At 69.3% G+C, this 46,531-nt stretch carries 39 protein-coding genes, 1 tRNA gene and 1 riboswitch (1 of these 41 running past the window's edge); of the genes, 15 read left to right on the forward strand and 25 right to left on the reverse strand.

The annotated features are described in order from the left end of the window. Both sigK and E3T23_RS04065 read right to left on the reverse strand, forming a co-directional pair. On the reverse strand, positions 1–368 hold the 5' portion of the coding sequence (gene sigK, locus E3T23_RS04060; RefSeq protein ID WP_241977591.1) for an ECF RNA polymerase sigma factor SigK. Its footprint begins 217 nt before the window's first position; the window shows 368 of its 585 coding nt (coding positions 1–368); the start codon lies at positions 366–368; its stop codon lies beyond the left edge, outside the window. A 253-nt stretch (positions 369–621) separates the two neighbouring features. Further along, positions 622–1,251, reverse strand: a complete 630-nt coding sequence (locus E3T23_RS04065; RefSeq protein WP_134369131.1) for a DNA-directed RNA polymerase subunit beta — start codon at positions 1,249–1,251, stop codon at positions 622–624. A 118-nt stretch (positions 1,252–1,369) separates the two neighbouring features. Between E3T23_RS04065 and E3T23_RS04070 the strand changes: the two genes are divergently transcribed. Both E3T23_RS04070 and E3T23_RS04075 read left to right on the forward strand, forming a co-directional pair. Beyond that, positions 1,370–1,442: transfer RNA gene (locus tag E3T23_RS04070), tRNA-Lys, on the forward strand. Between the two features lie 189 nt (positions 1,443–1,631). Then, positions 1,632–2,063, forward strand: a complete 432-nt coding sequence (locus tag E3T23_RS04075; RefSeq protein WP_166806196.1) for a GlgC family sugar phosphate nucleotidyltransferase — start codon at positions 1,632–1,634, stop codon at positions 2,061–2,063. Positions 2,064–2,567: 504 nt separating this feature from the next. Here E3T23_RS04075 and E3T23_RS04080 read toward each other — a convergent pair. Together E3T23_RS04080 and E3T23_RS04085 are read right to left on the reverse strand one after the other, a co-directional pair. Next, positions 2,568–3,923, reverse strand: coding sequence for a DUF445 domain-containing protein (locus E3T23_RS04080; protein ID WP_134369133.1), 1,356 nt, complete (start codon positions 3,921–3,923; stop codon positions 2,568–2,570). Between the two features lie 134 nt (positions 3,924–4,057). Then, entirely contained in the window at positions 4,058–5,974 is a 1,917-nt protein-coding gene (locus tag E3T23_RS04085; protein ID WP_134369134.1) for a primary-amine oxidase, read from the reverse strand. A 140-nt stretch (positions 5,975–6,114) separates the two neighbouring features. On the opposite strand from E3T23_RS04085, the gene E3T23_RS04090 reads away from it, so the two are divergent. The 3 genes from E3T23_RS04090 to E3T23_RS04100 all read left to right on the forward strand — a co-directional run bounded on the left by E3T23_RS04090 (position 6,115) and on the right by E3T23_RS04100 (position 9,459). Further along, positions 6,115–6,711 carry a TetR/AcrR family transcriptional regulator gene (locus E3T23_RS04090; protein ID WP_134369135.1) on the forward strand — a complete coding sequence of 199 codons (597 nt, stop codon included), beginning with the start codon at positions 6,115–6,117 and terminating at the stop codon, positions 6,709–6,711. 147 nt (positions 6,712–6,858) lie between these two features. After that, positions 6,859–7,821, forward strand: a complete 963-nt coding sequence (locus E3T23_RS04095) for an AraC-like ligand-binding domain-containing protein (protein ID WP_134369170.1) — start codon at positions 6,859–6,861, stop codon at positions 7,819–7,821. 135 nt (positions 7,822–7,956) lie between these two features. Next, on the forward strand, positions 7,957–9,459 hold the full coding sequence (locus E3T23_RS04100; protein WP_134369136.1) for an APC family permease: 1,503 nt from the start codon (positions 7,957–7,959) through the stop codon (positions 9,457–9,459). A 93-nt stretch (positions 9,460–9,552) separates the two neighbouring features. On the opposite strand, the gene E3T23_RS04105 is transcribed toward E3T23_RS04100, so the two are convergent. Beyond that, on the reverse strand, positions 9,553–10,536 hold the full coding sequence (locus E3T23_RS04105; RefSeq protein ID WP_134369137.1) for an aldose 1-epimerase family protein: 984 nt from the start codon (positions 10,534–10,536) through the stop codon (positions 9,553–9,555). Between the two features lie 9 nt (positions 10,537–10,545). Further along, complete coding sequence (locus E3T23_RS04110; protein ID WP_134369138.1) at positions 10,546–11,478, reverse strand: DeoR/GlpR family DNA-binding transcription regulator; 933 nt, start codon at positions 11,476–11,478, stop codon at positions 10,546–10,548. Positions 11,479–11,562: 84 nt separating this feature from the next. Between E3T23_RS04110 and galT the strand changes: the two genes are divergently transcribed. Together galT and galK are read left to right on the forward strand one after the other, a co-directional pair. After that, entirely contained in the window at positions 11,563–12,777 is a 1,215-nt protein-coding gene (gene galT / locus E3T23_RS04115; RefSeq protein ID WP_134369139.1) for a galactose-1-phosphate uridylyltransferase, read from the forward strand. Next, a complete protein-coding gene (gene galK / locus E3T23_RS04120; protein WP_134369140.1) occupies positions 12,774–13,934 on the forward strand; it encodes a galactokinase in 1,161 nt (386 codons plus the stop codon). The genes galT and galK overlap by 4 nt, the downstream gene beginning before the upstream one ends. 96 nt (positions 13,935–14,030) lie before the next feature. On the opposite strand, the gene E3T23_RS04125 is transcribed toward galK, so the two are convergent. Continuing rightward, positions 14,031–14,942 (reverse strand): ABC transporter substrate-binding protein, encoded by a 912-nt coding sequence (locus E3T23_RS04125; RefSeq protein WP_134369141.1) that lies wholly within the window; start codon positions 14,940–14,942, stop codon positions 14,031–14,033. Between the two features lie 255 nt (positions 14,943–15,197). After that, entirely contained in the window at positions 15,198–15,674 is a 477-nt protein-coding gene (locus tag E3T23_RS04130) for a YbaK/EbsC family protein (protein ID WP_134369142.1), read from the reverse strand. Between the two features lie 172 nt (positions 15,675–15,846). On the opposite strand from E3T23_RS04130, the gene E3T23_RS04135 reads away from it, so the two are divergent. Next, positions 15,847–16,395: a gamma carbonic anhydrase family protein gene (locus E3T23_RS04135; RefSeq protein WP_134369143.1), complete on the forward strand. Its 549-nt coding sequence runs from the start codon at positions 15,847–15,849 to the stop codon at positions 16,393–16,395. 144 nt (positions 16,396–16,539) lie between these two features. Here the strand turns inward: E3T23_RS04135 and E3T23_RS04140 are convergent, their stop codons facing one another. The 8 genes from E3T23_RS04140 to E3T23_RS04175 all read right to left on the reverse strand — a co-directional run bounded on the left by E3T23_RS04140 (position 16,540) and on the right by E3T23_RS04175 (position 25,267). Continuing rightward, on the reverse strand, positions 16,540–17,424 hold the full coding sequence (locus E3T23_RS04140) for a bifunctional methylenetetrahydrofolate dehydrogenase/methenyltetrahydrofolate cyclohydrolase (protein ID WP_134369144.1): 885 nt from the start codon (positions 17,422–17,424) through the stop codon (positions 16,540–16,542). Between the two features lie 186 nt (positions 17,425–17,610). Then, positions 17,611–18,909, reverse strand: coding sequence for a serine hydroxymethyltransferase (gene glyA / locus E3T23_RS04145; RefSeq protein WP_134369145.1), 1,299 nt, complete (start codon positions 18,907–18,909; stop codon positions 17,611–17,613). 42 nt (positions 18,910–18,951) lie between these two features. Further along, positions 18,952–19,041, reverse strand: a riboswitch (ZMP/ZTP riboswitch). Positions 19,042–19,047: 6 nt separating this feature from the next. Beyond that, the gene (mnhG, locus tag E3T23_RS04150; RefSeq protein ID WP_134369146.1) at positions 19,048–19,386 is read right to left on the reverse strand and encodes a monovalent cation/H(+) antiporter subunit G; all 339 of its coding nucleotides are present in this window, start codon (positions 19,384–19,386) and stop codon (positions 19,048–19,050) included. Then, positions 19,383–19,646, reverse strand: a complete 264-nt coding sequence (locus E3T23_RS04155; RefSeq protein ID WP_134369147.1) for an MrpF/PhaF family protein — start codon at positions 19,644–19,646, stop codon at positions 19,383–19,385. The genes mnhG and E3T23_RS04155 overlap by 4 nt, the downstream gene beginning before the upstream one ends. Continuing rightward, positions 19,646–20,272: a Na+/H+ antiporter subunit E gene (locus tag E3T23_RS04160; RefSeq protein ID WP_134369148.1), complete on the reverse strand. Its 627-nt coding sequence runs from the start codon at positions 20,270–20,272 to the stop codon at positions 19,646–19,648. Before E3T23_RS04160 ends, E3T23_RS04155 begins: the two co-directional genes overlap by 1 nt. Beyond that, complete coding sequence (locus tag E3T23_RS04165; protein WP_134369149.1) at positions 20,269–21,828, reverse strand: Na+/H+ antiporter subunit D; 1,560 nt, start codon at positions 21,826–21,828, stop codon at positions 20,269–20,271. Before E3T23_RS04165 ends, E3T23_RS04160 begins: the two co-directional genes overlap by 4 nt. Further along, the gene (locus tag E3T23_RS04170; RefSeq protein ID WP_134369150.1) at positions 21,825–22,355 is read right to left on the reverse strand and encodes a sodium:proton antiporter; all 531 of its coding nucleotides are present in this window, start codon (positions 22,353–22,355) and stop codon (positions 21,825–21,827) included. The genes E3T23_RS04165 and E3T23_RS04170 overlap by 4 nt, the downstream gene beginning before the upstream one ends. Continuing rightward, entirely contained in the window at positions 22,352–25,267 is a 2,916-nt protein-coding gene (locus E3T23_RS04175; RefSeq protein ID WP_134369151.1) for a Na+/H+ antiporter subunit A, read from the reverse strand. The genes E3T23_RS04170 and E3T23_RS04175 overlap by 4 nt, the downstream gene beginning before the upstream one ends. Before the next feature lie 119 nt (positions 25,268–25,386). Between E3T23_RS04175 and E3T23_RS04180 the strand changes: the two genes are divergently transcribed. Both E3T23_RS04180 and E3T23_RS04185 read left to right on the forward strand, forming a co-directional pair. Further along, positions 25,387–26,982 (forward strand): amino acid permease, encoded by a 1,596-nt coding sequence (locus tag E3T23_RS04180; protein WP_134369152.1) that lies wholly within the window; start codon positions 25,387–25,389, stop codon positions 26,980–26,982. A gap of 105 nt (positions 26,983–27,087) precedes the next feature. Further along, entirely contained in the window at positions 27,088–27,507 is a 420-nt protein-coding gene (locus tag E3T23_RS04185) for a GreA/GreB family elongation factor (RefSeq protein WP_134369153.1), read from the forward strand. Between the two features lie 72 nt (positions 27,508–27,579). Here E3T23_RS04185 and E3T23_RS04190 read toward each other — a convergent pair whose 3' ends face one another. Continuing rightward, positions 27,580–28,860, reverse strand: a complete 1,281-nt coding sequence (locus E3T23_RS04190) for an MFS transporter (RefSeq protein ID WP_134369154.1) — start codon at positions 28,858–28,860, stop codon at positions 27,580–27,582. Between the two features lie 168 nt (positions 28,861–29,028). On the opposite strand from E3T23_RS04190, the gene purU reads away from it, so the two are divergent. After that, entirely contained in the window at positions 29,029–29,901 is an 873-nt protein-coding gene (purU, locus tag E3T23_RS04195; protein ID WP_134369155.1) for a formyltetrahydrofolate deformylase, read from the forward strand. Between the two features lie 29 nt (positions 29,902–29,930). Next, complete coding sequence (locus tag E3T23_RS04200) at positions 29,931–30,281, forward strand: YrdB family protein (RefSeq protein WP_241977589.1); 351 nt, start codon at positions 29,931–29,933, stop codon at positions 30,279–30,281. A gap of 103 nt (positions 30,282–30,384) precedes the next feature. Here E3T23_RS04200 and E3T23_RS04205 read toward each other — a convergent pair whose 3' ends face one another. From E3T23_RS04205 to E3T23_RS04225, 5 genes are all read right to left on the reverse strand, one after another. Then, positions 30,385–31,845 (reverse strand): DUF222 domain-containing protein, encoded by a 1,461-nt coding sequence (locus E3T23_RS04205; protein WP_134369157.1) that lies wholly within the window; start codon positions 31,843–31,845, stop codon positions 30,385–30,387. A 97-nt stretch (positions 31,846–31,942) separates the two neighbouring features. Next, positions 31,943–33,160 (reverse strand): MFS transporter, encoded by a 1,218-nt coding sequence (locus E3T23_RS04210; protein WP_134369158.1) that lies wholly within the window; start codon positions 33,158–33,160, stop codon positions 31,943–31,945. Between the two features lie 136 nt (positions 33,161–33,296). Further along, the gene (locus E3T23_RS04215; RefSeq protein ID WP_241977590.1) at positions 33,297–36,314 is read right to left on the reverse strand and encodes a S8 family peptidase; all 3,018 of its coding nucleotides are present in this window, start codon (positions 36,312–36,314) and stop codon (positions 33,297–33,299) included. A 252-nt stretch (positions 36,315–36,566) separates the two neighbouring features. Continuing rightward, positions 36,567–38,474 carry a heavy metal translocating P-type ATPase gene (locus tag E3T23_RS04220; RefSeq protein ID WP_134369160.1) on the reverse strand — a complete coding sequence of 636 codons (1,908 nt, stop codon included), beginning with the start codon at positions 38,472–38,474 and terminating at the stop codon, positions 36,567–36,569. Between the two features lie 137 nt (positions 38,475–38,611). After that, a complete protein-coding gene (locus tag E3T23_RS04225) occupies positions 38,612–39,826 on the reverse strand; it encodes an NADP-dependent isocitrate dehydrogenase (protein WP_134369161.1) in 1,215 nt (404 codons plus the stop codon). Between the two features lie 176 nt (positions 39,827–40,002). On the opposite strand from E3T23_RS04225, the gene E3T23_RS04230 reads away from it, so the two are divergent. The 3 genes from E3T23_RS04230 to E3T23_RS04240 all read left to right on the forward strand — a co-directional run bounded on the left by E3T23_RS04230 (position 40,003) and on the right by E3T23_RS04240 (position 41,298). Then, on the forward strand, positions 40,003–40,455 hold the full coding sequence (locus E3T23_RS04230) for a GNAT family N-acetyltransferase (protein ID WP_134369162.1): 453 nt from the start codon (positions 40,003–40,005) through the stop codon (positions 40,453–40,455). Between the two features lie 10 nt (positions 40,456–40,465). Next, a complete protein-coding gene (locus tag E3T23_RS04235) occupies positions 40,466–40,786 on the forward strand; it encodes an MGMT family protein (RefSeq protein WP_134369163.1) in 321 nt (106 codons plus the stop codon). A 65-nt stretch (positions 40,787–40,851) separates the two neighbouring features. Then, on the forward strand, positions 40,852–41,298 hold the full coding sequence (locus E3T23_RS04240; protein ID WP_198416176.1) for a cupin domain-containing protein: 447 nt from the start codon (positions 40,852–40,854) through the stop codon (positions 41,296–41,298). Between the two features lie 121 nt (positions 41,299–41,419). On the opposite strand, the gene E3T23_RS04245 is transcribed toward E3T23_RS04240, so the two are convergent. The 3 genes from E3T23_RS04245 to ddaH all read right to left on the reverse strand — a co-directional run bounded on the left by E3T23_RS04245 (position 41,420) and on the right by ddaH (position 46,415). Continuing rightward, positions 41,420–43,225 (reverse strand): ABC transporter ATP-binding protein, encoded by a 1,806-nt coding sequence (locus tag E3T23_RS04245; protein WP_134369164.1) that lies wholly within the window; start codon positions 43,223–43,225, stop codon positions 41,420–41,422. Beyond that, positions 43,222–44,943 carry an ABC transporter ATP-binding protein gene (locus E3T23_RS04250; RefSeq protein WP_134369171.1) on the reverse strand — a complete coding sequence of 574 codons (1,722 nt, stop codon included), beginning with the start codon at positions 44,941–44,943 and terminating at the stop codon, positions 43,222–43,224. The genes E3T23_RS04245 and E3T23_RS04250 overlap by 4 nt, the downstream gene beginning before the upstream one ends. Before the next feature lie 605 nt (positions 44,944–45,548). After that, positions 45,549–46,415 carry a dimethylargininase gene (gene ddaH / locus E3T23_RS04255; protein WP_134369165.1) on the reverse strand — a complete coding sequence of 289 codons (867 nt, stop codon included), beginning with the start codon at positions 46,413–46,415 and terminating at the stop codon, positions 45,549–45,551. Positions 46,416–46,531: the final 116 nt, after the last annotated feature.

Consider the following 46,531-nt stretch of genomic DNA (forward strand, 5'->3'; position numbering starts at 1 on the left):
ACCTCGTCGTAGGCCACCGCAAGATCACGGATACCGATTTTGATGTCCCGGTCGCGGCTGGCCTGCGACGACCGAATCCGGTCGATCGCACGGCGGTGCGCCATGGTCAGGATCCAGGTCGAAGCCCCACCACGCTGGGCCTCGTACCTCGTCGCCGTCTGCCAGATCTCCAGGAAAATCTCCTGGGTCACTTCTTCCGACTGCGAGGGGTCGACCAACAGGCGTCGGACGAGGCCGAGGACTCGGGGCGCCATCCGGTCATACAAATCCCCGAATGCTCCTTCGTCTCCCTGCGCCACCCGGCCCAGAAGTTCCTCCTGGGAAGCAGGAACGATCGACTCTCGGTCGACGTCGAATTCAGCACTCATGAGAACAAGCATCTCAGGTCTTGTCCACGTCCATGACTCATGGTTCGGCGCAGAGCCCGGATCGGATTGGTAGAGCACGAAAAGCCGAGGAAGAGTGTGGAGGCCGGACCGCAGAACGCCTCTCGGCGCGAGGCCGCTCAAAGCGGCGAATATTGGAGCCCGGGGTTACTGCGGCCCGACCAGAGTCCAGTGTAAACGACACGGATGCGGTTCGCGCACCGGCCCGGCCGACTCACGGCCGGTCCCGGTTCGGTCAGTCCAGGGAATCGCTGCGCCAGAGCCGGGCGCAGGAGCTGAACTCCTGGGCGGTGGTGGAGAACCGGAGGGCGCGGGTGGTCAGCTCACTGGACCGGAGCGGTTCCGTCATCTCCAGGTCGTCCGCGACGCTGGTGCACCCGACGGAGGTGACCCGGCAGAACGCCGCCGCACGGTCGAGCGCCACGGCGAAGTCGCCGGTGAAGATTCCGCGCAGGATCTGGTCGGCCAGAACGATGATCTCGGCCGTGCCCGTGGGCACGGCGGCACCGGCGATGACCGGGTCGATCGCCACGGTGACCTCGGTTCCGCGCTGGTACAGGAACGCCGTACCCTCGGGATCCTGGCGGATGAGCAACCGCACCAGGTAGATCCGCCAGAGCGCCCCGGGCAGGCTCCGCGGGGTCGCCCGCGACCACAGTTCGGCCACCGCGTCGACGCCGTTCTCGTCGGTGTAGGCCACGAGCCGCTCGACGATGTCGGGGTCGGGGTCGCTGCGCACGCGAGCCAGGAGCGCGTGCGCGGTCTCGTGCGCCACCCGGCTGATCGACGCCGGGTCCTCGCCGCCCTGGAAGGACTCGAATTTGCTGCCCGAGAACTGGGTCGGCTTGTGGAAATTCTCGGCCATCGCGTCCTCCTGGTTTCGTCGCTCGTGTTCGCTGTGGGCACATCCGTCTTCTGCAGAAGACCCTCTCCCACGGTACCTAGAAAAACGGATCCGGAATCCCCTGTACATTATTAACCGCGGGCCTCTAGCTCAGTTGGTAGAGCAAAGGACTTTTAATCCTTGGGTCGTCGGTTCGAGCCCGACGGGGCCCACTCTCAGAAGAAGTGTCGGCGCATGCCCGGGGCCGTGATGCACGCGTCACGCCCCCGGGCCGCCCGACCGCTGTTCCAGACTCCCGGCGCACACCCAGCGTTGATTCGGGCGCCGTTCGGGTAGCTGCTCCATACTTCACTGACGTGTTGCCGTCATGCCCGATGCCGGCGACAGCAGAAGGAGGCCCCGTGGGCAGAGTGAATGAAGAAGTCGAAATCGAGGCCGGGATCGTCACCCGATACCGGCGTCACCCGAACGGGCACGGGCTGGTCTCCCCCGGCGCGCGCGTCCACCCCGCGGCGTTCGTGTCCCGAACCGCCTACGTGGAGAGTGGCGCACGGGTCGGGGCGGAAGCCTGGATCGGCCCCGGCAGCTGGATCGACCAGGACGCAATCGTCGGGTCGCACGTGTTCATCGGCCAGAGCGTGCACGTGGGCGCGGACTCGGTCGTCGGCAGCGCTGCCCGGCTCGGCAGCTATGTGCGGATCGGTCGGCAGGCCCGGATCGACTCCGGAGCGGTCGTCGAACGCGACCGGCGCGTTCCGGAAAACGCTGTGATCGGCGCGGCTCCGCGCCTGTCGCCGGGAGCGGCACCCGCCGGGCTCGGCCACGGCGCCTGAACGCGCGGACGCTACTCGGCGGTGACGGGGATCGCGCGTTCTCGCTGCACCATCAGCGCCAGCTCGCGCAGCAGCACGACGTCGACGATTTCTTGCCGACCGGGGCTTCGAATCAAACACGCAGAGCGCGCCGATGAACTCGCCGGACGGTGACTCGATCGGGAATCCGGCGTAGAACCTGGCGCTGCGCCTCCCTCGTCCTCGCCTGGTGGTCGGTGGGAACCGGTTCGGTGTCCTGGGTCGCAATCCGGTTCGCGTCCAGGAGCGGAGCCATCCGGGACGCCAGGCCGTCGGCCCAGTGCGCATACGATTCGGTGGATCGGAACCGTCCCTCCGGCGGTGGTGGCGGCGCACTGGAGGGCACGAAGATGACCCCGTCGCGGCTCTCAGCGGTGACCCGCTCCATGACCCGGTTCAGTTGCCGGGCGTGGTTGTCCGCCACAGTTCCGAGGGCGGAAGGTATCCCCCATTCGGGGCGCGGCCCGGTGTCGCGGCCCCGACTCGCTACGCCAGGCCCACAACGGCCTGGGCGAGCGCGAAAATGACCAGTCCGGCCAGAGCGCCCACCACGGTTCCATTGATGCGGATGAATTGGAGGTCTTTGCCGATCTGCAGCTCGATTTTCTCGGCAGTCTCGGCCGCATCCCACCGCCCGACGGTTTCGGTGATCACCCCGGCGATCTCATGCCGGTACCGGCGCACGACGTAGCTCGCGCTGTCGGCCAACCACCGGTCGATGCGGGCGCCGAGGGCGGGGTCGGTGCGCAGGCGCCCGCCGACCTCCATGACGGACGAGCGGATGCCCGTGCGCAGGCCGCTCGCCGGATCGCTCAGCGCCGCCGCCAGGGACACCTTGACCGCCTCCCACGTCTCGCTCGCGAATTCGCGCAGCCGGGCGCTATCGAGCAGTTCCAGCTTGAGCGCCTCGACCCGCTCGATCATCGCCGGCTCGTGCTGCAGGTCTTCGGTCACCTCGACCAGGTAGCGGTCGATCGCCAGGCGGAGCGGATGTGCGACATCGGCCCTCACATCGGCCACAAAGGCGAGCACCTCCCGGTGCGCCTTGTCGTCGACCAGCTTGTCGACGAAGCCGGGCAGCCAGCCCGGCAGCCGCTGGGACACGGCCCGCCCGAAGGCCTCCGGATGCACCAGCAGCCAGCCCTCGGCCCGTTCGAGCAGCAGGTCGACGGCAGCGTGCTGCTGCCCGGACTCGACCAGCCGCGCCCCGACGCGCCCGATCGGCGGGCCCCACTCCGGCTTCAACAGGTTCTCCCGCGCCACGGTCTCGATCAGGTCCTTGATCGCGTCGTCGCTGAGCAGATTGAGCAGCCCGGCGCCCGCCACCGCGACCTCGTCGGTGAGCCGGCGCGCGTTCTCCTCCTCGGAGAGCCAGACGCCGAGCCGCCGGGACGCCCCCAGCGACTCGAGTTTGCCGCGGATGACCGTTTCGGAGAGGAAGTTCGTTTCGACGAACTCGCCCAGGCTCGCACCGATCTCGTCCTTGCGGCTGGCGATGATGTTCGTGTGCGGGATGCGCAGGCCGAGCGGGTAGCGGAACAGGGCCGTCACGGCGAACCAGTCGGCGATGGCGCCGACCATGCCGCCCTCGGCCGCGGCGCGCACATATTGCAGCCACGGGTAGGTCTCCTGCAGGGCGAACGAGGCCGCGAACACCACCGCCATCAGGAGCAGCAATCCGATCGCGAGGCGTTTCATGCGAATCAGGGCCGTCAGGCGCACGGCGTCCTGCGGGCTCAGCGGCGCCCGGGCGCCGGTTGCGGCCCGTGCTCGGGCCCGTGCTCGGGCCCGAGCTCCGCGGGAAACGGTTTCGGTCAGGTTCTGCCTCAGCTTCTCGGCCATCCTCCCAGACTGCCCGATCGGGGCCGGGGAGGGAAACTGCGGCAAGTGTCGCTCCGGCGGACAACTGTTGCCGGCGGCGCGGCAACAGTTGTCCGTCTGGGGAACAGGTGCACGGTTGGGGGCCGTCCGTGCTCTCAGCAGTCGCAGTGGCCCTCCGGGGCGGGCGTCGACGCGGGCACATCGAGCACGGGGCTGCGGTCGAAGAACCCATCGGGCTTCAGCTTGAAGCCGGCGGTGTCGACGGGCATGATCGGCCAGTCCTCGATGCGCGGATAGTGGGTGAGGCCGAACGTGTGCCAGAGCACGATGTCCTGGCCGTCGATGTCACGGTCGGCTTCGATGTAGGCCGGCAGGCCGGCGCCACCCGCGTGCTGGTTGACGAAGTCGCCGGTCGGGTAGCGCTCGTCCTCCGCGTACCGGGTCACCCACAGGTCTTTGGTTGCGAAGGTCGCCCGTCGGGCCACGGACGAGTTCTCGTCGGCCAGCAGAGTCGGCTGCCCTTCCGGGTAGAGCTTGTAGCCGACCGGTTCACCGAGTCGGTTGAGCACGTTCGGGTTGGACACGAGCCAGGTGCGCCCGCTCCGCATGTCGGCCTCGCGAACCCCCTCGGACTCACGGGACAGGAGCGTGCGCCGGCGGGTGAACGCGTTCCCGCGCTCGTTGCCGGGCCCCATCGGGACGCGCACGGCCTCCTCCTCCTCGACCCGGTTGGTGTTGCCGTCGAGGGCCATGTCCAGTCGGGCGCTGAACAGGTGCTGGTGGAACGGTGCGCCCAGGCCCGGGGCCAGCTCCGAAGCATACGGGTAACCCTTGCCGGGATAGGCGCTGGTGAATACGACGCCGGTGGCCTTGGCCTCGAACTCGATCGTGCCGTCGAGGTAGAGGTACCAGTAGAAGCCGTAGTCGTAGTTGCCCACGGTGGTGAAGAAGGAGATCACGAGCCGGCGGTTGCGGCGGGTGTACTCGATGCCCGACCAGAGGTCACTGTGCTTGGCGAGGATGCTCCAGTCCTCCTCGTGCATGCAGATGCCGTTTTTGATCGTGCGCGGGTTGCCGAAGCCGTCCGTGATGGCCGGGCTGAGGTAGGTGATCTCGCCGAGGCAGTCGCAACCGAGTTCGAGCGAGTTCGCATACTGGCCGACCAGGTACTCGCCCGTGTCGAAGTAGTTCTGCCAGGACCGGACGGGCGCGGGGTCGCCGTAGGGCACGACCATCTCCGCGATCGACGCCCGGTTGATGATGGAACGTCGGGTGCCCTTGTCGTCGAAGCCGATGTTGTGCAGCACGACCCCCTCGCGCACGTCGAAGCCCACGTCCAGGCTCCATTTCTCCCACTCGACGTGGTTGCCGCCGGACACGGTGAAGCTCGGTCCCTCCGGCTGGGTGATCTCGATCGGCTTGAGGGTCTCGCGCAGCGGCCCGGTCAGCGTGGGATCGGTGTAATTACCGTGCTCGGCGGGGATCGGCACGACGCCGAAGTCGATCACCTGGTCGACGGTCTTGCTGACGATGTCGACATAGGCGACCAGACCGTCGATGGGGTGCGCCCACGCGCTGTCCTCCGGAAAATTTTGCACGAAGGCGAGGCCGCGCAGGATGCGACGCCCCTTCTCCTCCGGGTATTCGAAGACGCCCGCGGACAGCGGCGCCACCCGCACGTCGGCCACGTCGAGGCCGCGATCGGTCAGGGCCTTCAACCAGCGCTCATCGTGCGTGAGGAGCTCTTCCACCGCGGCGAATTCCTCCTCGAGCACGGGCAGCTCACCCGTCTCCGCGGTGTCGAGCACGACCACGGACTCGACCGTCTTTCGAGTCGCGGACACGGTGACGTCCCGGGGTGCGGTGCAACCTGACACGTCGTGCAGGAAGACCCGGAACCGCCGGTCGGGCTCCCCCGTGACGCCGCGGGGCGGGTCGAGCAAACCGAGATAGGCCACCCGGGTGCTCTCCCCGAGCAAACCGGCATCGGCCAGAAGACTGCGCACCGAGAGAATCTCCTCCGCCGACGCGAGGGCGTAAGCGGCGGTGGCTGCGAGCGAAACGGAGGTCATGGTTTCCCTTTCCGAGGGCTACAGGCGGCCGGACAAGAAGCATCCATCCGAACTCTTTTTTCTATAGTTGTAGAACCATAGGCGGTCACTAAGCTCGCTGGCAAGGCTTTTATTTCGCCGGATTTCACCGGGAGGGCAGCATGCCGAAGGTTGTCGATCACGACCAGCGCCGAGTCGAACTCGTCGAGGCGACCTGGCGGATCATCGCCCGCCACGGCATTGAGGGTGCCACCATGCGTGACATCGCCGCCGAGGCTGGCTTCGCCAACGGCGCCCTGAAACCATATTTCTCCACCAAGGACGACCTACTGACCTTTGCGTTCAGCCACGTCTTCGGCCAGACCAGCCGGCGCATGATCGACGCCACGGTGGGCCGGTCAGGGCTGAGTGCGCTCCGGGCCTATTGCCTCGAGATCCTCCCGCTCGACGACAACCGGATCAGCGAGGCACGCATCGTCATCCCGTTCTGGCAGAAGGCCCTGACGGATGCCGCCAAGGCCGAGCTGCACGCCTCGGCCATGCTGCACTGGCGCGACATCATCGTCGAGCAGCTGCGGGAGGGCCGGGCCGCCGGCGAACTCCGCACCGGCGCGCCGGACGAGGACATCGCGGGGCTGCTGATGAACCTGGTCCTGGGCGCCCAGATCACGGCCGTGCTCTCCCCGGCCGAGAACTCCCCGGACCAGCTCGTCGCCCAACTGGATGCGGCACTTCGGTTGATCAGCACGGGAGAGTGACCCGCCGGCATCCGCCCGGCCCCGAATCTCCGGCCCTGAATCTTTTTTCGACAACTGTGGAAAAATAGTGACAGGAACTCCGATCTTCGGCTAAGTTGCAGGAAATATGTGTGTCCGATCACGTCGGCAAAGGAGCCACCCGTGACCATGGCGACCGTCCACGCCCCCTCCGCTGTTTCCCTCAACCCCGTGACGCGCGCCCAGGCGGACACCTTCGCCGAGTGGCGCACCCTGGTCTCGGACTCTTTCGTGCCGCTCGAGGTCCGCTCCGACGCGTCCGAATTCCGGGGCGTCCTGCGCTCGCGGGTGCTCGACGAGCTCTCCATCGTCGAGGTCACGGCCAACGGCCACCAGGTGCTGCGCACCCCCGCGCTGATCGCGCGCTCCGAGCGACGCTACTTCAAGCTGAATCTGCAGCTCTCCGGGCACGGCATCCTGATCCAGGACAACCGCGAAGCGACCCTGCGGCCCGGCGACCTCGCCGTCTACGACACTCACCGGCCGTACACCCTGGCCTTCGAGCGGGACTTCCGGACCCTGGTGCTGATGTTCCCGCACGAAGCACTCGACCTGCCGGCGGACTCCGTCGGCCAGCTCACCGCTCGCCGGATGGCGGGGGACGAGGGGCTGGGCCGCCTGATCAGCCCATTCATGGCCCAACTGGCCGAGAATCTCGACGCGCTGTCGGGCACCACCGGCCACCGTCTGGCCTACAACGCCGTCGACCTGATCGCCACGATGTTCGAGAGTGAACTGAGCATCCGGCGCAATCCGACCCCCGGCACGCACGCGGAGCTGCTCACCAGCATCCGTCACTACATTGAAGCCGAACTCGGTGACCCCGAACTCTCCCCCGCCGGCATCGCCGCCGCGCACTTCATCTCGACCCGCCAGCTGCACAAGGTATTCCACGAGGCCGACACGACGGTCTCCAGCTGGATCCGCATGCGCCGGCTCGAACGCTGCCGGCGTGACCTGCGCGACCCCATCCTCGGAGACCGCTCCGTGGGCACCGTCGCCGCACGCTGGGGATTCCTGGATGCCGCGCACTTCAGCCGCATTTTCCGCACCGCATTCGGCGAGCCGCCCAGCACCTACCGGCGGGGCTGAACGTCGTCGGTAGCCATGAGCCGTCCCGCTCCGGCAAGTTCCGTTCGTTGAAAGACAAGTTCCGGACCAGGCATTCGGCGAGAGTCAACTCACCGGCTCCCCCGCCCGATCGTCAACTCAACGAGGAGTAAAACCATGACGAGTACTCGCAGTACCCCCGAGACCGACTCAGCCACCCTGCGCAAGGGCCGCCTGGGCGTCATCGGCATCGTCTTCTTCGTGGTCGCGGCCGCGGCCCCCCTGGTCGGAATGACCGGCGCCGTTCCGGTCGCGATCGTTCTCGGCAACGGCGCCGCCGCGCCGGGCGCCTACCTGGTGGTGGGCATCACCCTGCTTCTGTTCAGCGTCGGCTACGCCGCGATGAGCCAGCGCGTCACCAACGCCGGAGCGTTCTTCGCCTACATCGGCCGGGGGCTCGGCCGCCACCTGGGCAGCGCGTCGGCCTTCGTCTCTATCCTCGCCTACCTGGCCATCCAGCTGGCCATCTACGGCTTCTTCGGCGGGCTGCTCGGCGCCCAGGTGGGCCTGCTGCCCTGGTGGGCCTGGTCGCTGTTGGCGTGGGCGGCCGTCACCCTGCTCTCGCTGCTGAGCGTCGACGTCGGTGCGAAGGTGCTCGGCGTGCTGATGCTGCTCGAGCTCCTGGCCCTGGTCCTCACCTCCGTCGCCATCCTCGCCGACGGCGGGCCCGAGGGCCTGAACTTCTGGGCCTCGTTCAACCCGGCCGCGATCCTGGCCGGCGGGCTGGCCGGCTCGGCCGGAATCGCGTTCGCCTTCGCGTTCGCGTCGTTCATCGGCTTCGAGGCCACCGCGATCTACGGCGAGGAGTCCAAGGACCCGAAGACGGTGGTCCCCCGAGCCACTTACCTGGCGGTCGGCGTGATCACGGTTCTGTTCGCCCTGACGGCGTTCGCCATGGTCACGGGGATGGGTGCGTCCCAGGTGGTCGAGAGGACCGTGGAGCTGTCCACGCTCGACGGGGTGCCCCTGGCCGACCCGGCCGCGGTGCTGTTCTCCCTCGCGACCGAGTACGTGGCGCCGTGGATGGCCACGGTGATGGGCATCCTGGTGCTGTCGAGTCTGTTCGCCGGACTGCTGGCCTTCCAGAACGCGGCCAGCCGGTACCTGTTCGCGCTCGGCCGCGGCGGTGCCCTGCCCACGCCGCTCAGTCACGTCAACGGTCGCGGCGCCCCGAGCACCGCCTCGCTCACCACGTCGGTCGTCACGGGTCTCGTCATCGCGACCTTCGCCGTCTTCCAGCTCGACCCGGTGCTCAACATGTTCTACTGGTTCAGCGGTCTCGCCGTGGTGGCGATCGTGTTGATCGAGATCCTCGTCTGCATCGCGGTCATCGCCTTCTTCCGCCGCAACGCGGGAAGTGAGAACGCATTCCAAACCCTCATCGCCCCGGTGCTGGCGACCATCGGGCTGGTTCTCGGTGAATACCTGCTGATGAGCCGCTTCGGGCTTCTGGCCGGCACGGTCGCCGAGGGCGTGGACCCGACGGTGTCGTCGTGGGGGCTGAGCCCGATCGGCTGGGTCCTGGTGTCCCTGCCCTTCGTGCTGCTGCTCGTCGGCTACCTGCACTCGCTCTGGTCTCACACCGAGAACGAGGCCCTGGTCAAGGACGTGCTCTCGTAGCTGACCGACCACGACAGCGGGGTGTCCGCCGCGAGGCGGGCACCCCGCTGCGATCGCACGGCGTGCGGAGCGGACGCTGCGGTGATGCCCGGGTCACGGCCCGAACCCGGCGTGACGGATGCCCCAGCGCACCGACCAGGACTCCCCCGGTTCGACCCAGCGCAGGCCCGCACCCGAATTGAAGGCATTCGCGGGGGCGGTCATGGGCTCGATGGCCACCGCCAGCCCCAGGTAGGGGCCGCCCTGCCCCTCGAAGGGGAAGTTTCGCGGGGTGAAAACCTGGACGTTGCGGATGCTCTGGTCACCCCAGATCGTGACACTGCGGCCGTCGGGCGCGGTCAGCGAGGCCACCCGGGGCGTGCCGGGCTCCTCGCCGGTCACGTCGGACCGCCCCTCGATGGACTCGGGCCCCACGCCGCCGAATCCGTCGTCGAGATCGATGTCGCCCACCCGGCGCCCCGCGCGCAGATCGAACCGGGTGCCGACGACGGTGGATTCCCCGACCGGGTTCTGGCGGTCGTCGACGTCGATATGGGTGTGCGCCGCGATGGTGAGCACGAGGTCCTCGGTGGGGACACCGCCGATCTTCGGGTACGGATGCGCGCCGAGCGCGACCGGGGCCGTCTGCGGGCCCATGTTCCGCACCGTGTGGGTGACCTCGAGACCGTCGTCCGTGAGCGCGTACCGGACGGTGGTGTCGAGCAGGAACGGATAGCCGGCCTGCGGGAAGACCGTGGCGGCCAGTGTCACCGAACCCGGGCTGCGTTCGAGCAGGCGGTAGGGCGAATACCGCAGGAGGCCGTGGATGGCGTTGGACAGTTCCGGCTCGGTGAGCGCCAGCCGCTGCACGACGCCCTCGTGGTTCCAGCGGCCGTCCCGGATGCGGTTGGGCCACGGCATCAGCACGATACCCGCCCCCCACGGCGGGGTGGCCTCCGCCGCGAACGGCTCGACCAGGTCTATGCCGTCCACGGAATACAGGCGGATGCCGGCGGCCACCTCGGTGATGATCGCCCGGGCCGGACCACTCGGCGTGGCCGCCCTCAACTCATATTGGACTCCCGTCGCAGCGCGCATGGTGTCAACCTACTCCGGTTGCAGAACGGTCAGGCCCGCCTCGCGGAGGGGCGCCAGCAGGGCCTCGTCGGCCGCGGCATCCGTCACCAGGGTGTCGAACGCGCGCAGGGGACCGACCTGCCCGAGGTGCACCTGGCCGAGCTTGGAGGCGTCGGCCACGGCGATCGCCCGGGTCGCGGCGGCGAGCATGAGCGTTTTGATCCCGGCCTCGGGGAGGTTGATGTTGGTGACCCCGTAGCCGGCATCGACGCCGTTGCAGCCGATGAAGGCGAGGTCGGCGTGCACCTGGCTGAGGACGGTCTGGGCGAGCGGCTCGACCAGGGAATGCTGCAGCGGGCGAAGCGACCCTCCCGTGACGATCACGGTGAACCGCGGGATGGCCGGTTCGAGGGCGAGGGCGATGCTCAGCCCGTTCGTGATGATGACGACGTCGGTCAGCTCGGTGCGGGCCAGTAGGGCGTGGGCGATCGAGAGGGTGGTCGTGCCGACATCGAGGATGATGCTCTGCCCGCTCGTGACGAGGGACGCGGCGAGCGCGCCGATCTGCTGCTTGGGCAGCACGGATGACGCGAGCGCCTCCTCGAAGGAGAACTCCCGCAGCGGGCGGCCGCTGGCGGGCACGGCCGGAACCGCCCCGCCGTGCACGCGCTGCAGCGCTCCGGCGGACTCGAGCAGGTCGAGGTCCGCCCGCGCCGTGACGCCGGACACCCCGAACGCCTCGCGCAGCTCACGCACCCGCACGAATCCGCGCTCACCGACGAGACGTTGGATCTGCTCCCGTCGCTGGTGTGCCGGGACGGTGTCGCGATCGGCAGACGCGTCGGTCAGGTCGGTCGGTTCGGTCGGTTCGGTCGGTTCGGTCGGTTCGGTCGGTTCGGTCGGTTCGGTCGGTTCGGTCGATTCGGTCGGTTCGGTCGATTCGGTCGGTTCGGGAGAAGCCATACCCAATCTTCACTTAGTTTGCTTTAGTTTTCAATCCGAAGGATATGGTTTCACTTGCGCAAATCAGCTAGCATGGTTTTCGCCATGAACACACCAGACTTCGTAGCCGACACCGGCATCATCCGTCACCGCCACACCCTCGCCGATGGTCGGGACCTCATCTACTTCGATGACCCGCAGACCACCCTGCCGCCGGAGCGCGCGGCCGACCTGCGCGAACTCGACCCGCGCCCCGCCACGGCCCGGATGCGCCAGGACCCCCTCACCGGCGAATGGGTCTCGATCGCCGCCGCCCGCCAGAACCGCGTGTTCCTGCCGCCCGCCCACCTGGACCCGCTCGCCCCGTCGACGCCGGGGAACCCGTCCGAGGTACCCAGCAACTACGACGTCGCCGTGTTCGAGAACAAGTCCCCCTCGTTCGGGCCTCTGCTCACCGACGCGGACGCCCCCGCCGGTCTCGACGACCTGAACACCATCGGCCTGAACCGCATCCGCACCTCCGTCGGCCGCTGCGAGGTCGTCTGCTTCAGCCCCGAGAACGAGGGTTCGTTCGCGAGCCTGTCCGTCGTGCGGGCCCGCACCGTGATCGAGGCCTGGGCCGAGCGCACCCACGCCCTGTCGCAGCTGCCCGGCGTGGAACAGGTCTTCCCGTTCGAGAACCGCGGCGAGGCGATCGGCGTCACGCTGCACCACCCGCACGGCCAGATCTATTCCTACCCGTACGTCACACCGCGCACGCAGCGGGTGATCGCCTCCCTCGACCAGTACGGGCCGAACCTGTTCGCCGACATCCTCGCCAGTGAGCAGGCCGGCGGCCGCGTCATCCTCACCGGAGAGCACTGGACGGCGTTCGTGCCGTTCGCCGCCCGCTGGCCGATCGAGGTGCACATGCTGCCGCACCGCCACGTGCCCGACTTCGCCGCGACCAGCCTGGCCGAACGCGACGAGCTGGCCGTGCTCTACCGGCGTCTGCTGCGCGGCATCGACGCCCTCTACGACACCCCGACGCCGTACATCGCGGCCTGGCACCAGGCCCCGGTCTCGGTGCGCCGGGACGAGATCCGGCTGATGCTGCAGGTGACCAGCCCGCGCCGGGCCGCGGACAAGCTCAAGTTCCTGGCCGGGTCGGAGGCCGCCATGGGCGCCTGGATCGGCGACGTCACGCCCGAGCAGGCGGCGGACAACATTCGCCGCGCGGTCGAACGCTCCGCCGTGGCGGACGCGGCCGGCGAGCAGGCCGGCCCCGCAGCATCCGTTCCCACTATCAGCACCACGCTCGAAGGGCAGACCCGCGAATGACCGACCTCAGCCAGACCGTGACGGAGGGCTTCACGAGCCGCTTCGACGCCTCCCCGACCGGGCTGTGGTCCGCCCCCGGCCGCGTCAACCTGATCGGCGAGCACACCGACTACAACGACGGGTTCGTGTTCCCCTTCGCGATCAACCGGCGCACGGTCGTCGGGCTGGGCCTGCGCGGCGACCGCCTGCTGCGGGTGGCGAGCTCGTTCGCCGAGGAGACCGTGGAGCTGCCCCTCGACGACCTGACCCCGGAGAACCTGGCGGGCTGGTCGGCCTACCCGCTCGGCGTGGCCTGGGCCCTCGGCCAGTTCGGCGCCGACTTGTCCGCCCTGCCCGGCTTCGACGTGTTCATCGACTCGGACGTGCCGATCGGGGCGGGGCTGTCGTCGTCCGCCGCGATCGAGAGCGCGGTCGCCGTGGCCCTGAACGACCTCTGGCAGTTGGGACTCGACCGCCGCGTGCTCGCCCGGGTGGGCCAGCTGGCCGAGAACCGGGCCGTCGGAGCCCCCACCGGCATCATGGACCAGTCCGCGTCGCTGCTGGGCGAAGCCGATTCCGCCGTGTTCCTGGACTGCCGCAGCCTCGACGCCGAGGTGATCCCGCTCGGCTTCGACGTGGCCGGCCTCGAACTGCTGATCATCGACACCCGGGTGAGCCACGCCCACTCGACCGGCGGGTACGCGTCGCGCCGGGCATCCTGTGAGCTGGGTGCACGGATGCTGGGGGTCACCTCCCTGCGCGACCTCACCGTGGACGACCTGGCCCGGGCCCAGAAGGTGCTCGACGACGAGACGTTCCGCCGGGTGCGGCATGTGGTCACCGAGAACCAGCGTGTGCAGGACACCGTGCGCACCCTGCGCGAGCAGGGACCGACCGCGATCGGCGCCCTCCTGGACGCCTCGCACGTGTCCATGCGGGACGACTTCGAGATCTCGGTGCCCGAGCTCGACCTCGCCGTGGAGACCGCCCGCGGCGCCGGGGCCCTCGGCGCCCGGATGACCGGCGGCGGCTTCGGCGGCGCGGCCATCGCCCTGACCCCGCGTGCCCTGATCCCCGCGGTCACCGCGGCGGTCACGGCCGCGTTCGCGGCTCGGGGTTTCGCGGTCCCGGACCTGTTCGTGGTGCGCGCGGCCGATGGGGCAGCCCGGGAGCAGTAGCGCGGCGGGGGCCCCGCGAAGCCGGCTGATTCGGGCCGGCTCGGGCGGGCTCGGGTCGGCACCCCGGCCCGAGCCGGCGCCCCGCGGCGGTGTTGTCTACCCCTTCCCGCCGGCGTTCAGGGTGATCGTGTCGAGGCCGCCGTCGGCGACGCCCCACTCGTCCAGGATCGCCCCGTAGGTGCCGTCGTCGACGAGGGACTGCAGCGCCGCCTGGACCGCCTCGGCCATGCCGGTGTCCTTCGCGACCGCGAGGCCGTAGGGCGCCGCGTCGAAGGTCTCCCCCGCGGGCTGCAGCTTGCCCTTCAACTGCGCGATCCCGTACAGGGTCACCGGGGAGTCGGCGCTGAAGGCATCGGCCTGGCCGAGCGCGACCGCGTTCGCGGCGGCATCCTGCGTGTCCAGGGCGAGTTTCTGGATCGGCGGCTTGCCGGCCGCGACGCAGGCGTCACTCTTGCCCGGGATCTCGTCGGTGTCCTGATAGGTCGTGGACTGAACGGCGACCTTGAGGCCGCACGCGTCGTCGGGGTCGACGGTGTTGCCCGTGGCTGAGGCCCACTGGATGCCGGCGACGTAGTAGTTCACGAAATCGACCTGCTTCTCCCGCTCCACGTTGTCCGTGAAGGAGGACTCGCCCACGTCGATCTTCCCGCCGAGGATGCCGGGGATGATGTTCTCGAACCGGGCCACCGTGTACTGGGCCTCGAGCCCGAGTTTGGCGGCGATCGCGTCGCTCATGTCGATCGCCCAGCCGATCGGTTCGCCGGCGTCGTTCTTGAATTCGTTCGGGGCGTAGTTGGGGCTGGTGCCGAAGACGAGCTTGCCCTTGACGGCGGTCGTGTCCGGGAGCAGCGCGGCGGCCGCTTCGTCCGTGGTCACGCCGGCGACCGTGGATCCGGACGACGATCCGTCCGTGTCCTCGCTCGTCGTCGGCGTGGAGTTGTCCACGCAGCCCGTGAGCAGGAGGGCGGCCACGGCGGCCAGGGCCGGGAGTGCATAACGAGAGCGCATGGGGCATCCTTTGTGAATCATTCGTCATCGAAGCAATCAGAGGTGCAGCTGTGCCGAGTCTATGGTCGGTGCCGGTTGCGCCCGGGGAGTGCCGCGCATCCGTCGCCGTACGCCGCCGAACTGTGACTTTCGCCCCGCTTCGCCGATCGTTCGGGAGGTCTTCTCACAGTTCGGCGAGAGCCCGAGAGTCCGAGAGCCCGAGATCCCGAGAGAATGCACAGGGGCGTTGCGGACGACGCGGGCGTCGCGGGCGGGTTACGTGGCGACCGCGGTGGCCTCGCCGCCGGTGATCCGCACGAGCTCGTCGAAGGTGGTCGGGAACACGGTGTGCGCATGGCCCGCGGCGGCCCAGACGACCGGGAATTCGGCGAGCGCGACGTCCACCAGGGTGCGCAGCGGCGACGGATGTCCGAGCGGCGCCACCCCGCCGATCACCTGTCCGGTGGCCTGCTTGACCAGATCCTTCGAGGCAGGTCCGATCGTGCCGCCCAACCGGTCCCCCAGCCAGGCCGCATCGACCCGGTGCGCCCCCGAGGTGAGCACGAGCAGCGGCTCGCCGTCGAGGGTGAAGACGAGCGAATTCGCGATGGCGCCGACATCGACGCCGAGTGCTTCCGCGGCCGCGGCCGCGGTTGTGGCCGCATCGTCGAACCAGCGGATCTCCGGGTCGATCCCGTGGGCGCGGAGCGCGTCCCGAACCCGATCGACGGACGGATGCGCGGTATTCACCATGCCGGAATTCTACGGCCCGTGGTCGCCGAGCCGTGAGAAACGCCCCTGAACACGCTCCGCGAAGGGGCGAAACTCACGGTTCGGCGGAGGGCGGAGGGCGGATGGTGGACGGAATATCAGGAACAGTGGGAGGAGGCGGGCCCGGTGGAAACGGAACGCTAGGCTGACGCGTATGACTGCCGACAGCGCCGCCCGCATCATCACCCTTCCCGACCGGCCGGCACCGGTCGTCGCCGAGAGCGCCTACGTCGCCCCGGGCGCCGTGCTCGTCGGCAACGTCACCCTGGCCGATCACGCCAGCGTCTGGTACAACGCCGTGCTGCGCGCCGAGGCGGAGCCCATCCGCATCGGCCCCGGCTCCAATCTGCAGGACAACGTCTCCTGCCACGTGGACCACGGGTTCCCGCTGCTCGTCGGCCGGAACGTCTCCGTCGGGCACGGGGCCGTGCTGCACGGCTGCACGATCGAGGACGGCTCGCTGATCGGCATGATGGCGACCGTGCTGAACGGCGCCGTCATCGGTTCCGGGTCGCTCGTCGCCGCTGGAGCCGTGGTGCTCGAGGGCACCATCGTACCGCCACGTTCGCTGGTCGCCGGGGTGCCCGCCAAGGTGCGGCGGCCCTTGACGGATGACGAGGTGGCCGGCCTCGGCCACAACGCCGAGGAGTACCTGCGCCACTCCGCGTTGCACGCTTCGGTGACCGCGCCGCCCGAGGGCTGAGCCGGGCGGTTTGGCTCGCGGCGCAGGTTACGGCCCGCGGCGCAGGTTAGAACGTGCGCCGGCTTCCACAGCGTGCGCCGCGACGACATCGGCATCGGCATCGAGCCCCGCCCGCACGGTGCTCCGAGAGGTGGCTGATCCGGGCTACCGGCTGAGTGACCGCTCCGCGGCCTTCACCACGTTGCAGAGCAGCATGGCGCGGGTCATCGGTCCGACGCCGCGCGGGTTCGGGGACAGGAAACCGGCGACCTGGGCGACATCCGGGTGCACGTCACCGGTCAGGGCACCCTTGCCGGTGATCGGGTCGGTCACCCGGGTGATGCCCACGTCGAGCACCGCGGCGCCGGGCTTGACCCAGTCGGCCTGGATCAGGTGCGGCACGCCGACGGCCGCCACCACGATGTCGGCGCGGCGCACCTCGCCGGGCAGGTCGACCGTGCGGGAGTGGGTGAGGGTGACCGTGGCGTCCAGGCCCTTGCGGGTGAACAAAAGGCCGAGGGGGCGCCCGACCGTGAGGCCGCGCCCGACGACGACCACCCGCCGGCCGACGATGGGCACGTCGTAGCGGCGCAGCAGCTCGACGATGCCGGCCGGGGTGCAGGGCAGCGGCGAGTCCAGCTCGCCCTCGATGCCGAGCACCAACCGGCCGAGATTCGTCGGGTGCAGGCCGTCGGCATCCTTCGACGGGTCGATCAGTTCGAGCATGGCGTTGTCGCTGTGGCCCACCGGCAGCGGCAGCTGGATGATGTAGCCGGTCACCGCGCGGGCGGAGTTCAGGTCGGCGATGGCGGCGCGCACATCGGCGCTGGTCGCCGACCCGGGCAGGTCGACGCGGATCGATTCGATGCCGACCTCGGCGCAGTCGCGGTGCTTGCCCGCGACGTACGAGCGCGAACCCGGGTCGTCGCCGACCAGGAGCGTGCCGAGCCCGGGCACGATGCCGTGAGCGCGCAGCTCCGCGATGCGATCAATGAGCTCGGTCTTGACCGCTGAGGCGGTCTTGACTCCGTCGAGGGTGATTGCCGTCATTGTGGATCCATTCGATCGTTCGTGCTGACTGCTGACTGCTGACTGCTGACTGCGGGGTGCCGCAGGTGCGTGCGAATTCGACGGAGATTGTGGGCGAGACGTCGGTGACGGATGCCGTCAGCGGGTTTCCCACTCAGAATCTCCGTCGAATCCGTTCACATCCAGGGCGTCGGCGCGCGGCGGACGCTACTGCTGCAGGCCCGGGTACAGCGGGAAGGCCTCGGTGAGCACCTTCACGCGGGCGCGGAGGCCCTCGATGTCGGCGTCGGGCTTGAGCGCCTCGGCGATGACGTCGGCGACGACGGTGAACTCCTCGTCGCCGAAGCCCCGGGTGGCCAGGGCGGGGGTTCCGATACGCAGGCCACTGGTGACCATCGGCGGACGCGGATCGAACGGCACCGAGTTGCGGTTGACCGTGATGCCGACCGCGTGCAGGGCGTCCTCGGCCTCCTGGCCGTTGATCGGCGAGTTGCGGAGGTCTGCGAGCACGAGGTGCACGTCGGTGCCGCCGGTGAGCACGTCGACGCCGCCGGCGCGCGAGTCATCCGCCATCAGCCGGTCGGCGAGGATGCTGGCCCCGCGCAGGGTGCGCTCCTGACGTTCCTTGAACTCGGGCTCGGCCGCGAGCTTGAACGCGGTCGCCTTGGCGGCGATCACGTGCATCAGCGGGCCGCCCTGCTGGCCAGGGAACACGTTGGAGTTGAGCTTCTTCGCCAGCGCCATGTCGCGCGAGAGGATCAGACCGGAGCGGGGACCGGCGAGGGTCTTGTGCACCGTGGTGGACACGACATCCGCGTAGGGAACCGGGGACGGGTGCAGGCCGGCGGCGACGAGCCCGGCGAAGTGGGCCATGTCGACCCAGAGCATGGCGCCGACCTCGTCGGCGATGCTGCGGAAGGCCTCGAAGTCGAGGTGGCGCGGGTAGGCGGACCAGCCGGCGATGATGACCTTGGGCTTGGTCTCGAGGGCCTTCTCGCGCACGACGTCCATGTCGACCAGGAAGGTGGTCGGGTCGACGCCGTAGGCGACCGGGTTGTAGAGCTTGCCGGAGAAGTTGAGCTTCATCCCGTGGGTGAGGTGGCCGCCGTGGGCGAGTTCCAGACCGAGGATGGTGTCGCCGGGCGTCGCGATGGCCGAGAGCACGGCGGCGTTCGCGGTGGCGCCGGAGTGGGGCTGCACATTGGCGTACGCGGCGCCGAACAGGGACTTGGCCCGGTCGATGGCGAGCTGTTCGGCGACGTCCACGTATTCGCAGCCGCCGTAGTAGCGGCGACCCGGGTAGCCCTCGGCGTACTTGTTGGTGAGCACCGAGCCCTGCGACTGCAGCACCGCGCGCGGCACGAAGTTCTCGCTGGCGATCATCTCGAGGTAGTCGCGCTGGCGTCCGAGCTCCTGCTCGAGGACGGCGGCGATCTCGGGGTCGACGACTTCGAGGGGCTCGTTGAACGTGGATCGCAGAACGGTGGATGGCACGGATTCGGGCACGGGGTCTCCTCAGACTTCTTGATTAACGACGTGATGATCAATCGTCGTGGCCCAGGCGTGCGGTCACTAACCGTGTCAGTCGCTCCCCGATGGTGACCCATCTTTCCTGCTACGCCAGTCGCGACAGGGTCGATCTTATCAGTCGGGCCGGGTGCCCAGCTCATCGATTACGAGCACGTCGACGCGCACCCGGTGGCTGTCGTAGGCGGCCCGGCTCACCATGTGCGCCGCCACCGGCGCGGTCAGTGCCTGGAACACGACGATGGCGATGACGAGGGTGACGGTGCCCACGGTGAAGTTGTTCACGGCGACGTCGGCCGTGATCGCCATCAGCCCGAAGATCTGTGGTTTGGTGGCGGCGTGCAGCCGCGACAACACGTCGGGGAAACGGATGACGCCGATCCCGGCCGCGAGGCACATCACGGCCCCGGTGAGCACCAGAACCGCCGAGATCACGTCCTGCAGTTCGTCACTCATTCGGTGTCCCGAACGGGCAGGAAGCGGGCGACGCTCAGCGAGCCGAGCACGGCGAAGAGGGCGAGCACGAGCAGCACCGGCAGCGTGTCGGTGTGACGGTTGAACGCCATCTCCGCGCCCATCGCGCAGATCACGGTCGCGACCAGGACGTCAGAGGCGATGACCCGGTCCAGCACGGTCGGGCCCCGCACGATTCGATAGAGGGCGCACAGGGCACCGGCCCCGAACAACACCCCGGCAATGACGGCAACGATTTGCATCAGGTGCTTCCTTTCCGCTTCCGTTTCTCACGCGCATGCTGGTCCCGTGCGCGCTGGTTCTGCTCACTCCGGTCTTCGCCGCTGACCTGGCGGAGTCGTTCCACGTCCTCCCGTGAACCGAGGGCCATCACGATCCGGTGTTCCTCGGCCAGGACGCCGTTCCGGAACCGCTCCACCTGTTCCGGCCGATGCACGTTGAGCACGTGCAGGTACAGGGTGGACCGCACCCGGTCCACATCGACCACGATCGCCCCGGGAACGATGGACGTCGACACCCCGGTCAGCGTCAGGATGAAGTCGCTTCGGGTGCGCAGGTGCACGGCGACGATGGCGTTGCTGGGCGTGTAGCGCGGGGAGAGCGCGAGGGCGGCCACCTGCAGCGAACCCCGGACGATGTCGAAGCCGAGCCGGGCGAGGTAGAGCAGGGTGAACCACGGGTTCAGGCGCAGTCCCAGTTGAACCGCGGGCAGGTAGAAGCCCACGGAGACCACCGCGGCGAGCAGGATGCCGGTGAGCACGTTGAGCCAGGAGAACGCCCCCCAGAGCAGCATCCAAAGCAGCACCAGCCCCAGGAACAGGGGCACCTGGTTCAAGAAAGTGGTGAGACGCCGCTTCGGGGTGCTCATGGCGTGCCGTTCGGGAAGACGGCGTCGATGTAGGTGGCGGGGGTCTCGATGTCGGCCGCGGCGCGGGCGGTGAGGGCGAATATCGGCCCGGCGAAGACGGTGAGTGAAACGGTCAGCAGCAGCAGCGCCGTCGTCGCCCCGGTCATCAGCGGCGAGATGGTGCGGGTTGTGACCGCGCCCTCGTCGTCCGGATCTTCCAGGAGCGCGTCGAGCATCGGCGACTCGTAATCCTCGACCTCACCCTCCCCGCGCCAGAACGCGATGTTCCAGACCCGGGCCAGGGCGTACAACGTGAGCAGCGACGTGGCGGCTCCGGCTCCCATCAGGACGTAGGTCACCGGTTCGGCGATTTCCGCCCCGGCCTGGAAGAGGGCGATCTTGCCCAGGAATCCGGAGAACGGCGGGATGCCGCCCAGGTTGAGCGCCCCCACGAAGAACAGGAAGGCCACGAAGGGTGCCGCCTTCAGCAACCCGCCCAGCCGGGCCAGCGAGGTGGTGCCGCCCACCCGTTCGATCAGCCCCGCGCAGAGGAAGAGGGTCGTCTGCACGGTGATGTGGTGAACGACGTAGAAGATGGTGGCCGTGATCGCCAGGGGCGTGCCCATCGCGATGCCGAAGATCATGTAACCGATGTGGCTCACCAGCGTGAACGACAGCATCCGTTTGATGTCCGCCTGCGCCAGTGCCCCGAGGATGCCCACGGTCATGGTCAGGAACGCCACCACCATCAGCGGGACCGACAGCGGGCTCTCCGGGAAGAGCAGGGTCTGCGTGCGGATGATCGCGTAGATGCCGACCTTGGTGAGCAGACCCGCGAACACGGCCGTGACCGGGGCCGGAGCCGTCGGATAGGAGTCGGGCAACCAGAACGACAGCGGGAAGACCGCGGCCTTCACGCAGAATGCCAGCAGGAGCAGCAGGTTGAGGATCAGCTGCACGTCGGGAGGGAGGTCCGCCACCCGGTCGGCGATCAGCGCCATGGTCACCGTGCCCGTGGCCCCGTAGATCAGCGCGATCGCGCTGAGGAACAGGATGGAGGAGACCAGGCTCACCACGATGTACGTGACACCGACCCGGATGCGCGCACCGGTTCCGCCGAGCGTCAGCAGCACGTAGCTGGCCGAGAGCAGCATCTCGAACCCGACGTAGAGGTTGAACAGGTCCCCCGCGATGAAAGCGTTGAACAGCCCGGCCGCCAGCACGAGGTAGGTGGGGTGGAAGATCGAGACCGGGGTTTCCCGGTCTCCGTCGACGATGCCCTGGCCCACGGCGAACAGCAGCACGCCGAGCAGCATCAGCGCCGAGACGAGGAGCATGATCGCGGCGAGACGGTCGACGACGAGCACGATGCCCCACGGGGCAGCCCAGCCGCCGACCTGCACGACGGCGGGGCCGGTCTGGTCGATCTGCACCAGGAGCACGGCGCCGATGACAGCCACCAGGGTCAGGGCGAGCACGCTGACCACGATCTGCAGCGGGCGGCGGCGACCCAGGGCGAGGGTCAGGGCGCTTCCGAGCAGCGGGATGGTCACGACCAGGGGCACGAGGAGATTCACAGGGTCATCCCCGTGCCCGGCGCGCCGGCGGTTTCGCCGCCCTCGCCCCCCTGTTGGTGTTGGTGTTGCTGGTCGGGTCCGGTCTCCGTCCCGCGCTCGCTCGCGTCGAGGTCTTCCTGGCTGGCTGCCTCGTCTTCGGAAACCGAGCGGAAGGACTCCTCCGTGCTTTCGACGGTCTCGGCCGCGTGCTCGTCGGTGACGGTGTCACCCTCGTCGCCCAGCCGGGCCAGCCACCAGGACCGGTAGATGAGCGCGAGGATCAGCGCCGTGATGCCGAAGTTGATCACGATGGCGGTGAGCATCAGCACCTGGGGCACGGGGTCGACCATGGCGGCGTCGGCGGACGTGCCGGTGACGATGGGCGAAGTGCCGGGGCGGCCGCTCATCAGGAAGATCAGCAGGTTCGTGGCGTTTCCCACCAGCAGGAATCCGATCAGCACCCGGGTGAGGCTGCGTTCGAGCATCACGTAGACCCCGGCGGCGTACATGACCGCCATCACGATCACGAGGGTGAGGGAGGCGCTCATACCGCTGCCTCCGCGCCCTGCTGCGACGGCGGGCGCGGCAGGGTCTCGCCGGCCTCCTGCTGCCGGTCCACCTCGCTGCCGAGGCTGCGCAGGATGTCGAGCACCAGGCCGACCACGACCAGGTACACGCCGATGTCGAAGATGGTCGAGGTGCCGAAGGAGAGGGGACCGAGCACGGGCACCGTGGTTTCGAAGTAGGCGGATTCCAGCGGGATACCGCTGAAGAAGAGGGAGACCATGGCCATCCCGACCGCCAGCACGATGCCCAGCCCGAGGATTTTTCCGGGGTCGACGGGCACCGCCTCGCCCAGCTCGTAACGGCCTCCCGCGAGGTACCGGGAGACGAGCGCGAGCCCGGCGATCAGCCCGCCGGCGAAGCCGCCGCCGGGCGCGTTGTGACCGGCGATGAGCAGGTACACCGAGACGATCATGGCCGGGTGGAAGAGCAGTCGCACGAGCACCTCGAGCATGATCGAGCGGTCTTTCTCTGCGACCGTGCGACCGGCCAGCAGCCAGGACTGGCGGGTGACCGCATGCCCCTCGGAGGGAGCGGCCGGGTCGGCGACGACCTTGCGCCGGTGCGGCAGGGACCGGTGCTTCCGCGATTCCCGCAGCCGGGGCACCACCGTGTTCCTGCCCGAGACGAAGAGCAGGCTGGCCACGCCGGTGGCCACGACGATCAGCACGGAGATCTCGCCCATGGTGTCCCAGGCACGGATGTCCACGAGCATCACGTTCACGATGTTGCGTCCATGCCCTTCCTCGACCGCGAGGCGGGGGAGCTCCGCCGCGATGCCCGGCGCCTGCCGTGCGCCGACCGCGATCACGCCGATGGTGCCCATCACGGCGCCCACCAGCACGCCGATCACCGCGCGCCGCCGACGGTGCAGGGGCCGGTTGTGCTGGGCGATCTTCTGCGGCAGCCGGCGCAGCACCAGCACGAAGACGACGATGGTGATGGTTTCCACGAGGGCCTGGGTCAGGGCCAGGTCGGGGGCTCCGTGGAAGGCGAACAGGGCGACGAGGCCGTAGCCGGTGACGCCGGCCAGGAGAACGGCGGTGATCCGTTCGGCGACGCGCGCCGCCATGACGGCGGCGATGCCCATGGTGAGGGCGACCGCCACCTGGCCGGGGTAGTCCCAGAGCACGACCTCGTCCGGCCAGCTGCGGTTGACGAAGGCCGCGAACCCGAGCGTCAGAACGAAGACGACGAGGATCGTGGACAGGTACTGCGGCAGTCCCCCGATCTGGGCGAAGTGGGTGATGCGGGCCGCCGCCCGGTCGATGCCGCGCACGGTGTAGCCGTAGCCCTGGCCGGCGTCGACGTAGGCCGGCACGGTGCCCTGCAGCCGGGCCACGGCCCGCCGCTTCCAGAAGAGCGCGGCACCGAGGAGCAGGATGCCGGCGCTCAGGGCCAGTGCCGGTTCGAAACCGTGCCAGAGCGCGAGGTGGTAGTCGCCGCCACCGGGCACGGTGTCGGCGTAGGAGGCCAGCGGCAGGTCGAGCAGGAAGACGAGCGGGCCGAGCAGGAGGGTGGCCACGGCCAGTATCCCCGGCGCCAGCTGGAAGTCCCAGCGGGCGGGGTGCAGTGCGGTGTCCGCGAGTTCGGGGCGGGTGCCGAAGGCCCCCCAGAAGAAGCGGGCGCTGTAGGCGACCGTCAGCACCGAGCCGAGCACGGTACCGACCAGGGCGACCCAGCCCCATCCGTCACCGGCCAGGCCTGCTTCGATAAACGACGTGAAGCCGGCCTCCTTGGCGACGAAGCCGAGCAGCGGCGGGATGCCGGCCATGGAGGCGACCGAGATCAGGCCGATCGCGGCCAACACCCGCGCGTTGCGCCCCACGCCGGAGAGCCGGCGCCAGTCGCGGGTGCCGGCGCGGTGGTCGATGATGCCCACGGTCAAAAACAGCGCCGACTTGAACAGGGCGTGCGCGAGCAGCAGGGCCACCCCGGCGAGCGCGGCGTCCCGGGTGCCGAAGCCGACCACGACCATCAGGAACCCGAGCTGGCTGACGGTGCCGTAGGCGAGCACCAGCTTGAGGTCGTACTGGCGCAGCGAACGCCACGCACCGACCAGCATGGTGCCGACGCCGACGGTGACGAGCACCGGCATCCAGCCCGGCGTGTCGGCGTAGCCGGGTGCGAGGCGCGCCACCAGGTAGATGCCGGCCTTGACCATCGCGGCCGCGTGCAGGTAGGCGCTCACCGGGGTCGGCGCCGCCATCGCCGCCGGCAGCCAGAAGTGGAAGGGCACGAGCGCGGACTTCGACAAAGCGCCGACCAGGATCAGCAGCACCGCCCAGGTGGCGGCCGGTCCGGTGACGGGGTCGGCGACGATCACGGCGAGCGACGTGGTTCCGGCCTCCACCGCGAGGATGACGACCCCCACCAGCATGACCAGACCGCCGAAGGTGGTCACCAGCAACGCCTGCAGGGCGGCGCCGCGGCTGGCCCGCTTGAACGTGTAGTGCCCGATCAGAATGTAGGAGAGCACGCTCGTGACCTCCCAGAAGATGAACATGACGACGATGTCGTCGGATGTCACCAGGCCGTACATCGCGCCGGCGAACGCCAGCAGGCCGGCCGCGAAACGGCCGAGCGCGGGTTCGTCGGCGCTGAAATAGCGGGCGCAGTAGACCAGCACAAGGGCGCCGACCCCGGTCACGACGAGGGCGAGCAGCCAGGCCAGCGTGTCGACCCGGAACGAGAGCGAGATGCCCAGCGCGGGAATCCACGGGACGCTTTCGGTGATCGCCCCGCCCGCCGAGACGGATGCGGTCTGGGTGAGCGTGTAGCCGAAGGCAGCCGCGGGGAGCAACGCGATCAGATAGAAGACGCGCAGCGACAGCCACCGGGTCAGGAGCGGGGTGAGCGCGGAAAGACCGGCAAAAACAAGGAGGATTGTCGCCATGCGGCCTCCCGGATCCCGTGAAGTCAGAGTGTCGCCCCGAGTCTACCGGAGGCCCCGGGCCGCAGGCCCCGTCCGGGGGCCGCTAGGGTTGGACACATCCCCAACTATCAGAAGAGCCCATGACGCGTGCAAGCCAGGGGACTCGACTCCCCCAGAAACCCGATCACTCCGAGTACCACGGTCGTGGTGCGGAGACCCCCTTCGAGCACATCTCGGACGCCGTCAACGTGCACGAGGACGAGGGGCTGCACAAGGGCCTCAAGGCCCGCCAGGTGCAGATGATCGCCATCGGCGGGGCCATCGGAACGGGCCTCTTCCTCGGGGCCGGCGGACGCCTGGCCACCGCAGGGCCCTCACTCGTCTTCGTGTACGCGATCTGCGGTTTCTTCGCGTTCCTGATTCTGCGCGCCCTCGGCGAGCTCGTGCTGCACCGCCCGTCGTCGGGCTCGTTCGTCTCCTACGCCCGCGAGTTCTTCGGCGAGAAGACGGCGTTCGTCACCGGCTGGCTCTACTGGCTGAACTGGGTGATGACCGCCATCGTCGACGTCACGGCCGTGGCGATCTACATGAACTTCTTCGCCAAGTACTGGGCCCCCTTCGGCGACGTGCCGCAGTGGCTGTACGCGCTCACCGCCCTCGCCGTCGTGCTCTCCCTGAACCTGCTGTCAGTGAGCGTGTTCGGCGAACTCGAATTCTGGTTCGCCCTGATCAAGGTGCTCGCCATCGTGGCCTTCCTGCTGGTCGGCACCTGGATGGTCATCTTCGGCACGCCGATCCCCGGCCAGGAAGCGGGATTCAGCCTGATCGGGGACAACGGGGGCTGGCTGCCGAACGGGCTGATCGCATCCGTTCTCGTGGTGCAGGGCGTCGTGTTCGCCTACGCCTCGATCGAACTGGTCGGCACGACCGCCGGGGAGACCCAGAACCCGGAGAAGGTGATGCCGAAGGCGATCAACACCGTCATCATCCGCATCGCCGTGTTCTACGTCGGGTCGATCCTTCTGCTCTCGCTGCTGCTGCCGTACACCGCGTACAAGGCCGGCGAGAGCCCGTTCGTCACGTTCTTCGGCACCATCGGAGTCGGCGGGGTCGACGTCATCATGAACCTGGTCGTGCTCACGGCGGCCCTGTCTTCCCTGAACGCGGGGCTCTACTCGACCGGGCGCATCCTGCGGTCGATGGCGCTGGCGGGGTCGGCGCCGCGCTTCGCGGGCAAGGTGAGCCGCACGGGCGTGCCGTTCGGCGGCATCCTGCTCACCGGCGTGGTCACCCTGCTCGGCGTCGGCCTGAACGCCGTCGTGCCCGACAAGGCCTTCGAGATCGTGCTGAACATGGCCGCCATCGGCATCATCAGCGCCTGGGGAATGATCGTGCTCTGTCAGCTGCGCCTGCACGCCTGGTCGAAGCTCGGCATCCTGCAGCGACCGGCATTCCGGTTGTTCGGGGCGCCGTACACGGGTTACGCCAGCCTGGCCTTCCTCGTCGCCGTGCTCGTGCTGATGGCCTTCGATTGGCCCGTCGGCACGCTCACGATCAGCTCGCTCGTGATCATCATCCCGCTGCTGATCGTGGGCTGGTATGCCTGCCGCGGCCGCATTCTCGAGATCGCGAGAGCTCGCGAGGGGTTCACCGGCCAGGTGCCGATCCTGCCCAACCGCCCGCTGTCGGACCAGCTGCGGGACGCCGATTCGAAGGATCCCGGCCGCACGGAGTAGCCGCCACGCCACCGATCGGCCTTGCCGCGTGCCGGCAGCCGGTGCGGATAGCATGGCCGATTGATCACTGCGGGGCTTCTCGCCTCGCGATTTACGGAGAACCTGATGACCACCGAATCGGTGTGGATGCCACCCCGCGCGCTCGCCCTGTTGATCGAGGAGCTCGCCGTTCTGGCCAGTCGCCCCAACCCCGACGCGGTCACGGCCGAGCGAATCCGGGAGCTGCGCAAAACCCTCAGTCAGGCCGAGGCCTCGATCAAACCGGACGACGGCCTGGTCGAGCCCGGAATGAGAATCACCGCGATGCTCTCCGGCGACACGCGGGCGACCGTGTTCCTGCTCGGCGAGCGCGAACTCGTCTCCCTCGACCCGGCGGTGGAAGTCGACGTGTACTCCCCCTCGTCGCCGATGGGCCAGGCAATCATCGGCTCCCACGTCGGCGACACCGTCGCGTACACGACGCCGTCCGACGTCAGCATCCGGATCGAGATTCTCGCCGCCGTCCCGTACACCGGCGGTCGCTGAACCGACAGCATCGAGGGGTGCGGATGCGTCCGCACCCCTCGATCGTGTCGGTTCGGCGACCCGACGGGCCGGTCAGGCCGCGCGTCGGCGCACAATCACGTCGCTGACGAGCACGAGCACGAACGCCAGCCCCAGGATCCCGACGTAGGCCAGCGGCACGGCCTTCATGCCCGCCGAGCCGAGCAGGGCGGCGCCGAGAAGGGCGCCGCCGCCGATCCCGGCGTTGAACGCGGTCGTGTAGATGGCGCTGGCGGTGTCGCGGATGCGGAGCGACGCCGTGTGCAGCAGCCGCGTCTGCAGCAGCGGCGGCAGCATGCCGAAGGCCAGACCCCAGAGCACGAAGGCGGTGATGGCCACCGGCAGCGTCGCCGCGAAGAGGGCCAGCACGGTGACGCTCAGGGCGGACACGGCGATGCCGATGACGAGCCCCAGCTGCGGCCTCGGGCCGAAGACCGTGCCCGAGAGCACCAGGCCGACCGCCCCGGCGATCCCGTAGGCGAACAGGAGCGGTGCGACCGCGGCGGAGTCCACGCCCATCTCATCGATCAGGAACGGGGCGATGTAGGTGTAGAAGGTGTAGTGCCCGACCATGGTCAGGCCGGTGATCGTTGAGACCAGGATCACGGCGCGCATGGTCGGGTCGCGACGCTGCGGGACCACGGCGGCACCGGCGGCCGTCCCCGGGGCGGATGCCGCCGCATCCGTCACGCGGGCACCGGAGTGCGACACCGGTGGCAGGAACCGCCAGACGACGACCGCGCCGACCAGCATCAGGGCAGCGAGGGCCAGGAAGGACAGCCGCCAGCCGAGCAGGTGCCCGGCGGCGGTGGCCAGGGGAACCCCTAAGACGAAAGCGAGCGTGCCGCCCGAGACGGTGATGGCCACGGCGCGGCCGATCTGTTCCCGCGGCACGAGATGCGCGGCGTAGGCGCCGACGACCGACCAGAACAGGCCGTGGGCCATGCCTCCGATGATGCGCCCGCCCACCATGAAGGCGTAGCCGGGGGCGATGGCGGTGAGCACATTGCTGATCGCGAGCACCACGAGCACGAGCACGATCAGGCCGTGCCGGGGCAGACGGCGGGTGAGGTGGGCGAGCGTGGTGCTCGTGAGCACCACGGTGAACGCGAACCAGGAGACGAGCAGGCCGACCTGTCCCTCGGTCACCCCGAGCGCCCGGCTCATGTCGGGCAGCAGGCCCGTCGGCAGCATCTCGGAGGTGACGGAGAGGAAGACGGCGGCGGCCAGGGCGATCAGCCCGACCCAGGGGAAGGGACGGCCGGCGGCCTCGGCGCTCTCCGTCGAGTCCGGCGCCTCCCGAAAGGGCAGGTTGATGGGTGCGGTGAATGACATGGCTCTGTGGCTCACAGACGGGAACAGTGGCAGCGCGGGCGATGCCGCGGGGCCGGTCCGGATTGACTGCGCGCCGACGTGCGCGCCCGGGGCCGACGTGCTGCGCCGACCGCATACCAGCATACCCGACGGGCGGAGTGCGCATCAGGGGGCCGGTAACCTAGTCCGATGACCTCTTCCCTTGCCCCGAACCCGCGCCACCACTGGGTGATCACCCTCGTCTGCGTCGACCAGCCGGGTATCGTGCACGCGGTCAGCGGCGCGATCGTGCGGGCGCGCGGCAACATCACCGAGAGCCAACAGTTCACCAGCGCCGACACGGGCCGGTTCTTCATGCGGCTGCAGGTGGAATCCGCGGCCAGCCAGTCGGAGCTCGAGGACGAGCTCGCCCCGGTCGTGCGCAGGTACGCCATGGAGTCCGTCATCGACGTCGTCGGGCGCCCCAAGCGCACCCTGATCCTGGCGTCGACCGCCGGCAACTGCGTCAACGACATGCTCTTCCGCCAGCGCGGCGGCCAGTTGCCCATTGAGGTGCCTCTGGTGCTGAGCAACCACGGCACGCTGCGCGACCTGGTCGGCTTCTATGGAGTGCCATTCGAGTCGCGCCCGGTGACGGATGCCGCCAGCAAGGCCGCCTTCGAGGCTCGCGTCATCGAGGCCATCACCGAGCACGACATCGAGCTGGTGGTGCTCGCCCGGTACATGCAGATCCTCTCCCCGGCCCTCTGCACGCTGCTGGAAGGCCGCGCCATCAACATCCACCACTCCTTCCTGCCCGGGTTCAAGGGCGCCAACCCGTACAAGCAGGCGCACGCCCGCGGCGTGAAGCTGATCGGGGCCACGGCCCACTTCGTCACGGGCGACCTCGACGAGGGTCCGATCATCGAGCAGAACGTCGTGCGGGTGGACCACTCGCGCACCCCGGCCGAGCTCGTCGCCATCGGACAGGACGAGGAGAGCCGCACCCTCACCCAGGCGGTCACCTGGTTCGCCGAGCACCGGGTTCTGCTGGACGGCGCCCGCACCATCATCTTCAGGTAGCCTCCCCCGCGCTCGGTAGGATGGGGCGAGTGACCGATACGAGCGCGAAGACCAGCCCCAATGACATCGTGCGATTCCTGCTCGAACTGTTCGCGTTCATCAGCCTGGGCATCTGGGGGTTCGCCGCGTGGCCGCTGCCCTGGCCGGGCGTGCTCGTGGGCATCCTCGCCCCCGCCTTCGCCATTCTGCTCTGGGCGCTGTTCCGCTCACCCAAGGCGGTCTTCCGCCTTGACCCGTTCGGCAAGGCCATCATCGAGATCAGCGTCTTCGGGGCCGCCGCCCTGGCCTGGTGGGACCTCGGCCTGCCGCTGGTCGCCGTGATCTTCGCCCTGGTGGCCACGGTCAGCGGCGTCATCTCGGGCCGCGCGGAGCTGCGCTAGAACCACCGACGCAGCACTGCAGGCGCACTGCCGGTTCGCCCCGGAGGTTGAGCCTGCCGAAACCAGGGACCAGAGACCTGGAACCACGGGCCGAACCCCCTGCCTACAGCTCTGCCCGCTTGCTCGGCAGTGCGATCAGCGCCTGCTCCGAGTCGACCTCGCCCGGTGGCCGGAACCAATACTGCGTCCCGGTTCGGATGATCGTCCAGGGCTGGTTGTGCAGCAGCAGATGGTGCGGGTGGCAGAGCAACACTCCGTCGGCGAGGTCGGTGTGCCCGTTGTCTTTGAGCCATTCGTTGATGTGGTGCGCTTCGCTCCACGCCGGTGGTCTGTCGCAGTCGATCCAGAGGCATCCGCCGTCGCGAACGGCCATCGCGGCCCGTTGTGCCTCGGTGAAGAGGCGTTCGTTGCGGCCGACGTTGATGATCTGGCCGTTTCCGTCGAACGTGATGCCGCGGGAGCCGGTGTCGCAGAGCAGCCGGTCGATGCTCTCCTGCGAGATCGGGACCGGGCTGCCCTCGATCTGCCCGTGCGCGGCGGAAGCGGCGGGCTCGGCGGGCTTCGGGGCTCCCGCCTGATCCGTCTGACCGCTCTTGAGCGTCTTCTCGGTCACGATGACCCGCACCGCCGGACGGCGCCCGCCGAACATCCGGCCCGGGTCGGCCTCCCCGGCGATCTTGAGCAGCTGCACGAGTGAGTCCGCGGCGATCTGCTCGTTGCTGCGCGGGTCGTCCTGCATTTTCTTGGCCCAGGCGGCCCGCTCCGTGTCGACGAAGCGCACCGCTCCACGGCGGGGGCCGGTGATGGAGTCGAAGGTGGAGAGCACGAACTCGCCATCTTCGGGCGAGAACAGCCCGTTCAGGCGCACATTGCCGTTGTTCAGCCGGTACACGCGCAGGACACGATCGTCGTAGGCCTGCTTCTCCCGGGCGGCGATGCCGGCCTCGTCGAGCACGTCGCGCATCCGCCTCGCCCGTCTGAAGACCTCGTCGGCGTTCAACGCCGACACCTCGGCCAGCAGCTCCGCCAGCGCCATCCCGAGCTTTTCGGCGGTGACTGCTGCATCGATCTGGCCGAGGCCGGCGCGGATCGACTCGGCCGCGTCGACCGAGAGGGTTCCCGCAGTGACGGCGCGGGCGATCGGTGCCTGCCACGGCACCCTCGCGACGAACGCTGCGACTTCGGTAGCATCCGGGTCGGGCGCTGAGAGCGCCGCCTCGACCAGCTTCTCGGCCGCCTCGGTGTCGGCCATCATCGTGCCGACCGCGACGAGTTTGTAGGCGTCACCCTTGGAGGAGCCAATCGACTTCTGGACCAGAGCCTCCGGGGACAGGAACCCCTGCTGCGCGGCCAGCCCCGAGTGGCCGAGCTCCGGCCGGGAACGGCGAGCGATGGTGCCGGCCATCCACGCAGCGCGGGTATCGAGCAGGCGGCGCGCCGCGGCAATCTGCTTCTGACCAGCCAGCACGACCGCGTCGGGCAAGGCCTCGTAGTCGGCGCTGGACGACCCAAGTCGGGCGACGGCATCGGCCGCCTGCCTGAGGTCTTCCGCGAGGTCCGTCATGCTTCAAGAATCCTTCGTTGCGCACATGAAGTCGAGTGTTTGTCACTAATAGATGACATCAGTTTAGTAATTGCATTCGACTGATCTCAGGGCGGGACTATGCCGCGCGAGCCTGCCGCGGCATCCGCAGCGCGTAGGCGGAGGTCGCGAAGAACAGCAGGGCGCCGACGCCGAAGGCCACCGGATAGGACACGCTGTCGACGAGGAACCCGGCCGCGAGCGGGCCGACGATGGCTCCCAGGTCGGAGAACATCGAGAACACCGAGACGGGACGCCCTCCCCCGGCGCCGGCGGCGTCACCGACGGATGCGGCCGGCGCGGTCCCCATGAACGCCGAGGCCACGCCGTAGACACAGAGCAGAGCCGTGAGCACGACGATATTCGGCGCGAACGGGACCGCGAGGATGGTGAGTCCGGCAACCAGGAATGCCCCGATGATGGCCGGGCGGCGTCCCACCGTGTCGACGAACCGCGAAGCCGGCGCGAGCGCCACCGTCTGGGCGACGGCCGCGAAGGCGAAGGCGATGCCGGTCCATGCGGTCGGCCCCCGCAGCACCTCGACGACGAGCACGGGGATCAGGGCGCTGCGCACGCCGAACGAGTTCCAACCGGTGGCGAAGTTGGCGAGGCACGCCGCCCGGAACCGGGTGTCCCGCAGTACCGTTCGGAACGGGATCCGTTCGGGCGGGGGGCCGGCCTCGGCGACCACGCCGCCCCGCACCGGGCGCAGCAGCACCAGGCCGAGAACGCCGGCAACGGCGAGGGTCGCGGCGTAGAAGAAGAAGGGCGCGGTGAGTGAGATCGTGGCGAGGAGCCCGCCGAGCGCGGGCCCGGCCATCCCTCCGAGCAGGAACCCGCCCTGGTAGAACCCGATGGCCCTGGCCCGGAATCCCGGCGCCGTGGAGCCCAGCAGGAGGGTCATGGCTGCCACCGTGAACATGGCCGAACCGACGCCGCCGGCGCCGCGCAGGAGCAGCAGCTGCGGATAGTTCTGGGCCACGCCGACCAGCCCGCTGGAGAGGGCGACGATCCCGATGCCGGAGGCCAGGATCACCCGTTCGCCGGCCCAGTCGATCAGGCGCCCGGTGAACGGGCTCGAGACGAAGCGCATCAGCGCGAATGCGGAGACGACGGCGCCGATCTCCAGGTAGCCGACCCCGAAGCTGCGCACATAGACGGGCAGCACGGGCACGACGACGCCGAAGCCCACCATGACGAAGAACGCGATCACGCCGAGTACGTAGACCTCTCGGGACAGCCGCGGTCGGCTCACGCCGGGGGTCTCGCCGCCTCGGCGGAATCGTGCGAATCGCATTACCTCAGGGTAAGCCTTGGCTCGGCGCTCAGGCCGCCGTGCGCCCCGCCCCGCACCCCTGATCGATTCGACGACGAGAGGGCGACGGATGCCTCGCATCCGTCGCCCTCTGCTGCCGTTCCTCCGTCGGCGGCCGCTAGTTCTTCACCGCCACAACCGTCGAGAAGCCACTGTCGCCGTAGCGCACCAGGCCGAGGTAGTCGGTGCCCGCTGCCAGGCCGCTCCACGAGGCCGTGTAGGTCGCTTCAACGCCCTGCACCCCGGGGAGGGGGTTCGGGGCGACGGTGAACGCTCCGGCGCCGACACCCGGCGCGACCGTGAAGGTGGTCAGGTCGTATCGGTCGGTGCCGCTGAAGACCGACACGATGACCTGGTAGTACCCGGCGGCCGGGTTCAGCAGGTCGACGTGTTCGTCCGTCGCCGCCGTGGCCGACTGCCAGATTTCGACCGGCGTGCCGCCCTTGCCGCTCAGCCGGTTGACGACCAGGTCCAGGTCGGCGGCGTCGGTCTGCGCATCGAGGTCGAAACGCTGCAGGGCCGTTCCCGCCGGAACCTGCACGGTGAAGACGATCTCTCCGCCGGGAAGCCCGGTTCCGGTGTATGCCTTGCCCGGGCCGCCCTTCTTCTCCTTGAGCAGCACGCCGGCCGCGAGGCCGTCGGTCTGCAGGGGGATGTCGGCGGTCGTTCCGGGCGTCACGCTGATGTTGACGGATCCGGCCACGCCGGTTCCGCCGGCGGCCACCGGCGATTCGAGCGTGACGGGCTTGACCGCCACCGGACTCTGCACGACCGTCGCGTCGCTGGTCCAGCTGAGCGAGCCGGTCGCGAACGTGTCGACGGGCGCATCCGTTCGGGAGAACGTCGCCGTGTAGGACTGGGTCTCCCCTGCCGCGCCGAAGGTCAGTGTGGCGGGCTCGACCTTCACGTCGATGCCGACGAGACCGGACACCGAGGCGGCGAAGGTGCCCGCCTGGGTCGACGTCACCGTGCGGGTGATCGTCTCCGGCGCGGTGAGCGAGCCGATGCCGATCGAGGGCAGGTTGAGGTTCGACGGGTCGACCGCGACCACATCGGCGTCGCCGTCCCAGGTGTACCCGGCGCCCTTGATGTAGGACATCCAGTCGCGCTCCCCGTTCAGGTAGACGAGCCCCGGTGTGAAGAACTTGGTCGGGTCGACGTGGCCGGCACCCTGCACGAACGGGTCGGTCATGGCGGCGCCGGTTTCGGTGACCGTGTCGTAGGCGGTCGTCATGAAGGCCGACTTCACCTCGGCCGGGGCGGCGTTCGGCGACTGGCCCAGGTAGAGGGCGGCGAGGCCCGCCACGTGCGGCGACGACATCGACGTTCCGGACAGGAACTTGTAGGTGCCGGCCGCGCCTGCGGCATTGGCGCCGCCGGCGAGAATGGCGACACCGGGCGCCGAGACATCCGGCTTGATGATGTCACTGCCGTCCGCCAGGACCGGTCCGCGCGAGGAGAACCCGGCGACCTGCGGGGCGGGCGGGGTGGTGCCGAGGGCGTTGCCCGGCGTCAGGGTCACGGTGGCGCCGGCGGTGCCGGCGTAGGCGAATGCCGGGTCGAACGCTTCGGCGTTGAGGTGCACCGTCGGCACCGAATGCTGGTCGAGGTCGAGCGAGCTCTTCGTCTTGTTCACCAGCACCATGCCGATTCCGCCGGCCCGCAGCACCTCGGCCGACTTGGCGACCCGGTCGTAGACGCCGCGCTGGCAGAACACGATCTTGCCGACAACCTTGGCCGGGTCGAGCGAGTCCGGCGCGCAGAGCAGCGGGTCGTTGCCGCGGCGGGCGGCGACGAGGTCGCCGCGCACCAGGGCACCGGTCACGCCGGTCGCCGGGACCGTGATCGAGCCGCCGGCCCAGGCAGGGCCGCTGCCGAGGGTGGCGGTGGCCTCGTAGCTCGGGATGGTGCTCGCCGCCACGGTGGTGATCCACGGCGACGCGTTGTCCAGCGTGGAGGGGCCCGGGCCGGCGTTACCGGCCGAGGCCGCCACGAAGATGCCGGCGGATGCCGCCCCCAGGAAGGCGAGGTCGGTGGCGGAGACCGTGGTCTGGGCCGCACCGCCGCCGATGGAGAAGTTGATCACGTCGACACCGTCGGCCGTGGCCTGGTCGATCGCCGAGAGGAGGTCGCTGGTGGCGCATCCGTCGTCGTCCTGGCTGACCGGGTCGGGACCGGACCAGCACACCTTGTACGCGGCGATCTTCGCCGCGGGCGCAACGCCCGAGATGGCGCCGAAGTCGATGCCGCCGACCGACGCGGCGACGGCATGGTTGCCGACCGCGGTGCCGCCGGTGTGCGAGCCGTGGCCGTCGCCGTCGCGCGGCGAGAGGTACTCGCCGACGCTGTCGGCGCCGATCCGGGAAGCACCGAACCCGTCGACGTAGTACCGGGCCCCGACGATCTTGGTGCTGCAGTCCGCGGCGGTGAACTGCACACCCACGACGCAGGCGCCGGTGAAGGTGCCGCCGTCGGCCTTGTCGAAACGGATGCCGCCGTCGGCCGTGCGATAGGGCGCGGCACCGGCGTCGGTGCCGAGCGGGTCGCCGGCGAAGGAAGCGTTCTCGGGGGCGATGCCGGTGTCGATGATGCCGACGACCACGCCGGCGCCCGCCGCCTCCACGCCGCCGACAGCGTCCCAGACGCCGCCGGCGCCGGCGGCGTCGCCGAGTCCGAGGAAGTCGGTCGAGGACTGCGCCGTGATCTGGCGGAGCGAGTCCTTCTCGACGGCGAGAACCTCGCGGTCCGCGTAGAGCGCGGCGGCCTGCTCCGCGGTGAGGTCGGCGGCGAATCCGTTGAGCGCGGTCGTGTAGGAGACGCTGACGCTCACACCGGCGGCCGCGGCGACCTTCCTCTGCTCGGCCGCGAGGTGCGCGGCGTAGGCGGTCGCATTCGTCGAGCTCGCGTCGAGCTGCCGGCCCGGGGCAGGCTGGGTGGCGTCGAAACCGGGGACGCCGCCGGAGTAGGTGGCGACGGCGCTGCCGGCCAGGGTGACGACGTACCGGCCAGGCTCGAAGGTCATCCCCGGTTTTCCGACGGCCGACTGTGTGCCCGATTGCGGCTGCGGCGCGGCTCCGGCGGCGACGGTTCCGCCGAGCAGGGCTGCGGTGGCAACCAGCCCGACGGTCAGGGTCACCGCGGTTGCCCGGCGGAGTCCGCGCGGAGGCCTGGGGTCGTGGGGTCGTGGTATGAAATGCCGATTTCGTGAGTTCACGTGCATCATCCAATCCGTTCAGCGCTGAAAGGTTGGCCCCCGACGGAGGGACATGAACTTGAAGCTAGCCGAAACCGGCATCGGACAGTGCATCGTGCACGCGTTGACACCCGAACTGGGGGCATCCCGCACGTTTCGGTGTCGACGGATCGGGTCACGGCCACGCCGCGCGGCTCAGCGAGCGAGCGCACCCGCCGTGACCGGCTCACGGGCGGCGACTTGGGCCCGCACCGCGGCGTCCCGGCGGCGGCCGATCGCCCGCAACGCATTGAGGATCGTGGCCAGGTCGACGAATTCCTGCAGCAGCGCCCCCGCGGTCGCGGGGATGAAACCGAACGCGGCCAGGAGCATCAGTCCGATGCTCAACACGATGCCGAGCCAGATGCTCTGCAGGGCGATCCGGATGGTGTCCTGCCCGATCGCGACCGCGCGGGCCGCGCGGGTCAGGTCGTCGATCAGGATGACCGCGTCCGCCGATTCACTGGCGGCCGTGGCCCCGCGGGCTCCCATGGCGATACCGACGTCGGCGACGGCCAGCACGGGCGCGTCGTTCACCCCGTCACCGACCATGATCACCGGGCGGAGGGCCAGGGCGCGCACGGCGTTCACCTTGTCGACGGGCAGGCAGTCCGCCTGCACCTGATCGATCCCCACCAGGGCGGCGATGTGCTCGGCGGTGGGCCGCGCGTCCCCGGTGAGCATCACGGTGTTCCGCAGGCCGAGGGCGCGCAGATCCGCCATGGTCTGCGGGGCGTTCGCGCGCAGCTTGTCGCTGGCGACGATGCTGCCGGCGAAGCGGCCGTCGACGGCGATGTAGATGGCCAGTTCGCCGCCCTCGAGCGGGGCGGCCACGGCATCCGTCGCCCGCTCCCTGATGAACGAGAGCTTGCCCACCGTGACCTCGCGGGCCCCCAGCCGGGCCACGACGCCGTGCGCGGGAACCTCGTTCGCGGTCTCCGTGCCGGTCAGCTCGAGCTTGCGGGTGCGGGCCTCCGCGATCACGGATGCCGCGAGCACGTGTGACGAGTACTGCTCCGCCGATGCGGCGAGCGCGAGCAGCTCGTCCTCGTCGAAGCCGGGTTCGGGGAGCACCCGGGCGATGGTCGGGGTGCCGTGGGTGAGCGTGCCGGTCTTGTCGAAGACCACGGTTTTGGCCCGGGAGAGCATCTCGAGCACACCACCGCCCTTGACGATGATGCCGTTGCGGGCAGCGCGGCTCATGCCGCCCATGAACGCGACCGGCGCGGAGATCAGCAGCGGGCAGGGGGTCGCCACCACCAGGACCTCGGCGAAACGGACCGGGTCGCCGCTGACGATCCAGGCCAGGGAGGCAATGGAGAGCGACACCGCCGTGAATGGCACCGCGTAGCGGTCGGCGAGGCGCACCACCGGGGCCTTGCTGGCCGAGGCCTCCTCGACCAACGCGATGATCTGCTGGTACTGGCTGTTCGCTGCGGTCGCGGTGGCCCGGATGGTGGCGGCAGCCTGGCCGTTGATCGACCCGCTGAGCACGGCGTCGCCGGCTTCCCGCTCCACCGGAAGGCTTTCCCCGGTGAGCGACGACTCGTCGAACGCGGCACTGACGGAGACGAGTTCGCCGTCGACCGGCACGATCTCGGCCGGGCGCACGAGGAGCAGGTCGCCCGGCCGCACGTCGGTGGCCGGGACGTCCTCGACCTCGCCGTTGCCGTTGCCGGCACCGGCACCGAGCCGGTGCGCGATCTGCGGGGCCCGCCGGAGCAGGGCATCGAGCTCGCGCTTCGCGCGGTTCACGGCGAAGTCTTCCAGGGCCGCACCTCCGGTGAGCATCAGCACGATGATCAGGGTGGCGACGTATTCGCCCACCAGGACCGTGGCGATGATGGCCATGATCGCGAGGACGTCGATGCCGAGGGTGCCGCGGCGCAGCTGTCGCACCATGCCGATCGCTTCGTAACCGGCGACGAGCAGGCCGAATCCGCTGAACAGCCAGCGCACGGCATCCGTCTGACCGAACAGGGCGAGAACCACGCCGATGAGTCCGAGGAGCACGGTCGTGGCGACAAGCGGGTAACGACGAACGAAGACGACCAGAGACGACATGGTCATATTCTTGCCTCGCTTGCCGCGCTCCGCCAGCAAGGAAAGCCTCCCCTGAGAGGCCGGGTCCCGGGGCGGAATCCGGGCACGGAAAAGGGCGGCAGCCTCACCCGAAGGTGAGGCTGCCGCCCTGTCGCGGGTTACGCCAGGCGGGTCTGGAGGTTCTCCGCGATGGCCGCGAGGAACTCCTCGGTCGTCTGGAAACCCTGCTCCGGGCCCACGAGGAGCGCGAGGTCCTTGGTCATCTTGCCGCTCTCGACGGTCTTGATGACGACGTCTTCGAGCGTGCTCGCGAACTCGGCGAGCGCCGGGTTGCCGTCGAGCTTGGCGCGGTGCGCGAGGCCGCGGGTCCAGGCGTAGATCGAGGCGATCGGGTTGGTCGAGGTGGGCTTGCCCTGCTGGTGCTGACGGTAGTGACGCGTCACGGTGCCGTGCGCGGCTTCGGCCTCGACGACCTTGCCGTCGGGCGTGGAGAGCACACTGGTCATCAGGCCGAGCGAGCCGAAGCCCTGCGCGACGGTGTCCGACTGCACGTCGCCGTCGTAGTTCTTGCAGGCCCAGACGTAGCCGCCCTCCCACTTCATGGCCGAAGCAACCATGTCGTCGATGAGGCGGTGCTCGTAGGTGAGGCCGGCCGCGTCGTAGCGGGCCTTGAACTCGGCGTCGAAGATCTCCTGGAAGATGTCCTTGAAGCGGCCGTCGTACGCCTTGAGGATCGTGTTCTTGGTCGACAGGTAGACCGGGTACTTGCGCTCGAGGCCGTAGTTGAGGGAGGCGCGGGCGAAGTCACGGATGGAGTTGTCGAGGTTGTACATTCCCATGGCGACACCGCTGCCGGGGGCCTGGAAGACCTCGAACTCCTGCGGGGCCGAGCCGTCCTTCGGGGTGAAGGTCATGCTGAGCGTGCCCTCGCCCTCGAAACGGAAGTTGGTGGCCTTGTACTGGTCGCCGAACGCGTGCCGGCCGATGATGATCGGCTTGTTCCAGCCCGGCACGAGACGCGGGATGTTCGAGATGATGATGGGCTCGCGGAAGATGGTGCCGCCGAGGATGTTGCGGATGGTGCCGTTGGGCGAGGCCCACATCTTCTTCAGGCCGAATTCCTCGACGCGGGCCTCGTCGGGCGTGATGGTCGCGCATTTGACGCCGACACCGTGCTTCTGGATGGCGCGGGCCGAGTCGATGGTGATCTGGTCGTCGGTCTCGTCACGCTTCTGGATCGACAGGTCGTAATACTCGAGGTCGATGTCGAGGTACGGGTGGATCAGGGTCTCTTTGATCGCATGCCAGATGATGCGAGTCATTTCGTCCCCGTCGAGCTCGACGACAGTGCCTTCAACCTTGATCTTCGCCAATAGAATTCTCCTCAGAATATCGGGGGGCATGAATAGCCACGTCGATTCTAGTGGAGAGCCGTAACTATCTTGACATCGAGACAGTTTCCGGATGTCCCGGCCGGGGTCGCCCACGCGCCCGGTCATCGAAAAAACCCGACTACCCGACCGGCTCCGCTGCACGTTAGCCTGTTCGCATGGGTGAACTACGACTGGAAGATCTGTCCGCGCGCAACATCGTCGCGGCGAACGGCCTGAGTCTGAAACCGGGGCAGGAGCAGTTCATCGCCCCCGTCTCCTACGCGGTCGCGGCATCCGTCATCAACCCGGCCACCGCCTGGCAGCGCGTCGTTGTGCTCGACGACGTCGTCGTCGGCTTCATCCACGGCAACTTCGACCCGGACTCACCGCACGAGGAGTTCCGCGCCTGCCTCTGGCGCATCAACGTCGATGCGGAAGCCCAGGGAAAAGGTGTCGGCAAATTCGCCGCCGACGCCCTGGCCGCCGAGGCCCGCAAGCGCGGCTTCGACCACATCACGGTGATCTGGGAGCCCGGCGAGGAGGGCCCGGAGGCGTTCTTCCACCACCTCGGCTTCAGCGACATCGGCCAGACCGTCTACGGCGAGACCATCGGCGCGCTGCAACTCTGACCGTCACCCGATGACGGATGCCGTCACCCCGGAGCCCGCGTTCGTCACGCACGTTCTCGGCATCGTGGAGTCGATCCCGCCGGGGCGCGTGATGACCTACGGTGACGTCGCGGCCGTGCTCGGTTCCCGCGGGGCCCGCCTGGTCGGGCAGATCATGGCCCATCACGGCGCCGGCCTGCCGTGGTGGCGGGTGGTCCGGGCCGGCGGACACCCGCCGATCGGGCACGAGGAGCGCGCCCTCGCCCACTACAACGCCGAGGGCACCCCGCTGAAGACCGGGCCGCGCGGCTACCGGGTGGACTATGCGGCGGCGCGCTGGAGTCCGGCGTAGCGACCCCCGGCCGGGTTGCCCGGAAACCTTAGGTTCCGGACCATTCCGGGTGTTACCGTTTTTCCATGGACAGCGAAAACTCAGCCGCACAGACCTCCCTCGATCCCCTCGTCACCGACCCCGGTGCCTACCGAGTACTGCTCGAGAACGACCGCGTTCGCGTGCTCGAGTTCCTCGACGCTCCCGGCGACGCGACCAAGCCCCACGCGCATCCCGACAGCGTCATGATCACGCTCAACGCCTACGCGCGGCGCCTGTCGTCGGAGGGCCGCGAAGTCGACGTCGAGCTGCCGGCCGGCGAGACCCGCTGGCTGCCGGCCCAGGAACACGCCGGCCTGAACATCGGCAGCACGCCGTCGCACGCGATCTTCGTCGAGCTCAAGCAGGCTCCCGTGACCCCCCGGGATCCCAGCGCGCACCCGCTCGGGCCGGTGGCCTCCAACCGCCCCCTGTCGGGCACGCCGCTCTCCGACGCGTCCAGCGACGAGGAGAAGGCCTGGGGGTTCGCCTAACCGCTCACGGTTCCCCGCCCGGCACCGCTGTCGCGGCGCACCTTGCGGAAGTCGGCGCACGTTCTATCCTGCGCCTGCTACCGCAACGTGCGCCGCGAGGCAGGTTCCGGTCCCGAGCCGATCACACCAGTGAGTCGCGCCAGGCGGCGTGCAGCTGCGCGAACCGCCCAGTGCCGGCGATCAGCTGGTCGGGCGTACCGTCCTCCACGATCCGCCCGTGCTCCATCACGAGCACCCGGTCGGCGATCGCCACGGTCGAGAGGCGGTGCGCGATGATCACGGCGGTCCGACCCCCGAGCAGCGTCTGCAACGCCTGCTGCACAAGGCGCTCGCTCGGGATGTCCAGGCTCGACGTGGCCTCGTCGAGGATGAGCACCGCCGGGTCGGCCAAAAACGCCCGTGCGAACGAAATCAGTTGGCGCTGCCCGGCGGAGACGCGCCCGCCGCGCTTGTTCACGTCGGTGTCGTACCCGTTCGGCAGACCCGCGATGAAGTCGTGCGCGCCGACGGCCTTCGCCGCCGCCACGATCTCGGCGGGCGTCGCATCCGGTTTGCCGATCGAGATGTTGTCGGCGACCGAGCCGCTGAACAGGTACGCCTCCTGGGTGACCATGACGATCGCCCGGCGCAGGTCCTTGGGGTGCAGGTCGCGCAGGTCGACGCCGTCGAGTGTCACCCGGCCCTGGGACGGGTCGTAGAAGCGGGCCATCAGCTTGGCCAGGGTGGACTTGCCGGCCCCGGTCGACCCGACCAGGGCGATGGTCTGCCCCGCCGGGATCGACAGGTCGAAGCGCGGCAGGATGACCCGGTCGCTCTGGTATTCGAACTGCACGCTCTCGAAGGAGACCGCGCCCTTCGCCGCCCAGAGGTCGACCGGCGCCACCGGATCCGGCACACCGGGAAGTTCCTCGAGCACCCCGGAGATCTTCTCCAGCGCCGCGGCGGCCGACTGGTAGGAATTGTAGAACATCGCCATCTCCTCCATCGGGTCGAAGAACCGGCGGGTGTACAGCAGCGCCGCGAGCAGCGCGCCGATGGCGAGCTGGCCGTCGACGACGCGGAACCCGCCGACCAGGAGCACGACCGCGACGGCCACGTTCCCGATCAACACGAGACCCGGGTCGAAGATGCCGAACAGCTGGATGACCCGCCCGTTGACCGTGCGGTAGTCCTCGACCAGCTCGCCGAACACCTTCTCGTTGCGCTTCTCCGCCCGGAAGGCCTTGACCGCGCGGATTCCGGTCATGGTCTCCACGAACTGCACGATCAGGCTCGCCGACGCCGTTCTCGACCGGCGGAAGAGCGTCTGCGAGCGCACCTGGAACCAGCGGGTGAGCAGCGCCAGCGGCACGATCGACGCGAGCAGCACGAGCCCACTGGTGCCGTCGAGCAGGAACAGGGCGATCGCGGTGAACACCATGTAGAGCAGCCCCTGCACGAGCTGGTTGATGCCGGAGTCCAGCAGTTCCCGGATGGCGTCGAGGTCGCTGGTCTGCCTCGAGATGATGCGGCCCGAGGTGTACGACTCATGGAACTCCAGGCTCAGCCGCTGCGTATGCAGGAAGACCCGTTTGCGCAGGTCGATCAACACGGCCTGGCTGATCCTGGCGGACATGATCGTGTACCAGGCGATCAGCAGGGCGCCGAGCACGCCCGTGGCGAGGTAGACCACCCCCGTCGCGGCGAGCGGAACCCAGTCCTGCTCCATCAGCGCGGGCAGGCCCTGATCGATCCCGTAGGCGATCAGGGCCGGTCCGGCCACCTGCGCGGCCGTGGACACGACCACGATCAGCATCGCCGCCACGACCGGCCAACGCACCGGGCGCAACAGCGACCCGAGCAGGCGCAGCGACCGGCCCCGGATCTGCTTGCTCTCCGCGGCGGTGAAATTGCTGCGGTCTTCCCCCTCGACACCGGTGACGCTCATCGCGCCACCTCCTCTCGTGCGGACTCTCGTCGTTCTTCGTCTTCGAGGCTCGAGATCACGAACTTGTAATGCTCGCTCTCCCGGAGCAGGTCGGAGTGCCGTCCGACCGCGGTGACGCGACCGTTCTCCAGCAGCGCCACCCGGTCGGCGAGCATCACGGTCGACGGCCGGTGCGCCACGATCAGCGCCGTGGTCGCCGAGAGCACCTCCCGCAGCGCCGCCTCGACGAGGGACTCCGTGTCCACGTCGAGAGCCGACAACGGGTCGTCGAGCACCAGCACGGCCGGCTTCGCCGCCACCGCACGCGCCAGCGCGATCCGCTGCCGCTGGCCGCCGGAGAGGGTCATCCCCTCCTCGCCCACGAGCGTGTCCACGCCGTCCGGGAGGTCGTGGACGAAACCGGCCTGGGCGACCATGAGCGCTTCCTCGAGTGCGGCATCCGCTTCGGGTGAGCGCTCGGCCCACTCGGGGCGGCCGAGCAACACGTTGTCGCGCACGGATGCCGAGAACAGCGTCGCATCCTCGAACGCCATCGACAGGTGGCGGCGCAGCTCCTCGCGGCCGAGGTGACGCACGTCGACCCCGTCGAGGGTCACCTGCCCAGCAGTCACGTCGTAGAGGCGGGTGGTGAGCGCCGTCAGGGTGGACTTGCCGGAGCCGGTCAGGCCGACCAGCGCCATGGTCTCCCCCGGTTCGAGCACCAGGTCCACGCCGTCGAGCAGGTCTGGGAAGCGGCCGGGCGAGTCGGGGTAGCGGAAGTGCACGTTCTCGAACGCCAGCCGGCCGCGGGGCGAGTCGATGGTGACCGGATGCTCGGGGTCGGTGATCGCGTTCGGCGCGTCGAGCACGTCGAAGAACCGGTCGGTCGCCGTGCGGGCGTCGAAGGTCATCGACAGCAGGAACCCCACCGACTCGATCGGCCAGCGCAGCACGGTGGCCGTCGCGAAGAACGCCACCAGCCCGCCGACGGTGAACTCCCCCTGGCTGGCCAGCCAGACGCCGGCCACGAGGCAGAGGGCGAAGGCCACATCCGGGATCATCAGCAGCCACAGCCAGATGCCGGCGATGGCGCGCGCCTTTTCGATCTCGGTGCCGCGCAGGCTCTCGGCCTGGTCGGAGAAGTTCTGCAGCGCGAATTTGCCGCGCCCGAAGGCCTTGAGCACCCGGATGCCGTGCACCGACTCCTCGACGGCCGTCGCAAGGTCGCCGGCCTGGTCCTGGCTGCGGCGCGCGACGACGGAGTACTTCTCCTCGAACAGGTAGCCGACGATCCACAGCGGCACGGAGCAGACGAGGAAGATGACGCCCAGGATCCAGTTCATCGACACCAGGATGACGGCGCCGATCACGATGGTGACCACGTTGACGACGAGCAGCACGAGCCCGAACGAGATCCACCGGCGAATCAGGTTGAGGTCGCTGACTGCGCGGGAGAGCAGCTGGCCGCTCGGCCACTTGTCGTGGAACGTGACCGGGAGGTCCTGCAGCCGGGCGTACAGCGCGTTGCGCATCCGGGCCTCGATGTGGGTGCCGGGGCCGAGCACGAACCAGCGGCGCAGGGCGATCAGCACCGCTTCGATCACGCCGAGAGCGAGCACGACGATCACGGCCGGCCAGATCTGGCCGGCATCCTGCCGGGTCAGCGCCCCGTCGACGAGGCGTTGCAGCACCTGCGGGATGGCGAGCGCCACGAGCGCCGCCAACAGGGCGGCGAGCATGCCGAGGGCGAGCCGGGGCAGGGCCGGTCGGGCGAACGGGTAGAGGCGCAGCAGCACCTGGAGGGTGTTCCGGCGCGCGGGGTCTGTCGCAGAGTCGGTTCCCGCTGCGGGGTCGGGATCGGGCGGATGGCTGTGGTCTGTGAGCGTGGTCACGAGTGAGTCCTGAGCAGTCTGGTTCCGGGCAACGGCGCCACGGGGCGCCGGGAAGCCGATGACGAACGAGTCGGTCGGCGGGGTGGAAGCCTTCGCTTCCGGTGGGCAGCGGTGCTGCCGGCCTGCGGTCGGCGGGGGCGCGCTGGTTTCAGCGGACCGGCGTCAGGCGCGAGGCGGGGCGAGAGGGCGCGGGTCGGTCGCTAAACGGCGCGCGGGAACGAGAGGGCTGCGCCGAAGCGGGCGCCGTCATTCGCGGCCGGTACGAGCGTGAACGGTGCTGTCTTTGTCATGTCGGCCTCCTGAGCGCGTCGTGTCTGAGCTGTGCCCCCCTGATCAGGCAGCCTTTCAGGATACGGTTCCGGAGCCGCGCGCGCAACCGCCGAGTTGCGGACATAACACCTTCGCCGCGCGATCGAGGGTGTTTTGTCCGCATCTCGCGGGGGTGGCGGGTGTCAGCGCACCCGCACGCTCAGGCAGGTGACGCAGCCCTCGAGCTTCTCGAACTCGGAGATGTCGACGGTGACCACCTGGTAGCCGAGGCCCGCGAACAGCGCGGCCGAGCGCGGCGCCGCGCTGGACATGAGCACGGTCCCGGCGTCGAGCACGACCACGGCGGTGCCCTCCGGCTCGGGCACGGGCAGGAAGCGTGGGAAGACGCTCGGGTCGTCGATCAGCGGGCGGTAGCCGATCACGGTGCCGTCGGGCAGGGCCGTGACGGCACTCTTCAGGTGCAGAACCTTCGTGATCGGCACGGGAACGACCGTGTGACCGCGGGGTTCGAGGATGGCGCGCAGCTGACGGACGCCGTCTCCGTTCGTGCGGAGGCTCCGACCCACGTAGACCGTGCGGCCGACCTTGAGCACGTCGCCGCCGTCCAGGGTGCCGGGCAGTTCGATGCGGTGCACGGTGAGGCCGAGGGCCCGCACTGCAGCCTCGGCGGCGGCGGTCTCGCCGCGGCGGCTGGGGGCGCCCGGGCTGCACACGACGGCCTGATCGCCGAAAAGGATGACAGTGTCCTCGATGAAGACGGAGTCGGGCAGGTGCGGCGCCGGCTCGACCTCGATGGTGTCCCACCCCGCGGCGGCCAGTGCCGCCACGTACCCGCGCCACTGCTCGTCGGCACGCGCAAGGTCGATCGGGCTGCGAGCGAGGTGGGTCAGCTGCCCCTCCGCCAGGTTCCGCGCCGGGCGGCGCACCAACGCACGTCGCGGGGCGGTGCCGACGGCGGATGCGGCAACGGATGCGGCGGGCGAGGTGTCGGAGTCGGCGGGCAAGGTGTCGGAGTCGGCGGGCAAGGTGTCGGAGTCGGCGGGTCCCATCCCGCCAGTGTAGGGCTCGCCCCGCTCGACCCGTTGGCGCGGATTCGGCGCGCGGGTCTTGCGCCGCTTCGCGCGTGGCGCGCCGCGCGCGCAGCGGCGCAGCACGCGCGCAGCCC

This window comes from Cryobacterium cheniae, from assembly GCF_004403395.1.
GTDB lineage: Bacteria > Actinomycetota > Actinomycetes > Actinomycetales > Microbacteriaceae > Cryobacterium > Cryobacterium cheniae.

Coding starts and splice junctions, on each gene's coding strand:
- E3T23_RS04065 (WP_134369131.1), bottom strand. CDS start 1,251: ATGGCCGAGAATTTCCACAAGCCGACCCAGTTCTCGGGCAGCAAATTC.
- E3T23_RS04080 (WP_134369133.1), bottom strand. CDS start 3,923: ATGGCCGAGAAGCTGAGGCAGAACCTGACCGAAACCGTTTCCCGCGGA.
- E3T23_RS04085 (WP_134369134.1), bottom strand. CDS start 5,974: ATGACCTCCGTTTCGCTCGCAGCCACCGCCGCTTACGCCCTCGCGTCG.
- E3T23_RS04090 (WP_134369135.1), top strand. CDS start 6,115: ATGCCGAAGGTTGTCGATCACGACCAGCGCCGAGTCGAACTCGTCGAG.
- E3T23_RS04095 (WP_134369170.1), top strand. CDS start 6,859: ATGGCGACCGTCCACGCCCCCTCCGCTGTTTCCCTCAACCCCGTGACG.
- E3T23_RS04100 (WP_134369136.1), top strand. CDS start 7,957: ATGACGAGTACTCGCAGTACCCCCGAGACCGACTCAGCCACCCTGCGC.
- E3T23_RS04105 (WP_134369137.1), bottom strand. CDS start 10,536: ATGCGCGCTGCGACGGGAGTCCAATATGAGTTGAGGGCGGCCACGCCG.
- E3T23_RS04110 (WP_134369138.1), bottom strand. CDS start 11,478: ATGGCTTCTCCCGAACCGACCGAATCGACCGAACCGACCGAATCGACC.
- galT (WP_134369139.1), top strand. CDS start 11,563: ATGAACACACCAGACTTCGTAGCCGACACCGGCATCATCCGTCACCGC.
- galK (WP_134369140.1), top strand. CDS start 12,774: ATGACCGACCTCAGCCAGACCGTGACGGAGGGCTTCACGAGCCGCTTC.
- E3T23_RS04125 (WP_134369141.1), bottom strand. CDS start 14,942: ATGCGCTCTCGTTATGCACTCCCGGCCCTGGCCGCCGTGGCCGCCCTC.
- E3T23_RS04130 (WP_134369142.1), bottom strand. CDS start 15,674: ATGGTGAATACCGCGCATCCGTCCGTCGATCGGGTTCGGGACGCGCTC.
- E3T23_RS04135 (WP_134369143.1), top strand. CDS start 15,847: ATGACTGCCGACAGCGCCGCCCGCATCATCACCCTTCCCGACCGGCCG.
- E3T23_RS04140 (WP_134369144.1), bottom strand. CDS start 17,424: ATGACGGCAATCACCCTCGACGGAGTCAAGACCGCCTCAGCGGTCAAG.
- mnhG (WP_134369146.1), bottom strand. CDS start 19,386: ATGAGTGACGAACTGCAGGACGTGATCTCGGCGGTTCTGGTGCTCACC.
- E3T23_RS04155 (WP_134369147.1), bottom strand. CDS start 19,646: ATGCAAATCGTTGCCGTCATTGCCGGGGTGTTGTTCGGGGCCGGTGCC.
- E3T23_RS04160 (WP_134369148.1), bottom strand. CDS start 20,272: ATGAGCACCCCGAAGCGGCGTCTCACCACTTTCTTGAACCAGGTGCCC.
- E3T23_RS04170 (WP_134369150.1), bottom strand. CDS start 22,355: ATGAGCGCCTCCCTCACCCTCGTGATCGTGATGGCGGTCATGTACGCC.
- E3T23_RS04175 (WP_134369151.1), bottom strand. CDS start 25,267: ATGGCGACAATCCTCCTTGTTTTTGCCGGTCTTTCCGCGCTCACCCCG.
- E3T23_RS04180 (WP_134369152.1), top strand. CDS start 25,387: ATGACGCGTGCAAGCCAGGGGACTCGACTCCCCCAGAAACCCGATCAC.
- E3T23_RS04185 (WP_134369153.1), top strand. CDS start 27,088: ATGACCACCGAATCGGTGTGGATGCCACCCCGCGCGCTCGCCCTGTTG.
- E3T23_RS04190 (WP_134369154.1), bottom strand. CDS start 28,860: ATGTCATTCACCGCACCCATCAACCTGCCCTTTCGGGAGGCGCCGGAC.
- purU (WP_134369155.1), top strand. CDS start 29,029: ATGACCTCTTCCCTTGCCCCGAACCCGCGCCACCACTGGGTGATCACC.
- E3T23_RS04205 (WP_134369157.1), bottom strand. CDS start 31,845: ATGACGGACCTCGCGGAAGACCTCAGGCAGGCGGCCGATGCCGTCGCC.
- E3T23_RS04210 (WP_134369158.1), bottom strand. CDS start 33,160: ATGCGATTCGCACGATTCCGCCGAGGCGGCGAGACCCCCGGCGTGAGC.
- E3T23_RS04220 (WP_134369160.1), bottom strand. CDS start 38,474: ATGTCGTCTCTGGTCGTCTTCGTTCGTCGTTACCCGCTTGTCGCCACG.
- E3T23_RS04230 (WP_134369162.1), top strand. CDS start 40,003: ATGGGTGAACTACGACTGGAAGATCTGTCCGCGCGCAACATCGTCGCG.
- E3T23_RS04235 (WP_134369163.1), top strand. CDS start 40,466: ATGACGGATGCCGTCACCCCGGAGCCCGCGTTCGTCACGCACGTTCTC.
- E3T23_RS04240 (WP_198416176.1), top strand. CDS start 40,852: ATGGACAGCGAAAACTCAGCCGCACAGACCTCCCTCGATCCCCTCGTC.
- E3T23_RS04245 (WP_134369164.1), bottom strand. CDS start 43,225: ATGAGCGTCACCGGTGTCGAGGGGGAAGACCGCAGCAATTTCACCGCC.
- E3T23_RS04250 (WP_134369171.1), bottom strand. CDS start 44,943: ATGCTCGCCGCCCTGTTGGCGGCGCTCGTGGCGCTCGCCATCCCGCAG.
- ddaH (WP_134369165.1), bottom strand. CDS start 46,415: ATGGGACCCGCCGACTCCGACACCTTGCCCGCCGACTCCGACACCTTG.